At 59.8% G+C, this 47,906-nt stretch carries 45 protein-coding genes, 4 tRNA genes, 1 pseudogene and 1 riboswitch; of the genes and pseudogenes, 17 read left to right on the top strand and 33 right to left on the bottom strand.

The window, feature by feature from the left end:
* The 11 genes from BLV67_RS33035 to uvrB all read right to left on the bottom strand — a co-directional run.
* Positions 1–1,127: hypothetical protein (locus BLV67_RS33035; protein WP_167365892.1), on the bottom strand; the 1,127-nt coding region annotated here is incomplete at its 3' end.
* Between the two features lie 574 nt (positions 1,128–1,701).
* On the bottom strand, positions 1,702–2,661 hold the full coding sequence (locus tag BLV67_RS25315; protein ID WP_065911760.1) for a tRNA dihydrouridine synthase: 960 nt from the start codon (positions 2,659–2,661) through the stop codon (positions 1,702–1,704).
* Positions 2,662–2,716: 55 nt separating this feature from the next.
* A complete protein-coding gene (locus BLV67_RS25310) occupies positions 2,717–3,151 on the bottom strand; it encodes an acyl-CoA thioesterase (protein ID WP_065911758.1) in 435 nt (144 codons plus the stop codon).
* Positions 3,152–3,188: 37 nt separating this feature from the next.
* Positions 3,189–4,022, bottom strand: coding sequence for an alpha/beta fold hydrolase (locus BLV67_RS25305; protein WP_069786611.1), 834 nt, complete (start codon positions 4,020–4,022; stop codon positions 3,189–3,191).
* A gap of 14 nt (positions 4,023–4,036) precedes the next feature.
* Positions 4,037–4,576 (bottom strand): TetR/AcrR family transcriptional regulator, encoded by a 540-nt coding sequence (locus tag BLV67_RS25300; RefSeq protein WP_065911754.1) that lies wholly within the window; start codon positions 4,574–4,576, stop codon positions 4,037–4,039.
* 183 nt (positions 4,577–4,759) lie between these two features.
* Positions 4,760–4,835 (bottom strand) — tRNA-Glu (locus BLV67_RS25295).
* A gap of 80 nt (positions 4,836–4,915) precedes the next feature.
* Positions 4,916–4,991: transfer RNA gene (locus tag BLV67_RS25290), tRNA-Ala, on the bottom strand.
* Between the two features lie 50 nt (positions 4,992–5,041).
* Positions 5,042–5,117, bottom strand: a tRNA-Glu gene (locus BLV67_RS25285).
* Between the two features lie 78 nt (positions 5,118–5,195).
* A tRNA-Ala gene (locus BLV67_RS25280) sits at positions 5,196–5,271 on the bottom strand.
* A gap of 147 nt (positions 5,272–5,418) precedes the next feature.
* Positions 5,419–6,900 (bottom strand): glutamate--tRNA ligase, encoded by a 1,482-nt coding sequence (gene gltX, locus BLV67_RS25275; protein ID WP_069786610.1) that lies wholly within the window; start codon positions 6,898–6,900, stop codon positions 5,419–5,421.
* A gap of 199 nt (positions 6,901–7,099) precedes the next feature.
* Complete coding sequence (gene uvrB / locus BLV67_RS25270; RefSeq protein ID WP_056861227.1) at positions 7,100–9,115, bottom strand: excinuclease ABC subunit UvrB; 2,016 nt, start codon at positions 9,113–9,115, stop codon at positions 7,100–7,102.
* Positions 9,116–9,459: 344 nt separating this feature from the next.
* Between uvrB and BLV67_RS25265 the strand changes: the two genes are divergently transcribed.
* Positions 9,460–10,656, top strand: coding sequence for an amino acid aminotransferase (locus BLV67_RS25265; protein ID WP_017138725.1), 1,197 nt, complete (start codon positions 9,460–9,462; stop codon positions 10,654–10,656).
* A 101-nt stretch (positions 10,657–10,757) separates the two neighbouring features.
* Entirely contained in the window at positions 10,758–10,967 is a 210-nt protein-coding gene (locus BLV67_RS25260) for a hypothetical protein (protein WP_065911752.1), read from the top strand.
* A gap of 114 nt (positions 10,968–11,081) precedes the next feature.
* Here BLV67_RS25260 and BLV67_RS25255 read toward each other — a convergent pair whose 3' ends face one another.
* Positions 11,082–11,711 (bottom strand): hypothetical protein, encoded by a 630-nt coding sequence (locus tag BLV67_RS25255; RefSeq protein WP_065911750.1) that lies wholly within the window; start codon positions 11,709–11,711, stop codon positions 11,082–11,084.
* Positions 11,712–12,031: 320 nt separating this feature from the next.
* A riboswitch (cobalamin riboswitch) is annotated at positions 12,032–12,225 on the top strand.
* A gap of 115 nt (positions 12,226–12,340) precedes the next feature.
* Between BLV67_RS25255 and BLV67_RS25245 the strand changes: the two genes are divergently transcribed.
* From BLV67_RS25245 to BLV67_RS25235, 3 genes are read left to right on the top strand one after another with little or no spacing between them, the layout of a single operon-like run.
* A complete protein-coding gene (locus tag BLV67_RS25245; protein ID WP_065911747.1) occupies positions 12,341–13,351 on the top strand; it encodes an ABC transporter substrate-binding protein in 1,011 nt (336 codons plus the stop codon).
* Positions 13,348–14,352 (top strand): FecCD family ABC transporter permease, encoded by a 1,005-nt coding sequence (locus BLV67_RS25240; protein ID WP_069786608.1) that lies wholly within the window; start codon positions 13,348–13,350, stop codon positions 14,350–14,352. Before BLV67_RS25245 ends, BLV67_RS25240 begins: the two co-directional genes overlap by 4 nt.
* Complete coding sequence (locus tag BLV67_RS25235; RefSeq protein WP_069786607.1) at positions 14,349–15,113, top strand: ABC transporter ATP-binding protein; 765 nt, start codon at positions 14,349–14,351, stop codon at positions 15,111–15,113. The genes BLV67_RS25240 and BLV67_RS25235 overlap by 4 nt, the downstream gene beginning before the upstream one ends.
* 189 nt (positions 15,114–15,302) lie before the next feature.
* Here BLV67_RS25235 and BLV67_RS25230 read toward each other — a convergent pair whose 3' ends face one another.
* From BLV67_RS25230 to BLV67_RS25210, 5 genes are all read right to left on the bottom strand, one after another.
* A complete protein-coding gene (locus BLV67_RS25230) occupies positions 15,303–15,800 on the bottom strand; it encodes a GNAT family N-acetyltransferase (RefSeq protein ID WP_069786606.1) in 498 nt (165 codons plus the stop codon).
* A 20-nt stretch (positions 15,801–15,820) separates the two neighbouring features.
* Positions 15,821–16,360 (bottom strand): hypothetical protein, encoded by a 540-nt coding sequence (locus tag BLV67_RS25225; protein WP_069786605.1) that lies wholly within the window; start codon positions 16,358–16,360, stop codon positions 15,821–15,823.
* Positions 16,361–16,425: 65 nt separating this feature from the next.
* The gene (locus BLV67_RS25220) at positions 16,426–17,370 is read right to left on the bottom strand and encodes an alpha/beta hydrolase (RefSeq protein WP_069786604.1); all 945 of its coding nucleotides are present in this window, start codon (positions 17,368–17,370) and stop codon (positions 16,426–16,428) included.
* Positions 17,370–17,810: a tryptophan-rich sensory protein TspO gene (tspO, locus tag BLV67_RS25215; RefSeq protein ID WP_069786603.1), complete on the bottom strand. Its 441-nt coding sequence runs from the start codon at positions 17,808–17,810 to the stop codon at positions 17,370–17,372. Before tspO ends, BLV67_RS25220 begins: the two co-directional genes overlap by 1 nt.
* A 58-nt stretch (positions 17,811–17,868) precedes the next feature.
* Positions 17,869–18,438 (bottom strand): nucleotidyltransferase family protein, encoded by a 570-nt coding sequence (locus tag BLV67_RS25210; RefSeq protein WP_069786602.1) that lies wholly within the window; start codon positions 18,436–18,438, stop codon positions 17,869–17,871.
* Positions 18,439–18,565: 127 nt separating this feature from the next.
* Between BLV67_RS25210 and BLV67_RS25205 the strand changes: the two genes are divergently transcribed.
* Positions 18,566–19,171: a hypothetical protein gene (locus BLV67_RS25205; RefSeq protein WP_069786601.1), complete on the top strand. Its 606-nt coding sequence runs from the start codon at positions 18,566–18,568 to the stop codon at positions 19,169–19,171.
* A 329-nt stretch (positions 19,172–19,500) separates the two neighbouring features.
* A complete protein-coding gene (locus tag BLV67_RS33030; RefSeq protein ID WP_069786600.1) occupies positions 19,501–19,740 on the top strand; it encodes a DUF6124 family protein in 240 nt (79 codons plus the stop codon).
* Positions 19,741–19,843: 103 nt separating this feature from the next.
* Here BLV67_RS33030 and BLV67_RS25195 read toward each other — a convergent pair whose 3' ends face one another.
* Positions 19,844–20,077 carry a hypothetical protein gene (locus BLV67_RS25195; RefSeq protein ID WP_069786599.1) on the bottom strand — a complete coding sequence of 78 codons (234 nt, stop codon included), beginning with the start codon at positions 20,075–20,077 and terminating at the stop codon, positions 19,844–19,846.
* Positions 20,078–20,462: 385 nt separating this feature from the next.
* On the opposite strand from BLV67_RS25195, the gene BLV67_RS25190 reads away from it, so the two are divergent.
* Both BLV67_RS25190 and BLV67_RS25185 read left to right on the top strand, forming a co-directional pair.
* On the top strand, positions 20,463–21,407 hold the full coding sequence (locus BLV67_RS25190) for a retron St85 family effector protein (protein WP_069786598.1): 945 nt from the start codon (positions 20,463–20,465) through the stop codon (positions 21,405–21,407).
* Positions 21,407–22,354 carry a retron St85 family RNA-directed DNA polymerase gene (locus tag BLV67_RS25185; protein ID WP_074854545.1) on the top strand — a complete coding sequence of 316 codons (948 nt, stop codon included), beginning with the start codon at positions 21,407–21,409 and terminating at the stop codon, positions 22,352–22,354. The genes BLV67_RS25190 and BLV67_RS25185 overlap by 1 nt, the downstream gene beginning before the upstream one ends.
* A gap of 140 nt (positions 22,355–22,494) precedes the next feature.
* Here BLV67_RS25185 and BLV67_RS25180 read toward each other — a convergent pair whose 3' ends face one another.
* The gene (locus BLV67_RS25180) at positions 22,495–23,235 is read right to left on the bottom strand and encodes a BPL-N domain-containing protein (RefSeq protein ID WP_069786597.1); all 741 of its coding nucleotides are present in this window, start codon (positions 23,233–23,235) and stop codon (positions 22,495–22,497) included.
* 126 nt (positions 23,236–23,361) lie between these two features.
* Here BLV67_RS25180 and BLV67_RS25175 point away from each other — a divergent pair, with 126 nt between their 5' ends.
* From BLV67_RS25175 to BLV67_RS33410, 4 genes are all read left to right on the top strand, one after another.
* Positions 23,362–23,817, top strand: a complete 456-nt coding sequence (locus BLV67_RS25175) for a VOC family protein (protein ID WP_069786596.1) — start codon at positions 23,362–23,364, stop codon at positions 23,815–23,817.
* Positions 23,818–23,993: 176 nt separating this feature from the next.
* On the top strand, positions 23,994–24,344 hold the full coding sequence (locus BLV67_RS25170; RefSeq protein ID WP_069786595.1) for a hypothetical protein: 351 nt from the start codon (positions 23,994–23,996) through the stop codon (positions 24,342–24,344).
* 81 nt (positions 24,345–24,425) lie between these two features.
* Positions 24,426–24,845: a hypothetical protein gene (locus BLV67_RS33415; RefSeq protein WP_069786594.1), complete on the top strand. Its 420-nt coding sequence runs from the start codon at positions 24,426–24,428 to the stop codon at positions 24,843–24,845.
* 42 nt (positions 24,846–24,887) lie between these two features.
* Positions 24,888–25,160, top strand: coding sequence for a hypothetical protein (locus tag BLV67_RS33410; RefSeq protein WP_244160768.1), 273 nt, complete (start codon positions 24,888–24,890; stop codon positions 25,158–25,160).
* A gap of 6 nt (positions 25,161–25,166) precedes the next feature.
* Here BLV67_RS33410 and BLV67_RS25155 read toward each other — a convergent pair whose 3' ends face one another.
* From BLV67_RS25155 to BLV67_RS33760, 3 genes and pseudogenes are all read right to left on the bottom strand, one after another.
* On the bottom strand, positions 25,167–26,048 hold the full coding sequence (locus BLV67_RS25155) for a tetratricopeptide repeat protein (RefSeq protein WP_065911099.1): 882 nt from the start codon (positions 26,046–26,048) through the stop codon (positions 25,167–25,169).
* Complete coding sequence (locus tag BLV67_RS25150; protein WP_065911098.1) at positions 26,048–27,193, bottom strand: PDDEXK-like family protein; 1,146 nt, start codon at positions 27,191–27,193, stop codon at positions 26,048–26,050. Before BLV67_RS25150 ends, BLV67_RS25155 begins: the two co-directional genes overlap by 1 nt.
* A 132-nt stretch (positions 27,194–27,325) precedes the next feature.
* Positions 27,326–27,414 (bottom strand): annotated as a pseudogene (locus BLV67_RS33760) (hypothetical protein); the annotation flags it as partial.
* Positions 27,415–27,475: 61 nt separating this feature from the next.
* Between BLV67_RS33760 and solA the strand changes: the two are divergent.
* On the top strand, positions 27,476–28,639 hold the full coding sequence (gene solA, locus BLV67_RS25145; protein ID WP_074854544.1) for an N-methyl-L-tryptophan oxidase: 1,164 nt from the start codon (positions 27,476–27,478) through the stop codon (positions 28,637–28,639).
* Between the two features lie 27 nt (positions 28,640–28,666).
* Here solA and BLV67_RS25140 read toward each other — a convergent pair whose 3' ends face one another.
* From BLV67_RS25140 to BLV67_RS25110, 7 genes are all read right to left on the bottom strand, one after another.
* On the bottom strand, positions 28,667–29,293 hold the full coding sequence (locus tag BLV67_RS25140) for a glutathione S-transferase family protein (protein WP_069786592.1): 627 nt from the start codon (positions 29,291–29,293) through the stop codon (positions 28,667–28,669).
* 114 nt (positions 29,294–29,407) lie between these two features.
* Positions 29,408–35,365, bottom strand: a complete 5,958-nt coding sequence (locus tag BLV67_RS25135) for a membrane-targeted effector domain-containing toxin (protein WP_069786591.1) — start codon at positions 35,363–35,365, stop codon at positions 29,408–29,410.
* 90 nt (positions 35,366–35,455) lie between these two features.
* Entirely contained in the window at positions 35,456–36,148 is a 693-nt protein-coding gene (locus BLV67_RS33755; protein ID WP_371919064.1) for a methyl-accepting chemotaxis protein, read from the bottom strand.
* Positions 36,149–37,774: 1,626 nt separating this feature from the next.
* Complete coding sequence (locus BLV67_RS25125) at positions 37,775–38,074, bottom strand: DUF3144 domain-containing protein (RefSeq protein ID WP_058420983.1); 300 nt, start codon at positions 38,072–38,074, stop codon at positions 37,775–37,777.
* A gap of 93 nt (positions 38,075–38,167) precedes the next feature.
* The gene (locus tag BLV67_RS25120) at positions 38,168–38,707 is read right to left on the bottom strand and encodes an ATP phosphoribosyltransferase regulatory subunit (protein ID WP_074854543.1); all 540 of its coding nucleotides are present in this window, start codon (positions 38,705–38,707) and stop codon (positions 38,168–38,170) included.
* A 298-nt stretch (positions 38,708–39,005) separates the two neighbouring features.
* On the bottom strand, positions 39,006–39,701 hold the full coding sequence (locus BLV67_RS25115) for a tRNA (adenine(22)-N(1))-methyltransferase (protein ID WP_069786589.1): 696 nt from the start codon (positions 39,699–39,701) through the stop codon (positions 39,006–39,008).
* 13 nt (positions 39,702–39,714) lie between these two features.
* Complete coding sequence (locus BLV67_RS25110; protein WP_056861199.1) at positions 39,715–40,425, bottom strand: FadR/GntR family transcriptional regulator; 711 nt, start codon at positions 40,423–40,425, stop codon at positions 39,715–39,717.
* Between the two features lie 351 nt (positions 40,426–40,776).
* Between BLV67_RS25110 and BLV67_RS25105 the strand changes: the two genes are divergently transcribed.
* Positions 40,777–42,138, top strand: a complete 1,362-nt coding sequence (locus BLV67_RS25105) for an MFS transporter (RefSeq protein WP_065931413.1) — start codon at positions 40,777–40,779, stop codon at positions 42,136–42,138.
* 19 nt (positions 42,139–42,157) lie between these two features.
* The gene (gudD, locus tag BLV67_RS25100) at positions 42,158–43,483 is read left to right on the top strand and encodes a glucarate dehydratase (protein ID WP_069786588.1); all 1,326 of its coding nucleotides are present in this window, start codon (positions 42,158–42,160) and stop codon (positions 43,481–43,483) included.
* Here gudD and BLV67_RS25095 read toward each other — a convergent pair.
* The 4 genes from BLV67_RS25095 to BLV67_RS25080 all read right to left on the bottom strand — a co-directional run bounded on the left by BLV67_RS25095 (position 43,452) and on the right by BLV67_RS25080 (position 46,277).
* Positions 43,452–44,402 (bottom strand): DHH family phosphoesterase, encoded by a 951-nt coding sequence (locus BLV67_RS25095; RefSeq protein ID WP_069786587.1) that lies wholly within the window; start codon positions 44,400–44,402, stop codon positions 43,452–43,454. The genes gudD and BLV67_RS25095 overlap by 32 nt on opposite strands.
* 134 nt (positions 44,403–44,536) lie before the next feature.
* Entirely contained in the window at positions 44,537–44,911 is a 375-nt protein-coding gene (locus BLV67_RS25090) for an addiction module antidote protein (RefSeq protein WP_065931410.1), read from the bottom strand.
* Position 44,912: 1 nt separating this feature from the next.
* Positions 44,913–45,215: a type II toxin-antitoxin system RelE/ParE family toxin gene (locus BLV67_RS25085; protein WP_069786586.1), complete on the bottom strand. Its 303-nt coding sequence runs from the start codon at positions 45,213–45,215 to the stop codon at positions 44,913–44,915.
* A gap of 138 nt (positions 45,216–45,353) precedes the next feature.
* Positions 45,354–46,277 carry an ABC transporter substrate-binding protein gene (locus tag BLV67_RS25080; RefSeq protein WP_069786585.1) on the bottom strand — a complete coding sequence of 308 codons (924 nt, stop codon included), beginning with the start codon at positions 46,275–46,277 and terminating at the stop codon, positions 45,354–45,356.
* A gap of 273 nt (positions 46,278–46,550) precedes the next feature.
* Between BLV67_RS25080 and BLV67_RS25075 the strand changes: the two genes are divergently transcribed.
* Positions 46,551–47,792, top strand: a complete 1,242-nt coding sequence (locus tag BLV67_RS25075) for an acyl-CoA dehydrogenase family protein (RefSeq protein WP_069786584.1) — start codon at positions 46,551–46,553, stop codon at positions 47,790–47,792.
* The last annotated feature ends 114 nt before the right edge of the window (positions 47,793–47,906 follow it).

Genomic DNA, 47,906 nt, shown 5'->3' with positions numbered 1-47,906 from the left:
GTAACGAGCTTGGCGTCCTCGCCGTCAGTCTTGGCCGTCTCGACAGGACTGTCCTTAGCCTCAGTAACGAGCTTGGCGTCCTTGCCCTCAGTGATGACTGACTTTACGTGCCCTTCCACACTATCAGTCAGTACGGGCTTTTCAGGCGGTAAAGGCGCATTAGTCCTGGACGTCACAACAGCGATGGCACGCGATTCCTTGCCGGCTTCATCAATGGTCTCAGGGCAATGGCAGTGGTTGACATTAACCTCCACTTTGATCTGTGGGTTTGCTTCAGTTGTCACATTAAAAACGCCGGGTTCACGTGCCTGCGGTAAAACACGGATCCCGGGGGCACGCGTTTCTGCTTGATGCGAATCCTCACTCGACTTCTCTTTCAGTTGATTCGCAACATCCGATATAACCTTGGACAACACACCGACTGGCAGCCTCTCTTTGGTTTGAACGCCTGCAACGTGTATGTCCTTGTGCTGCGAACTTTCATCCAGCGTGCTCTTCGTTTGAGTGTCTACAGCCGGGGTGTTCTTAAGCGGCTGGCCTGTTTGCAATGTCGCTTTGGATTGGATGCCTGCAACGGCTGCGTCCTTTTGCGGCGAACTTTCTTCCAGCGTGCTATTCACTTGAGTTCCTACAGCCGTAGTGTCCTTAAGCGGCTGGCCTGTTTGCAATGTCGCTTTGGATTGGGCGCCTGCCACAGCTGCGTCCTTTTGCTGCGAGCCTTCTTCCAGCTTGCTTTTCGATTGAGCCTCGGAGGAAAAGGCGTCCTTCACCTGCGATTTAGTGTGCGCAGGCGCGCCGATCGGAACGCCTGCATCCGGTTTGGCGAGGACCGAGCTAGCGGCGGGAGACCTTTGATTAGCGATTTCAGCCTTGCCCGAAAACATCTCCCGCATGGCACTGATAAGTTGATCAAACATATCAAACAGTTTCGTGAGCACGCCGGCATTATTCAACCCGTCACGCTGCAGCGTTGCGGAAAACTCAGTGTTGGGGGCGGATGGCGTGTGCCCAAAACCAGCCCCGGACATGCTAAGCGTCGTGCCGACACCGGGACCTTTTGACGGTTTCGGGTCAAGGGGCAACGCATCATTTTTGATAAAGGGCGAGTTATTGATCGAAAAAGGCATTAACAATTTCCTAATTAAGCGCGGCCTTGGCAATTAAATACCCAGAACAGCGATCGTTGTTTTAAGTGCTGCAAGCAACCGAGTCGCTTCACAGTCCCCACGTTTGTGGAGCGCGTGATTATTGAGTTCCAGAAATCGCGCTTCATATAAGGAAACCAAATCAACCTTTAAGACTTTTCCCCGTTGTTATTCCCGAAAAGTCCAGACGTCGCAAGACCCTACCGGCGAGAGCACGGACACACGCACTTATAAACTGCCAAGACGGCAATTAAGCGACATAATTAACCGGCCAGCGAAACGACAACCTATGATATTCCGCACTCAGTGAAACACCTTTCGCAACACCCATTGCGCGATATTAAAAATGCAACTAACTGTTCAGAAAAAGCCCGTAGTCACTTCTGAACGCTGATCGACGTCTTCTGTTACTTCCCAACGATAAAAGTCTCAGCCAGCAAAAAAACGTCACTTCTCAAGCCTGGCAAGCCTCCCCGGTAATACCTTTAAATGCAAAAATGCTCCGTATCTTTCAATACGGAGCATTTTTGCAACAAAGACTGCTGTGATCACTGCACTACGCAGGGTCGGGATGCTTCATACCCAATAAGCGACTGACCTGCTCCAGCCCGGTTTCACGGCGCAGCGCGGTAAACAGCTCGACCGCTTCAGGATAGTTGCGCGTCAGCATCGCCAGCCATTGCTTCAAACGGCCCGGCGCCTGCTTTTCGGTGAGTTGCGCCATCGATTGGCGCCAGAACTCGTGGAGCATCGGCTGCATGTGCGCCCAGGTCATTTCCACCACCTCTTCACCGGCTTTCGCCGCCACAATCTGCCGCGCCAGGTCCGGACGGGCCACCAGGCCACGGCCGAGCATGATGTCTTCGGCGCCGCTGACTTCGCGACAGCGCTTCCAGTCTTCGACGCTCCAGATATCGCCATTGGCAAACACCGGCACCTTGACCACGTCCTGCACCCGCGGGATCCACTCCCAGTGGGCCGGCGGTTTGTAGCCATCGGTCTTGGTGCGCGCATGCACCACGATGTGCGCAGCACCGCCTTCGGCCAGGGCCGTGGCGCACACCAGCGCGCCGTCGGGGCTGTCGAAGCCCAGGCGCATCTTCGCAGTGACCGGGATATGCGCCGGCACGGCGCGGCGCACGTGCTCGACGATCTGGTTGAGCAGCTCAGGCTCCTTGAGCAAAACCGCACCACCACGGGATTTGTTGACCGTCTTGGCCGGGCAGCCGAAGTTCAGATCGATGACCTGCGAACCCAGCTCACACGCCAGCGCAGCGTTTTCCGCCAGGCACACCGGGTCCGAACCCAGCAACTGCACACGCAATGGCACGCCCGCTGCGGTGTGGGCACCGTGCAGCAGCTCGGGGGCAAGCTTGTGGAAATAGGCCGGTGTGAGCAGGCGGTCGTTGACGCGAATGAACTCGGTCACGCACCAGTCAATACCGCCCACGCGGGTCAACACGTCCCGCAGGATGTTGTCGACCAACCCCTCCATGGGCGCCAAAGCAATTTGCATGGGAAACACTCAACAAAAATCGTGGCGCAGTTTACTGGGTTTCCCGCAGTAACCGTTAACCCCCTGTCAGGGCCGGGCCATAGCCGTCAAGAAACTCGGCGGGCATGCGCTTGGGTTTGCCGCTGGACAGCTCGATGCACACAAAAGTGGTTTGCGCACGCAGCAGGGTCACGCCATCACCGGGGCGCACCAACTGGAAACGCCGGGTCATCTTCAGGCGCTGGTCCCAGTCGACGATCCAGGTGGCCAATTGCAGCTCGTCACCTTCGTAGCCGGCCGCCAGGTAGTCGATCTCATGACGCACCACGGCCATGGCGCGGTCCAGCCGCCGATACTCAGTGAGGTCCAGCCCCAGGCGCTGGGAGTGGCGCCACGCACAACGCTCCAGCCAGGACACATACACCGCATTATTGGCGTGCCCAAGACCGTCGATATCTTCAGCGGCGACCTGCAGGTCGATGATAAACGGCGCTGCCAGATCCCAGCCCATGCCTTGCTCCAGTCGATGAATGTCGCCGGGCAGTGTATCAGGCGGTTTGCCGCTCCTGTGAACGACGGCCGGCCAGCAGCGTCAACACGGCCTCGATCACCCGGGGGTCGGCCAGCACGCGCTGGTGGCCGCCCTGCTCCAGGCGCAGCAGGCGGCTGTCGAACCATGCCTCATGGATGGCTTGCGAGGCTTTGACCGGAACAAAGGTGTCGTCTTCAGCGTGCACGATCAACCCCGGCAGGTTCATCTGGTAGTGGGCCACATCCAGGTGCTTGAGCGGCATGCCGAAAGTCTGTTCGACCTCCTGGATAAACGCCGAGCGCGCACGCGGCGGCAAGCCCATCATGCGGGTAAAACCACGCAGCACATCCAGCAAACGCGAGGGCGCGGCAATGCTTACCAGTGCTTCCGTGCGCAACCCCAATTGCACCGCCAGCATCGCACTGGCGCCGCCCATGGAATGCCCGACCACCGCATGCAGCGGCGGCAATTCAGCGGCAGCATCGAGCAGGGCGCGGGCAAACAGCAACACATGCGCTTCACGCCCCGGCGAGCGACCATGGGCCGGGCCGTCCAGGGCAATCACTGAATAACCGTCAGCCACCAGGGCGGTGATCAGACTGGCAAACTGCGTAGGGCGCCCTTCCCAGCCGTGCATCAGCAATACCGCAGGCCCTTGACCCCAGCGCAACGCCGACAAGCCGAAACGCAAGGTGATGCGCTCCGATTGCGCCAGCAGCGGCAGCTCCCAATCTCGCGGCGGCAGGTTGCGCGGCGTCATGAAGGTGCGGCGCAACTTGCTGGCCACCGTGTGCGGCGCGAGGCGGCCGACGGTGCCATGGAAACCTCGAATCCAGGTGAATGCGCCCATCACACGACTCCTTTTTAACGCACCGCCGACTTGGCAGCGCGCAACACGCGGTCGGACAACTCACCCGGGCCAAGCGCACGGGCCAGGGCCAGGCCGCCGATCATCAAGGCCATGTCGGCCAAGGCCTTGTCGGTGTCTTCGGGGCCGGCAGCCAACTGGGCGGCCATCAACTCTGTGTGCTCGTTGAGCGCCAGGCGAAACTCATCCGGCAGACGGCTCATCTCGCCCACGGTGGCCGGGATCGGGCAGGCGTGGTCGGTGGAGTCGCGGTGCTTGCGCGACAGGTAGAACGCCGCCACCAGGCTTCTGCGCTCCTCACCGGTCAATTGCGCATCCATGTCGTCGATCGACGCACGTCGCCGAGCCAGCAACTGGGTGAAGGCCTCCAGCATCAGTGCGTCCTTGCTTTCAAAGTGCGCGTAGAAACCGCCGACGGTCAGCCCGGCGGCGCCCATGACTTCACCGACACTCGGTTCGGCCGGGCCACGCTGGATCAACGCCGCGCTGGCAGCCTGCAAAATGCGTTCGCGGGTTTGCGCTTTTTTATCGCTCATCGAAGCCTCCGTCTCTCATGGGTTGAATATTATTACCATAATAATATTTAGCAAGCGACAGGCATGACCGCTGGTCAGGACAGAATAAAGGGTATTGAGGAGAGGATTGGCCAAACGCCAGACAAACAAAAGGGCCATTCAATAATTGAATGACCCTTAAAAATCCCGCAGAGCGGGTAATCGTGGCGTCCCCTAGGGGACTCGAACCCCTGTTACCGCCGTGAAAGGGCGGTGTCCTAGGCCACTAGACGAAGGGGACACAAACCTTCTATACACTGATCAGCGCTGAGAACTGATCGATTCAAGGACGGTGTGGCCGGAACCTTGAACCTGTAAAATTGGTGGAGCTAAACGGGATCGAACCGTTGACCTCTTGCATGCCATGCAAGCGCTCTCCCAGCTGAGCTATAGCCCCGGATTTTTCGTCTCGCGACGCAGCAGACCTTTCGAACTGCTTGTTGAAACTGGCGTCCCCTAGGGGACTCGAACCCCTGTTACCGCCGTGAAAGGGCGGTGTCCTAGGCCACTAGACGAAGGGGACAAAACCTTCTGTACAACCGATCAGAGCTGAGTTCTGATCAATTCAAGGACGGTGTGGCCAGACCTTGAACCTGTAAATTGGTGGAGCTAAACGGGATCGAACCGTTGACCTCTTGCATGCCATGCAAGCGCTCTCCCAGCTGAGCTATAGCCCCTCATCGGTGAGGACGGGGCGAATCTTAATGGCGGTTTGGAAGTGTGTCAAATTTATTTTCAACAATTTCCAAACTTTTTTGCCGGGATAACAATCACTTACCGGCGAAACCCCGGAAAACCGGGGTTTCGTCGTAACAACAGGCTGCTTAAGCGATAGCGCCCAGCAGCTTTTCCCACTCTTTGTTTTCTTTCTTCGACACACCCCCAAGCAAATCAAGGGCTTGGCGCAGACGGAAACGCGTGAGGTCCGGGCCGAGAATTTCCATCGCATCGAGCACCGACACCGAACTGGCCTGCCCGGTGATCGCAGCAAACATCAGCGGCATGGCATCGCGCAATTTCAGTTCCAGCGATTCCACCACTGCCTGGATCGTCGCGGTGATCGCCTCTTTCTCCCACTGACGCAGGCTTTCGAGCTTCCACAGGATCAACTGCATCAACTGGCGAACCTGATCGCCGGAGAGCTTCTTGGACTCAAACAGCTTGGCATCCGGGCTCACGCCACCGGCGAAGAAGAAGCCGGCCAATGGTGCGACCTGGCTGAACGTCTCTACCCTGCCCTGCACCAGCGGCGCGATCTTCATCATGTACTCGGGGTTCAGCGCCCACTGCTGCACGCGGCTGGCGAACTCGTCCACCGGCAAGTCACGCAGCCACTGGCCGTTGAGCCACGACAGCTTCTCGATGTCGAAGATCGGCCCGCCGAGGGACACGCGCGACAAATCAAAGTTATCGACCATTTCCTGCAGCGAGAACTTCTCGCGCTCGTCCGGCATCGACCAGCCCATGCGGCCCAGGTAGTTGAGCATCGCCTCGGGCATAAAGCCCATGCGCTCGTAGAACGTCACCGACGTCGGATTCTTGCGCTTGGACAGCTTGCTCTTGTCCGGGTTACGCAGCAGCGGCATGTAGCACAGCTGTGGCTGCTCCCAGCCGAAGTATTCGTACAGCAGAATCAGTTTTGGCGCCGATGGCAGCCATTCTTCGCCGCGCAGCACGTGGGTGATGCCCATCAGGTGGTCGTCGACCACGTTGGCCAGGAAGTACGTCGGCAAGCCGTCGGTCTTCATCAGCACTTGCATGTCCATGCGGTCCCACGGGATCTCGACATCACCACGCAGCATGTCCGGCACCACGCACACGCCTTCGCTCGGCACTTTCATGCGGATCACATGCGGCTCGCCGGCGGCCAGGCGCTGGGCCACTTCTTCCTTGGACAGCAGCAGTGCGCGGCCGTCGTAGCGCGGGGTTTCGCCACGGGCCTGCTGCTCGGCGCGCATCTGGTCGAGTTCTTCGGCGGTGCAAAAGCACGGGAAGGCGTGGCCCATGTCGACCAGTTGCTGGGTGTACTGCTTGTAAATGTCGCTGCGCTCGCTCTGGCGATACGGGCCGTGCGGGCCGCCAACGTCCGGGCCTTCGGCCCAGGTAATGCCCAACCAGCGCAAGGCATCGAAAATCTGCTGCTCCGACTCACGGGTGGAGCGCACCTGGTCGGTGTCTTCGATCCGCAGGATGAATTCACCGCCGTGCTGCTTGGCAAAGCAGTAATTGAACAAGGCGATGTAGGCAGTACCGACGTGGGGATCCCCAGTAGGCGATGGCGCAATGCGCGTGCGGACGGTGGTCATGGCAGGTCTCGAATGGGCGATAAAACTGAAAATTGAAACAAGGGGCGAATGGTAACACCAGCATGGGGGGTTCTGGCAGACCGCGGTGCCTGCATTCGCGAGCAAGCCCGCTCCCACATTCGACCGAGCCCCCCTATGAGAATGGGGTCAACTGTGGGAGCGGGCTTGCTCGCGAAGAGGCCATCACAGCCTCTACAAATCAAACAGCCAACAGGCGCTCACGCAACTTGCCAATCTCATCGCGCGTCTGCGCCGCCGCCTCAAACTCCAGATCCCGTGCCAGTTGGTACATCTTCTCTTCCAACTGCCGAATCCGTTTGGTGATCTCACTCGGCGAGCGCAGTTCGTTCTCGTACTTGGCGCTCTCTTCGGCCGCCTTGGCCATGCCCTTGCGCTTCTTGCTGCGCGAGCCCGGCACGGTGGCGCCTTCCATGATGTCGGCAACGTCCTTGAACACGCCCTTCGGGGTAATGCCATGCTCCAGGTTGAAAGCGATCTGCTTGTCGCGACGGCGCTCGGTCTCGCCAATCGCCCGCTCCATGGAACCGGTGATGCGGTCGGCATACAGAATCGCCCGACCATTGAGGTTACGCGCCGCCCGGCCAATGGTCTGGATCAACGAGCGCTCGGAACGCAGGAAGCCTTCCTTGTCCGCATCCAGAATCGCCACCAGCGAGACTTCCGGCATGTCCAGGCCTTCGCGCAGCAGGTTGATCCCCACCAGCACATCAAACACACCCAGACGCAGGTCGCGGATGATCTCCACGCGCTCCACGGTGTCGATGTCCGAGTGCAAATAACGCACACGCACGCCGTGGTCGGCCAGGTAATCGGTCAAGTCTTCGGACATGCGCTTGGTCAGCGTGGTGACCAGCACACGCTCTTCCAGGGCCACGCGCTTGGTGATTTCCGAGAGCAAGTCATCCACCTGGGTCAGCGCCGGGCGGATCTCGATTTGCGGGTCCACCAGGCCGGTCGGGCGCACGAGCTGCTCAATTACACGGCCGGCATGCTCGGCTTCGTAGTTGCCTGGCGTGGCAGACACGAAAATGGTCTGCGGGCTGATGGCTTCCCACTCGTCAAAACGCATCGGCCGGTTATCCAGCGCCGACGGCAGGCGGAAACCATATTCCACCAGCGTCTCTTTACGCGAACGGTCGCCCTTATACATGGCGCCGACCTGCGGCACGCTGACGTGGGATTCGTCGATCACCAGCAGCGCGTCGTCCGGCAAGTAGTCGTAAAGGGTCGGCGGCGGCGCCCCGGATTCGCGGCCCGAGAGGTAACGCGAGTAGTTTTCGATGCCGTTGCAATAGCCCAGCTCCAGGATCATCTCCAGGTCAAACCGGGTGCGCTGCTCCAGGCGTTGAGCTTCTACCAGCTTGTTGTTGGCGCGCAGGTACTCCAGGCGCTCGACCAGTTCGGCCTTGATGCCCTCGATCGCCCCCATCAGGGTTTCACGCGGCGTCACGTAGTGGCTTTTCGGATAGAAGGTGAAGCGCGGCAGTTTGCGGATCACCTCGCCGGTCAACGGGTCGAAGGCCGACAGGCTCTCGACCTCATCGTCGAACAGTTCGATACGGATCGCTTCGAGGTCCGATTCGGCCGGGTAAATGTCGATCACATCGCCACGCACACGGAAGGTGGCACGGGCAAAATCCATGTCGTTGCGGGTGTACTGCAGGCTCGTCAGGCGGCGCAGCAGCTCGCGCTGGTCGAGTTTGTCGCCGCGGTCGACGTGCAGCACCATCTTTAGATAGGTTTCCGGGCTGCCCAGGCCGTAGATACACGACACCGTGGTGACGATGATCGCGTCCTTGCGCTCCAGCAACGCCTTGGTCGCCGACAACCGCATCTGCTCGATATGGTCGTTGATCGACGCATCCTTCTCGATAAAGGTGTCGGACGACGGCACATAGGCTTCGGGCTGGTAGTAGTCGTAGTAAGAAACGAAGTACTCCACCGCGTTGTTCGGGAAGAACGCCTTGAACTCACCGTACAACTGCGCGGCCAGGGTTTTGTTCGGCGCCAGCACCAGGGTCGGGCGGTTGATCTGCGCGATCACGTTGGCGATGCTGAAGGTCTTGCCTGAACCGGTCACCCCGAGCAGCGTCTGGTGCGCCAGGCCGGCTTCGATGCCCTCGACCATCTGGCGAATGGCTTCGGGTTGATCGCCGGCGGGTTCAAAACGGGTGACGAGCTGGAAATCCGACATAACGTACCTCGTGAAGTCACCCCAGACTCAACACCGCCAGGGACGAAATAGCTCAGCACCCCGCGAAAAGTCTTCGCAGGCTGCAGGAAAAAAACCATGATAGCTGTAGAAGTGGTGGCGAATGTGACGGGTTTCAAGGCAATCGTCCTACCAGCCGTCGATGATCAATTGTGCAATAAGACTAACGGTGGGCAAATAAACCGAAAAACTTGGCCGAAAAGCCGTTTCGGCTGTCGCCCTGAGCCTGGATGGCCTCTATACTAGCTCCCCGTTTGTGCACCGCTCTAGTGCATTCGGCTGGAGCGCGACACGTCCCTCCTATCCCCCATAGAGCTGCCGCAAAAATGAGCCTGTTCTCCGCTGTCGAAATGGCACCACGCGATCCAATCCTGGGCCTCAACGAAGCATTCAACGCCGACACACGAACCACCAAGGTCAACCTTGGCGTGGGCGTTTACTGCAACGAGGAGGGGAAGATTCCACTCTTGCGTGCCGTTGCCGAAGCGGAAGCCATTCGTGTGGCGCAACACGCCGCCCGTGGCTACCTGCCGATCGACGGTATCGTGGCGTACGACCAGGCCGTGCAAAAGCTGCTGTTCGGCGCTGAGTCGCCACTGCTGAGCGCCGGCCGCGTGATCACCGCCCAAGCGGTCGGCGGCACCGGCGCGCTTAAAATCGGCGCGGACTTCCTCAAGCAACTGCTGCCCAACGCGGTCGTCGCAATCAGCGACCCGAGCTGGGAAAACCACCAGGCGCTGTTCGAAAAAGCCGGCTTCCCGGTGCAGACCTACCGCTACTACGACGCCGCCACCCACGACGTCAACCGTGCCGGCCTGCTCGAAGACCTCAACGCCCTGCCGCCGCAGTCCATCGTGGTGCTGCACGCCTGCTGCCACAACCCCACCGGTGTCGACCTGAGCCCGGCCGACTGGCAAAACGTGCTGGACGTGATCAAGGCCAAGAACCTGGTGCCGTTCCTCGACATGGCCTACCAGGGCTTTGGCGACGGCATCCACGAAGACGCCGCGGCCGTGCGCCTGTTCGCTGAATCGGGCCTGACCTTCTTTGTTTCCAGCTCGTTCTCCAAGTCGTTCTCGCTGTACGGCGAACGCGTGGGCGCGCTGTCGATCGTCAGCGAATCCAAGGAAGAAAGCGCGCGCATCCTGTCCCAGGTCAAGCGCGTTATCCGCACCAACTACTCCAACCCGCCGACCCACGGCGCGGCGATCGTGGCGGCCGTGCTGAACAACCCTGAGCTGCGCGCCCAATGGGAAGCGGAACTGGCCGAAATGCGCCTGCGCATCCGCGGCATGCGCGAGCAGATGGTCGCCGAACTGGCCAAGGCTGCACCGGGCCACGACTTCAGCTTCGTCGGCCGCCAGCGTGGGATGTTCTCCTACTCCGGCCTGACCGTTGAGCAAGTCACCCGCCTGCGCACCGAGTTTGGCATCTACGCGCTCGACACCGGCCGTATCTGCGTGGCCGCGTTGAACCAGTCGAACATTGGTGCGGTAACAAAAGCGATTGTTCAGGTTCTATAACCCGGCCAGCGCCATACGAAGGGGGAAGCCAATGGCTTCCCCCTTTTTGTTGGCCAAGCCACTAGACTGAACCCTGATCGCCCCTTTGCTGTGAGAGCCCTATGAGAAACGACGACCTGGACCTGCGCGCCGACCGCGACGAACTGCATGACTACGCACCGCGCCCGCCGCAAGCAAAGCGCCAGAAAAGTCTGGTGCTGCAAGTGGCACTGGGTGTGTTTCTGGGTGGGTTGGCGCTGTGGTTGGTGCAGCTGGGCGCCACGGCGATAATGGCCAAGCTCGCCATGGGCACCCTGCAATTCGGCGGCTGAGCACGAATCAAAAGGTGAGAGCTGGCTTGCCTGCTCCCACCTTTGATTTGCGGTGCTTATCGATTAATCGACCGTCACGTTCCCCACTTGCTTCCTGTGTATGACCTATCGACGCTAGCGCTTGACTGGCGCATCCCAGCAGTCCGGCCGGCGTGCGCAGACATCGTATTGGCGATCCATCAAGGCCATGCGATTGATGTGGGCGTCCGTGGCCGCCCGGAACGACTGATTGCTGGTCATGATATAAGCCGCGGTGCGATCACTCAGGCGTGCGCTTAACTGGCGGCGGGTGTGGGCATCCAACGCCTGGGGCGCGGTGGCCATGGTTTGAAGTGTCACGTCGCTCAGGCGGCTCAACTCATCGCGGTAGGTGTTTACGTACTCGGCACGGGCCGCGTCATGCTGGTGGTTCAAGTCGTACTGCATCGCTTCCAGGTTTTGCTTGTAGAGCGCCCAATAGCCCTCGGGCAGCACACCACCGTCTTGTTTACGCAACTTGGCAATGCGCGCGTCGTTATCCGAAGCCGGTTGAAGGACGGGCTTGTGCGACGAAATCACGACGGGGTCTTGAGCGATGATCTGGTCGATCCAGCCCACCCGTGAAGGGTTCGAGGGCAAAACCTGGCCTAGGGGTTCAAGCGGCACTGGCGCAGCAGATGGGGGTAACGACACTGACGGGGCGCAACCACCCAGCAGTAACAGGGTGCATAGCAGGGTCAAGGCGAGGACGTTGCGAAAAGGCATAAGTTCTCCATGAACTAAGGCGAATCGAAAGGGCGCGGCAGATAATATCATTGAGCCATCATCCAATGTCAGCCCATCGCCCGAACTTTCGCCGGGCGGTACGGCGCATCAATGCAGCATCCGGCTAAGCAGCCGGTGCCCATCTGCCGTCACCTCGACCATCGCCGACAACATCACACCGTCGGCACCGTCCGTGGAGAGCAGGCTCCAAAAGCCCGGCGGCTGGTACCTCACCCCCACGGTGCACGCCTTGGCAGCATGGCCTTCCTTGGGGTGGTTATGGACAGGTCCGGATTGTACCTGCACCCAGCACCCAAGATGGACTACCATACCGCGCCGGTTCCCAAACGGGACTAATAGGGAATTCGAAGCGCAGCCCATCGCGCCAATCGAAACTGCCCCCGCAACTGTAGGTGCCGAGCCTGCTCCCCACTGCCACTGAGCCATGCTCGGGAAGGCCGGAGCGAGGCGACGACGCATCAGTCAGGAGACCTGCCGGCAAAGCGTTATCACCAACCGGCGGGGTGTCCGGGAAGGACATCCGCGCCCTGCAAACCTGCAGCGTTCAAAGGTGTGTTTCCGAGCCGTACCTGCCCTGTTTCCCGTACGGTTCACTCGGAGATTGCCCCATGCTGCTACGCGTTTGCGCCCTGATCACCGGCCTGGGCGTTTGTGCCCTGGCCCACGCCACGCCGACTCACTACCCGCTGACGGTCGAAAACTGCGGCAGCAGTGTCACCTTCCAACAGGCCCCGGCACGCAGCGTGAGCATCGGCCAGGCCGCCACCGAGATGCTTTACGCCCTGGGCGTAGGGGATAAAGTGGTCGGCACTTCGCTGTGGTTCAACAGCGTATTGCCGCAGTTCAAGGCGCAGAACGACAAGATCGAGCGCCTGGCCGACAACGAGCCGAGCTTCGAAGCCGTGATCGCCAAGCGCCCGCAACTGGTGGCCGCCGAGCTGGAATGGGTAGTCGGCCCCCAAGGCGTGGTCGGCACTCGCGAGCAATTCCATGAACTGAAGATTCCCACCTACGTGCTGCCCTCCGACTGCGAAGGCAAGGACAACCTGGTGGGCGCTGACGGCACGCGGCTGGAGCCGTTCCGCATTGACACGATCTATAAAAGCATCAGCCAGTTGGCCGAGATCTTCGACGTGCAAGCCCGTGGCCAACAGTTGAACGACGCACTCAAGGCACGCCTGGCCAAGTCGGTCGCCACTGCGCAAGGCAAAGGCCTCAAGCACGCCAGCGCGCTGGTGTGGTTCTCCAGCAGCGAGATGGCTGCCGACCCGTATGTAGCCGGCCACAAGGGCATTCCCGAATTCATGCTGCAAACCCTCGGCCTGCACAACGTGGTGCAGTCGGATGAAGAATGGCCCGCCGTCGGCTGGGAAACCATCGCCAAGGCCAACCCGACCTTCCTGGTGATCGCCCGTATGGACCGCCGCCGCTACCCCGCCGACGACCATGAAAAGAAACTCGCCTTCCTGCGCAGCGACCCGGTCACCCGCAACATGGACGCGGTGAAAAACAACCGCATCATCATTATTGACGCCCTGGCGCTGCAGGCCAGCCTGCGCATGTTCGACGGCCTGGAACAACTGGCCGGCGCCATCGACGGCTACGACCTGCCGAAATGATGCGCACCCTACTCGCCCTCACCGTGTTGCTGATGGCCGTGCTCGCCGGCACCGCCATCGGCGAAACCGCCATCGAACCGCAAGTGGTCTTGCAAGTGCTGGCCAACAAACTCTGGGCCGCCGGTTACGTGCTCGACCCGATCGACGAAGGCGTGGTGTGGAACTACCGTCTGACCCGCGCCCTGGTCGCCGCCGCCTGTGGCGCGGGGCTGGCAACCTGCGGGGTGATCCTGCAGTCGTTACTGCGCAACCCATTGGCCGATCCATACCTGCTGGGCATCAGCGCAGGCGCCTCGACCGGCGCAGTGTTGGTGGCATTGATGGGCGTGGGCGGCGGGCTGATTTCGCTGTCGGCGGGCGCGTTTGTCGGCGCCATGGCGGCGTTTGCGTTGGTGATTCTACTGGCGCGGGCCAGCGGCTCAGCCAGCGGCACCGGCCAGATCATCCTCGCCGGCATCGCCGGCTCGCAGCTGTTCAATGCCCTCACCGCGTTCCTGATCACCAAGTCCGCCAGTTCCGAACAGGCGCGCGGCATCATGTTCTGGCTGCTGGGCAACCTCAGCGGCGTGCGTTGGCCGTCGGTGTTGCTGGCAGTGCCGGTGGCGGTCGCCGGCCTGGCCGTGTGTGTGTGGCATCGGCGTGCGCTGGATGCGTTTACCTTCGGCACCGACTCGGCCGCCTCGCTGGGCATTGCGGTGCGGCGCGTGCAGTTTGTGCTGGTCGGTTGCGCAGCGCTGGTGACGGCGGTGATGGTGTCGATTGTCGGCTCCATCGGTTTTGTCGGGCTGGTGATTCCCCACGCCGTGCGCCTGCTGCTGGGCACCGGGCATTCACGCTTGCTGCCGGCCAGTGCGCTGGGCGGCGCGTTGTTCTTGATCGCCGCGGATGTGCTGTCGCGCACGCTGATCAAGGGCCAGGTGATTCCGGTGGGCGTGGTCACGGCGCTGGTCGGCGCGCCGGTGTTTGCGTTGATCCTGATTGGCCGGAGAAATGCGCGATGACCGTACTCAGTTGTACCGGCCTGGGCTTCAAGGTACGCGACGCCGAGTTGCTGCGCGATATCCACCTGGAGGTTCAGCAAGGGGAAACCTTGGGCGTTGTCGGGCCGAACGGCTCGGGTAAATCCACCCTGCTCAAATTGCTTGCCGGTTTGCGCGTGCCCGCGTCCGGCGAAGTGTGGCTGGGCGGTCAGCGCCTGACCAAGCTGTCCCGCCGCCTTGTTGCGCAACACCTCGCGGTGGTGGAGCAGCAGGCTGATACCGACGATGCCATCCGCGTATTCGACGCCGTGGCACTGGGCCGCACACCCTGGCTGTCGGCGCTGAGCCCCTGGTCTGACGCAGACGATGCCATCGTGCGCCAGGCGCTGCACGACGTGGACGCCACCCACCTGAGCCAACGCGCCTGGCGCAGCCTCTCCGGCGGCGAGCGCCAACGCGTGCACATCGCCCGAGCGTTGGCGCAACGACCGCAGATTTTGTTGCTGGATGAACCGACCAACCACTTGGATATCCAGCATCAATTGGCGATTTTAAAAGGCGTGCAAGCACTGCCGGTGACCACCTTGATTGCGTTGCATGACCTGAACCAGGCGCTGACCTGTGATCGTTTGGCGGTACTGGATCGCGGGCGCCTGGTGGCGCTGGGCAAACCGCTGGAGGTGCTGACGCCGCAGCGGCTACAGGAGACATTCGGGGTACAGGCGCATTACCTCACGGACCCGTTCGACGGCGCGCAAATCCTGCGATTACGCCCCATTTAATGGACTGCTCACCGTGCAAAGGTGGGAGCTGGCTTGCCTGCGATGGCGGCGGATCAGTGCCATAGCCGGGGCTGACACACCGCTATCGCAGCATAGTTATCTACACAACTTTAGAGGCGTCCCATTTCTCCTGTGGCGAGCAGGCTTGCGACAGACTTCTAACCGGTTCAAGCCAGCTCCCGCCTTGATCTATAGAGCCCGCTGCATATGCGTGGTCTGCCACACCGGGTCGGCTTCGACGTCGATCACCTCAAACCCCTGCCGCCGCCAAAAATCAATCGCTCCCGGCAAAAACGGATGGGTATGCAGGTAAACCACCTCCACCCCATCCGCCTGTGCCTTAGCCTCCAATGCGCGATACAACTTCCCTGCCAAACCAAAACGGCGAAACGCCGGCAGCACGAACAGGCGCACCACCTCGACGACCTTGCGACCCCGGTAGTTCAACTGCGGGAAGCGCCCGTCGTACGGCAGATAGCCAACGGCAGCCACGATTTGAGCGCCCACACAGGCCAGCAGAAACTGGCCGTCACCCTCAAGGTAAACGGCCTCAAATCGCGCCAGGTCATCCGGCAGGCCAGTGGCGCTGAGCTTGGGGAAAAGCTCGGCACGGGCCTGCAGCACAAAGGCCAGCACTTGCGGGAGGTCGGCGGCCGTGACCGTCCGAAGGGTCGGGCTGTGTGTCATACCACCTCCATCGCTCAGTGTCATTTGGCGTGCACGTAGCAAAAAGCAGTGCCCTTCACGCCCGACGCATGGATGCTGACATGGCGCGTGGCAAAGCCTGGCTTCTCGACAAACTGCTTCTCTTGCCAACTCGCATAGACACCGTACTGATAGCCGATGGCGCCATTGGCATACCAGGACACGGCCATCTTATACACGCCCTTCTCATCCGGAGCCTCCCACAGCGCCTTGTCGATGATCGGCTTCGCCTGGTTGAACGTGCGAAGGTGAAACGTACGCGGCCCGCCGTTTGGCTCGGTCGAACTGGACAGAAACAGCGTGTCGTCCTCGGCATCGTCTTCGGCGGCCGCCAGAATCACTGCCGGCACCCACTTCTCGCCCCGGTACTCTTTCTCGATCATCACCGTGCAGCTCAACGAGCCGTCACCTGGGGTCTTCATCTTGAATTGCCGCTCGTACTGCCCGTAGGGCACATCAAACGAGAAATGGTATTCGGCGGCTTGAACACCTGCCACCAGCAAAAATGCCGATAGCCCTACAACTGCATGGGAAAGGGTCACGTGTGCGTCCTTGCGGGAATCTGGAAATCAGGGTGTCAGAGGTTACGCGGGGTGCAGGTGAATGGCTAATCACTACAAGCGTGCACCGCCTGGATTCTCGCCGATATCCACCGCCGGCTGTAAGCAAGTACGCCATCCGCCATCGCCACCGGAAAATGAATAAACCCATGGGCCGACTCCGGCAACAAGTGCGCCTCAACCTGCGCGGCCGCGCCCCAGCGTTCGGCCATCTGTAGCGTGTCATCCAGCAATGGGTCCAACTCACCCACAAACATCAACGCGGGCGGCAGCCCTGTAAAGTCGCCATACAACGGTGACAACGGCGGCTGCCGACGTTCTTCATCACTCAAGCCCGGCGTGAGCAGGCGCAGCGCGTCGACCATGCCCGGCCCGTCCAGCAACAACGTCTCGGGCCCCGCCGTACGCACGCTCGGTGTGCCGCTCAAGTCATATACGCCGTAGTACAACACCGCACCGCTCACACGCTTGAGCAATTCAGGCCATTGCTTGAGCGCCAGCAGCGTTGCGGCCGCCAGATGCCCACCGGCCGACTCACCCACGACAAACACCGGCAAATCGGCAAACTCCTCACTGCCGAGCAGCCAGCGCGCGGCATTCAGGCAGTCCTCCATCAGCCCTTCAACCGGCGTGTGCACCGCCAATCGATAGTCCACCGACACCACCGCCACGCCGCACGCCTGCACCATGCCCAGGTTGAGGTCGTCGTCCATTTGCGCATTGCCGATCACCCAGCCGCCGCCGTGGATATCCAGCACCACGCCTTGGGTTTGCCCCTCGGGCCGCAGGATGCGCACGGGCACGCCGGCCACTCGGCGGGTTTGAGCCGCAGGCGCTTGCTTGAGCTTTTGACTGACTCGCAGCAGCGCCTGAATCAAACGCGGTGTGACGCGGTTGCGGATTTTAAAACGCGGCAGCCAGGCGAGCTTTTTATTGAACCGGCGCATCTGCGCCAGTTCAGCCTCGCTCGCGGGCCAAAGTGTGTGAGCCATCAGCGGTTATTACGCAAGATCGAGAAATTCAACGCCGCCGCCACACTCAGCCACGCCAGGTAAGGGAACAGGATCAAGCCGGTGATCAAGTCCAGCCGCAACGCCATCACCACCAACGCCGCCACCACCAGCCACAGCAGCACGATCACCACCATCCCGGCCAAGAGGTTGTGAGCCCCAAAAAATACCGGCGTCCACAGCGTGTTCAGCGCAATCTGCGCCGCCCACAGGCCCAGGGCCAATTGGCTGCCGGGCATCATCGTCAGGCGATAGCCCGCCCACGCGAGCAGCAGGTAGATGACCGTCCAGGCCACCGGAAACAACCAATTGGGCGGGGTGAAGCTGGGTTTGACCAGGGTTTCGTACCACTGGCCGGGCTTGAAAATGATGCCGGTACTGGCGGCGGCGCCGCAGGCGATGAGGAAAATCAGAAAGATCATGAGCTATCCACTCTCAGGGTTCATTTGAAGATAGGACGTATGGGCAACCGGTAAAAGTTCACAAATCATCCGGCGAAACGATCGTGAGCCAAGGCCAGCGCGCCTGATAACTCCTGGCTTTGGCGGCGAACAACTCAGGCTCGCGGTGCAGCGGGTTAATGCGCAACACGCCCTGCTCCACATCCGCTAACCCATAGGGCGCATACACTTCGCCGGTGTCGATCTCCAGCCCGATGCAGGTGCCGGCCACCAGGTAACGGTCCACGCCCTGTTTAGCCGAGTGCAGCTGCGGGTAAGGCCGACCAAAGCGCTCGCCGTACCAAAGGTGCACCCGCGCCTGGTTCTTGACCTCGACGTTAACGCCCAAATCCTCAAACAACCGTGCGGCGGCGCGGATCACTTTGTCCTCAGCTTCGTAGGACAAGTCCGTGTCGAAGTAAAAGACGTCGTAGTCCTTTACGTTATGCGCCGCAGGCAAGTTTGACTGATGGTTCCAAACGGCCTGGAACAGGCAGCCCGCCGTGAGCATGCACTGCGCCACACCAAGGTCGGGCAGGCGTGCGGTGATTTCGGCGTTGATGGGGTTGGCCATGGCCAGGTCGAGCAGGGTTTTGACGGTCAATGTCATGGTGGGCATTCCTTGTGTATTCAGCGCGGTTCAAGCCACCGACCCTACACGACGGCGGGGAGGGTTTCGTGACAGCAATGTTTCTATACACTTTGCCCGCCCGCCCCCCATCGTCAAGGATAAAACGATGCGAATCAGAGAAATAGCCCTCATCACCGCCAGCGCCCTGCTGCTCACCGCCTGCAGCGACAGCCCGTCGGACGCCGATATTCAAGCCGCGCTGCAACCCAAGCTCGAAGGTCCGTCCTGCGTCAGGGCGGCGATGTTCAACCGCTTCCCGGTGACCCTGAGTGACAGCGTCATGAGCGGCACCTCCGGCGCCAACCAGCCCGCCTTCGACGCCCTGACCGACGCCGGCCTGCTGGCCAAAAGCGACAACACCTACAGCCTTACCGACAACGGCCGCGCCGCCTACGTGCAGCAAGAGTCCGGGTTCTGCTACGCCCAGGGCTATGAAATCGCCAAGATCCAGAACATCGCCGCCAACGCCAACCCGATGGGCGCCGCCGTGGATAAATCCTGGGTAGTGACCGTGGACATCCGCCAGAAAACCATCGCCGACTGGGCCAACACCCCGGCGATTGAAAAACTGGCCCGTAACCCGGAAAACCTCTCCGAAGTGCCCAAGACCTACACCGTGGTGGTGGGCCGCTTGAAGGGTGAGCAAACGCTGAAGCTGATCGACCCACGGTTTTCAATCATGCGTGGGGTTGGGGTGAACCAGGCCTACTGACCCGTACAAAGGCTGTAATGCCCTGCACCACCTTGCTCCATTGCCTACGCGTGCGTCAGAATCCGCCGGCTTGTGTGCTGAGGTGGCCGTCTCTAAGGTGGCTCGGTCGCTGAATGTTCAGTGATCGGGTTTAGTAGCCCACGGTTTAACCTAACAAGTGCACAAGCTTCATCCATCAGACGTTCCTGTCTGTGCTTGATGGTGGCTGTGCGTAGGGCGTCCTCGGGCGCGCCGGTTTTGTTAGGTTCCACCGGTCTACTAACCTGCGTACAGCTGCCGCCTTTTCGTTTAGTAGCGATGGGGTCGTAGCCCAAGCAAGGAACTTAACAATGGCTAATGACACAACAGACTCAACCACCCTCTTCACCGTCGTCCCCGACGCCAACACCGAAACCCTCATCACCAACAGCTACGAAACCTTCACCAGCGTCAGCACACTGCTGCTCGACCTGTCCGAAGACCTGTGCGGCAAACACCGCGACATTGCCCTCGCCATCCACCAACTAAGCGAACTGGGCGTGCTGCTCACGGCCAAATTGCTCGACCGTGAAGCGCCTTGCCCTGGCTGATAAACAGCCCTAGGCAGCGCCGCTGATGGCGCTGCCTCAATTGGCGCCTGGGTAGTGATCGACATACTGCCCTGCGCGCACAGCATCCGGCATTGCCGGGTTCCTAACCCTTCAACTCAGCCGCGCGGTTACTCGCCGCATCGTCGTAAGCCACATACAAGGATTCGGCGATCTGGCTTTTGATGGCTTTGGTGGATTCCAGGCCCAGGACAAACCCTTCGGCTTTACCGCCAGCGCGGTTGAGTTCTTCGTGGGTGGAAGCGCCGGTGATAGCGTCAAGGAGCTTGATGGCGTGAGGGCCGACGCCTTTTGGGAGGGAGATTTGGTCGATGGACATTGAGAGCTGCCTGATAAGGAAAGGTCACTAGTAACTGTCGAGTATGGTAGACCGGCTCACGAAGAAAAGGGCAGCTTTCGTAAGATCTCGGTTTCGGTACCGTCAAACAACTGCAGACGGCTCAAGAGGCTGAAAAACCGTGAAAAACGAAAGCCCCAGTCGTCCTTGACGAATATTGAATTTCAGTATAAAAAGTCACCGTTCTTTACGCGTTCAAAGCTAGATAGCGTGTGCTGTCTTAAGGCTTAGTCGGGCGTTTCGCCAGACTCAAAATCATTGCTTGGTTTTATTCCGCAGACAAGATCTGCGGACCTACACTCGCAAGCTCCCTCCGGTCCGCAGATCTTGTCTGCGGCTGATTCTTGGTAAAGAGCACTCCTTTCGCATGGATCCGCGACAAAAAATTCTTGCTGACATCAATCTTGAAAGCAGTAAGATTTTTTACTCGCGGAAGCCAATTGTGCTTCTATGCGGCGGCTTCGTGCCAGAGAAGCCTCACCCAGATGCACAGGACCCACCTGTCAAGTCTCTACGCGACGCCATTACACGTCGGGTGATAAATCTCGCGAACCCTCCATACGTTTTTAGACCTGAGGAAATCAAGTCTTGGCAAGATGATGGTGTTTTTAGAAACTTAATGGATTTCGAGTCTGACTTAGCTAGTATTTGCTCACTCGTTGCCATAGTAGTAGAAAGTGAAGGATCCATCGCCGAGTTAGGCGCATTCTCTCAACTTCCCGACTTAAGAAAGAAGCTCATAGTTATTGTCGCAGAGGAACTATCTCAAGATAAGTCTTTTATTAATCTCGGAATACTAAGATACATAAAAGAAGAACACGAAACAAGTGTAAAAATCTACCCTTGGCAAATAAAATACCCGCTTGAAATCTCACTCGACATGGTAAACGACGTCGTCGAAGACATCCAAATTGAACTTGAAGCATTAAAAAAAACTCAAACATTTAATATTCAAAACGACGTACACTTGATGACATTAATCTACGAATTAATAAAAATATTCGTCGCACTAAAAGAAAGCGAACTACTTGACTCGCTAAAAAATTTCGGCAGAGAAGTTCACCGAGACGCATTGCGCAGAAGACTTTTCCTACTAGAACAATTTGGACTAATAGAAAAAATCAGTTATAGCGATTCGATTTTCTATGCATCCAGAGATGATACCTTTCATAGATTGCGACTAGCTACAAAAACTGATGGTTCAGTAGACTTTTTGCGCTCTAGAATAGAATGCCTAGAGTACTACAAAGAAACCAACAGCGAGCGCAATCGAAATAGAGCCATCCATAAAGCCAAACTAGGTGGACATTAATGGACGTCTACGATTTCCGAAAGCACGTCTCAGAAACTTTGGCCATACCGTCTCATGATGTTGCGAGGCTAATAATTCGAGCCCCACACACATATAAAAAGTACGAAATCCTCAAAAAGGATGGAGGCAGCCGCTCAATAGCTCAACCTGCAAGAGAGACGAAAGTAATACAGCGCCTTCTGATGGAAAATTTGTTTTGCTATTTACCCGTGCACGAATGTGCTGTTGCCTATAAAATCGGTTCAAGTATCAAAAAAAATGCCCAACAGCATCGCCAAAATCAATTTATCTCTAAATTTGACTTTAGAAATTTTTTTGGCTCAATCACCGAAAGAGACATCGCCGCACATCTCAGATATGTATTTGTCGGGAAAATTTCCGAAAATAGCATTTCAGATATCGCCCGTGTCTGCTGCATTAGAAACACTCTGACTGGCAACCTATGCTTAAGCATAGGAGCACCTAGCTCACCCGTACTTTCGAATTCGATACTATACTATTTCGACATAGCCATTCAAACATGGTGCAATGAAAGAAACATAGTTTATACACGATATGCAGACGATATGACTTTTTCAAGCAATGAAAAAGGAGTTACAGCTTCGATTGAGAGCTTTTTAAAACAGACATTAAAAGATATAAAACATCCATCCTTGGTGCTTAATGAAAAGAAAACAATACACCTTTCACGAAAGCATCAACGGCGAATAACTGGGCTCGTGCTTTCTAATGACGGATCAATATCGCTAGGTCGTGAAAAAAAACGTTTGATCAGCGTAATGATCCACCATTACCTTCTACAAAAGCTAGATGAGAAAGACGTCCCCATACTTCAAGGGCTGCTTGGATTCGCTAAAGATGCGGAACCTCTGTTCGTATCTAGAATGCGCGCCAAATATGGCAGTTTTGCAATATCAGAGATCATGCGTGGCCGGATGAAAAAATAATGCCATTTACTAATAGAACAATTACAGACTTCACCAACCCTTCGCCTTCTTCCTTCTAGGCATCGAGCGAGGGATATGTCAGCGCCCGCCCTAATCACCGTTTGCCGAAAAAGTTTAAGGCTGGCCTCACCAGCCGGTTCTTATCGTTCAGTCTTCTCCACCAACACCCCAAACAACTCCCCCCGCGGCATCTCACTCACCGCAATCCCCGCATTCTCAAACCACTCCTTCCCCGCTTCCGGATGCGGCCCACTCAACACCACCACCCCCTTCTCATACCGATACTGCGCCGCCGCCACATCGCCATTGCGATAAGTCGCAATCACCGTATACGGCGCGTGCCCATCAGCCTTGGGAAAATACGGCCCATCCTGATAGAACACATTGTCCGGCTTGCCATCCCACACCACCCGCACCGCCGCGTCTTCAATCCCGCGCACTTCAAAGCCCGGTCGCCCGGCTTCGGAGTCGAGGTCCTGGGGTATCAACCCGAAGTTGCTGTTATCGGCAAGATAAGCGCCCATGCATAACCCCAGGTAGCGCCCGCCCTTGGCCACGTAGTCGCGAATGGCGTCCACGCGTGCATCACCGAAGCTGTCGAGCGCAGCGGGTATGTCCTGCCCGCCGCCCGGCTGAACATAGAGGTCATAACGCGCGAGGTTTTGCGGGGTGATGTCGATGGCTTCGTCCGCGCCTACAAAGTCGATCTGGTAGTTGGGGCTGAGCCGCAGCAAGGCGTTTTTGACGTTCTCGGAACAGTCATCACAGCCCGCCGGGCCACGGTAGATGGCGACGTGGGTGATGGGCGTTGCGGCCTGTGCCCAGGGTGATTGCAAGGTGGCGAGTGCAAAAAATGCGGCAGCGATGGCGGGCAGTTTCATGGTGGTGGGCTCAGCGAACAGGGGAGTCGGGTTGTTCAAAGCCTATATCGAACGCGACTTTGAATTCGTTAACAGTTGTAAATCAGCTACTGTCGCCTGAAACCACATTCGCCAAGAGGGCCTGTAATGGAGCTGAAGTTCAGCCACGTCGACGTACTGGTCGAGAACCTTGAAGAAACCTGCGCTTATTACGCCAAAATTTTCAAGGCCAAAATCTCAACCACTCAAGTCTGGAATCGCGGCGGCTTTCATGTGCGGTATGCGGTGGTGCTGATGGGCCAGGAGCGTTTTATGCTGGTGCAGCCGTTGGCGGGCAACTTGCGCGAGCTGTTGGACGCGCACGGTGAGGGCATGATTTATCGGCATTGCTACACCACGCCGGATATTGAGGTGGCCTATGCCGAGTTGATGGCCGAGGGTGTGCAGCCGCAGGATGAAAACGGCCGGCCCTTGAGCCTGGCGGATCTGCAGTCGCCGTCCGGCACGCGCATCATTTGGTTGCCCAAGCGTTTTGGGCATTTCTCCATCGAGATTCTGGAGGAGAAAGGCTTGGAGGCGTTTATGCTGGCCGCGTTTGCTTGAACGGCGTTGCATGGGTTGCAGCGACATCCATTACGCGCTGTCTGAGCGCACGCGGTTGAGGCGCGGTGTGGCATTCAGGTCTAAGGCGTTTGACTTCGAACCGATGGGGAACAACTGGCTAATTCGTGAATATGGGCCGGATAATGTTACGCATTTTTTGAATCTCAGGACTTTTGATGCCCCTAACCAAACGCGACATTGCCCGCCTTGAACGCCGCCTGGTGGCCACGTTGACCGACGCCTGCGAAACCGCCAAAGCTGAAACCCCGGGCTTCGAGTGGCTGACTCACACGGTCGACTACGCCGCGTTCCCGCAAAGCCTGCGGGTGATTTGGGTGTTCGATACGCAGGCCAATAAGGAACTGGCCCTGGCAAACGGGGCGGATCAACGTATGCGCGAACTGACGGCTGCGGCGCTGCACGACGCCGAGGTGGCCTCGGTGAAAATCGAGCGTTGCGTGCGCTTTGATTGCGAAGAAGCCTGCAACCTCCAACATGGCGGCGATTGGCGGGCACGCCTGGCCTGATACTGCGGCGATGCAGGTGGTTCGGTTCGGCAGGTCGACCGTGTTGATGCCTTCGCAGGCAAGCCAGCTCCCACAGGGGTCGTGGAGCCGGAAGGCAAGCAAGGCACGCAGTCGCGTGTCAGCTGCTCGGTGCAGGGCGGCGTGAATGCCGGGCTGCTGGCGCAGTTGCGGCCGGATATTGCGCCGATTGACTACCCGCGCACCGTTGCACAAACCAATATCGGCGATGCCGCAGACCCCGCCAACGTCCTCCAGCAGATGAGTTCGCCTCTGCTGCAACCGAAGCTCAAAACGCTGAACTACAGCTACCTGTCGAAACAAGGCGATGGCAGCAAAGACGTGCCCACGTCGGTCAGGTTAAAGGCCGAGGGTGCCTTGCTGGTGAAGAACGAGGCCTATGGCAACATTTTCAACGTCGATTGCCTGACCCAGGCCGACCTGATCCAGTTGAAATCAAAGATGAACGGCGTGGGCGATGGCCGTGTGCTGCAAACCCAATAAGCCGATTTGAAGGTGCCGACCAGTTGGGCACCAGGCCAGACGTTGAGTGTTCACCTGCGCATGCTGAATGTACCTGGCAAGCCCACCGACACGGCCATCGAAACGAGCCTGACCTGCAAGGTCGGCGAGCGTATTGCGGCGCGACACGTGTTTGCCTCGTTGAGCGGCGACGCCATCAAGCTGGCATGCGACCAAGGAGACTATAAGACTGCTCGCGTGTTTATCGAGGACTTGGGCGTGGCCCTGACGCTGGAGTCAACGTCGAGCCAAACGCATTATGTGAATGAATATACAGCGGTGGATGTGGTGCACTAACAATCGCTATCGACGGCCCTTGATTTGCACGACACCGACACGCTTCCAAGGCGCTTGCTTCTCGCTGCACGCCAGCTCACCGGGGAACCGGTAAGTGCTCAGCTGCTTGAGCACCACCTGATCAATCACGTCGTTGCCCGAACTGCTCACTATCAATAGCCTGGGCTCCTCGGAGCCCTCTACAGCCTCCACTTGAACTTTGACCTGAGTGCCCTGCGGGCCGGGATTATAGGTTTTTGACACCGTGTACTGAGCCATCAGCAACGCGCGCTCGAGCCTGCCCCTGGCCGTCTCGGACCACACGCTGTAGTAACGTTGCTCCTGCGCAGCGGTCATTGCCACACCCCGCGTGCACAGCCGTTGGATACCCTTCCAGGCGTCACCAAAACTGGCGTTTGTCGCGCTCAGATAAAGCGCCATGGCGCCGTCCAGGTCCCGAGGGCCGCCCTTGCCTTCCTCCATCAGCTTGGCCAACCCCGTTTCAGCATTGGTGCTTTTTGGGCTGCCGATGGTGTCGATGGCGCGCCGATATAGCTGCCTGGCTTTCACATAATCCGGCGGCCCGTCATGGCCGCTCTCGGCGATCTGGCCGAGGTAGAAATACGCCTGCGCGTTGACGCCGGCTACCGACTGATACAACGTTTTGGCTTTAGCAATGTCTTGCGACACACCGTGGCCGTTTTCATACATGCCCGCCAGCAGCGTTGTGCACAGGGTGTCCCCATTCTCGCTGCGCTTGCGGATATACGTGACCTGATCGGAAGAGATCGACTCCACATCTCTGTACGCCCAGCAGCGCATGCTGGCGACAGGGTCATCCTTGTCGGCGTAGCTTTGGCAGCCGCTCATCAAGGCGGCAAGTGTGACTAAAACCAGAACCTTGCTCATCAATTGCACACACCGTGCAACTCACGCGCACTGCGCCACAGGTCATACAGGTCGTCGGCCATGCGCTCTGCAGTGCGCGCCCTTTTTTCGGCGTGAGTCAGCGCCATCAAGTGCTCATCGCTCGGCTGCTTCATGTTGAGGTCGCAGGTGTAGCGCCAGAGCAGGCCGTTGCTGCTCACACCGTCGTTGGGTAGCGCTATTGTCAGGGTTTCCAGCCAGGTGTAGGCGCGCAGATGGGCTTGCACATCGCAGTAAAAACCACAGTAGAAACGTTGATTGAGTTCGAGGTAGACCGCGCCCGGCATAAAACCCAGCTCGTAATAAATACCGTAGTAGCGGTTATCCCGAGCGGCGCTGTAGTAACGATGAATCACCGCCGCCGTTGGGACTTCATAAGGCTTGGGCAACTCAGGGTATTTATCGGCAATGCACTGCGCAACCGCCTGCCAGAGTTCCAGCTGCAGGTCTTTCAGGGTTTCGGTGTAGGCTTTTTGCAGGTCACGCACCACCAGCAGGTTGTTGTCCTGGCGTAACGTCTGCTTGAGTGCATCCATGTAAGCGTGCCCCTGGTCCTGAAACGTGAGTTTGGCGATGAGGTCGATATATTGCAGCAGGCTTTCACGCACAGCGGCTTCGCGGATCACCCACTGCTGACAGTGCTCGAGCCACAGCAGGATGTCGGCAGCATAGCTGATGCGCTGGTAGTCGATGCCCCGGCAACTGCGCGGGTCGGCGTCGCGACCGTCGAGGGTGAGGTACACCGGCGGGTAGGTCTGGTAGCCCTCGGCTTGCAGGGTGTGCAGGTAGCGGAACAACTGGGCGTCCTGGTCTTCGGCGTAAAGCTTGTTTTCGATGATGATGGCTTGGCGTTTAGTATTGCGGATCAGGATGTCGACGTTGCGGTATTCGACCTCCACAGTGACATCGTGACAGTCGAAGCCCTCGATATTCAAAGCTTCCAGAAACAGTTGCAGCAACTTGCTCCCGGCCGCGTGCGCACCTTGAGGGTTGAGCAGAAAGGCCAGGTAGCGCGAGTGCAGGCGCACTTCATCGGAGCCGCTGCGCAGCAAAGTGAACAGGTTGAAGGCCGGCAGGCGGTGCAGTTCGGCCCGAAGTAAAGCGGCGCGGTGGATCAAGGGGGGCAAGGCTCATTTCCTTATGCGGGCAATGCGAGGGAGTGATTGTATTGCGCCATCACCGAATATGCATCCCTGCCATACTCATTGGCGCCCCTGTGCGCCACCCGGGCAATCAGCCTGCTCGCGCAGTGACGACGCCACCATCAAATCGTGCGCCAACGCGCGCACCACGGCCAAATCATGGCTAATAACAGGTAGGTCAGGCCGTGCTCTTCCTGCAACCTTTGGTTGTTTTTTTCCGCGCATTCCCCTCAACTACTGCCCTGCCCTCACACGCGAGTATCAACCTTGGAACGCTATGAATCGCTGGTCATCGGCCTGGGTGCCATGGGTGCCGCCACGGTGTATCAACTGGCGAAAGCCGGTGTGAACGTCGCCGGTATCGACCGTCATCACCCGCCCCACACCCTGGGCTCCAGCCATGGCGACACGCGTATCACGCGGCTGTCGGTGGGCGAAGGCGCGCAGTACGTGCCCATTGTGCGGCGTTCCCACGCTATCTGGCGCGAGCTGGAGGCGTTGTCGGGGGAGGCGCTGTTTGAGCAGTCGGGGTTGCTGGTGCTCACCTCTCGTGATGACTTTGATCCCAGCGATGCAACCGACTTCACCCTGCGCACCATTGGCCTGGCGCAAACCTACGGCATTGAACATGAGCTGCTGGACGCTGCACAGATTCGCCAGCGTTTCACGCAATTTGCCCAAGTGGCGCAGAGCGCCATCGGCTATTACGAGCCTGGCGGCGGCTTCGTGCGCCCAGAGCGGTGCATTGATGTGCAGCTCAGTTTGGCCGAACAACACGGCGCCACGCTGTACAAGGGCGAGACGGTGACTCACATCGGTTCGGATGCTCACGGCGTCACGGTGACCACCAACCAGCGCACGCTACAGGCCGACAAGTTGGTCGTGAGTGCAGGCAACTGGGCCGGCGAGTTGCTCGGCGCGCCGTTTGACCGGTTGCTGAGTGTTTACCGGCAACAGCTGTTCTGGTTCGCGCTGGAGCCCGGGGCCGACCTGGTGGGCAAATCCCCCACCTATATCCTCACGCACGATCAAGGCCAGACCCACTATGGTTTCCCGGCGTTGCCCGGCGAAGGCAGCCTGAAGCTGGCTACGGCGCAATATCACACCACCTCCACGCCGCAAACGCTGGACCGCACGGTCTCGGCGGCGCAAGCGCAGGCGATGTACGAACAGCATGTTCAGGGCCGTATCACCGGCGTGTCGGCCAAGGTGGTCAAGTCGGCGGTGTGTGCCTACACCGTGACGCCGGACCACGATTTCATCATCGACAAACACCCCACGCTGCAGCACACCCTGGTGGTGTCGCCGTGCTCGGGGCACGGCTTCAAGCATTCGGCGGCGCTGGGTGAGGCGTTTGCGCAGTGGTGCATGCGTGGGTCGAGTGAGCTGGACCTGTCGGCGTTTTCGCTCAAGCGCTTCGAGGGCCAATAGGCCCTGGCACTGAGGCCAGGCGCCGGCTTACTTGGCAAACGCGTACTCGCCGCCCTGCTCCACCGCCTTGCGGTACGCAGGTCGCGCCTGGAAGCGTTGCACCCAGGCCGCCAGGTTTGGATACGCCTGCAACTTGCCCTGGGCCTTGGCGATTTCGCCGATAAAGCTCATCTGGATGTCCGCGCCGCTCAGTTCGTCACCGAGCAGATACGGCGTATCCGCCAGCACATCATTCAGATAGCCCAGGTAATTGGCCACCTCCGACTCGATACGCGGGTGCAACGGCGCGCCGGCCTCTCCCAGGCGCCCGACATAGAGGTTGAGCATCAGCGGCAGCATGGCCGAGCCCTCGGCAAAGTGCAGCCATTGCACATATTTGTCGTACGCTGCGGTGGCAGGATCAGGCTGCAGGCGGCCTTGGCCATGGCGGCGGATCAGGTAGTCGATGATGGCGGCGGATTCGATCAATACCAGGCTGCCGTCTTCGATAACCGGGGATTTGCCCAGCGGGTTGATGGCCTTGAGTTCCGGTGGTGCCAGGTTGGTTTTCGGGTCGCGCTGATAGCGCTTGACCTCGTAGGGCAGGCCGAGCTCTTCAAGCAGCCAGAGGATGCGCTGTGAGCGCGAGTTGTTAAGGTGGTGAACGGTGATCATGGGCAACTCCGCAGGGCAAGGGTGGGTGTCAGGGGTTGAGACTACGCCAGCACGGGGGAGTGCCCACAATTAATTGTCACAGCCCCTTGAGCAGAGGCTGCACAGCCGCAGGGATCAGGCGACGGCCGTCAAATACACCTCTTGCTTGAGCGCATCGATCAAGCCGTCGATGGTGGGGTAGCGTTTACCTTTCAACGGTGGCCAGCGCTCAATGAACAGGTGACCTGTCTCATCCTTTTGGATCGGGGTGGTCACAATGTCTCCGGTCCTGGAACGGTGGAGCAGATTGGCCTGGTTGGAGGACGCGTACTCGATCAGGAAATCGCCGATGTTTTTCAGGCGCACGCTCGGCAGGGTCGAGGCAGAAACCGCCGTTAACAACACCTGCGACTTGAGCGCATGAACCAGGAACTCCAGCGTGGCGTAGCGCTGTCCCTGCACCTGTGGCCAACGGTCTATAAAGAACTGGCCGCTGTCGTCAATTTGAACGGGGGTGGAAATAATGCCTCCCGTATTGGAGCGGTGCAGCACATTGGCTTGGGTGGTAGAAGGCCGCTCGATCATGAAGTCGCCGACACTTCTAAGCCATGTGCGATCCGCGGTCGGCGCAGGGCGCGGTGCAGGTGTACCGGCAATACCGACGTCGACCTTGAAATCACTGCGCAGGGCGACGCCTTCGGGGGTTTTTATCGATTTCTCGAGAATTTCCCAGGCGCCTCGGTGCAGGGGACGTGCGTGATCGGGCGCGACATCGCGTACCGTCAAGCTGACCGCATCCTGCAACTGCGCGATACCGGGCACACCCTGGTACATATCTGCGTGGGCAGTGCCCATAAGCGCAACCCATTTATGCGGCCCCTGCGCCGCCTGGTCAGCCTTGATCACCTCATTGGCGAAATAGCTGAACAGGTTTTCGCGAGCGCTCAAGTCTCGCAGGCCTTTGACGTGATAGCTGGCCGTGCAGTCGAGCGCACGCACCCGGATGCCCGCCTTGTTCGCGGCCTTGACGACGTTGGTGTAAGTGTCGCTGCCCGAGTACCCGTGCGGCATATGGCCGAGGTCCTGCGCCCGCAAATAGCGTTTGAGGTTGTCCGGCATTTTCAGCGTGCTGTAAAAGGCCTCCAGTTCCAGCTGATGCAAATCGGTGAGCAAGTGTTCCAGGTACAAGGTTTTAACGCCCTGCTCCTTCAATAACTTCATGTAGTTGATCAGGAACCGTTTGCTCGACCGATCGGCATGGGCTTCAGCGATGATAAGTCCCAACTTCAGTTTATAGACCTGCTTGATAAACGTTTCTTCATTGGTTGCCGCGGCCAGCTCGACGAAGCTGGAACGGGCCGGCGGCGTGTACGTGGCAAACGCTGCCTTGGCGCTCTGCTGCAGGCGAATGCGCGTGCGCTTGAACGTATTGAACGCCTCCTCAAAGGGGTGCGCTGCCTGAAAGCCATAACGAGAATCCAGGTCACGATGCGAATGCACCATATCGTCCAGCTGCGGCTTGAGGGTCGCCGGCAGATCAAACGCGGTGTAATGGGAAGGTGAGGCGAGGTCCACTACTGCCGTTGAAGGGCCCGCCACCGGCAACGGTTGCGCAACGGGCGCCATCGTCAGCCGGTAGTCACCCCGAGACAAGGCGGCCGCAGACGTATCGAACTGGATGCCCACCGCCTGGCCCGGCGCACCTTCATCAACACGCAGGGCGACGACATTCTGCAAGTCGGCCAGGCCTGGCACCTCGTCCGTTCCGCCTATGCGGTTGTGATCCACCAGAGCGATCCAGCCTTCCTGCGGCTCTTGGGCTGCCAGGGTTTTATGGGAGTAGAAGTTTCTGAGTTTGCCGCTGCGCGGGACAAACCGCTCAGCCCCGGAAAGCTCCAGCACGTGCTCCAGATGATAGGAACTGGACGCGTCCACACCCTCGATCGCGACGTTGTGCTGATGGGCTTCGAGCATCAGTTTTCGAAACGTAAACGGCGCGTCCAGGTCCCAGCCCAGGGCTTTGTCGACACGCGCAAGGTGGTCTTCGACGCGCTTCAACGCGTGGGCGAGGTCACCTTTGGCTTGCCCATTGATAATTCTGAGTTTGGTGCGAAACACATCGGCCGGCAGGTTTTCGATGTACAGGCGCTTGAGCCCCAGTGCCGCCAATGCCTGCATGTCTTCGATCAATAACTGCTTACTGACCACACCGGCATTGGCTGCGCCAATGATCAGCCTTTGCTTGAGCGGGAACAGGCTGGCAAGCACCGCGCTGGGGCTGGAGTCAGCGGCCAGCAGTGGCAAATCGGTACGGGGCGAACGCGCCGGCGGTGCGGCAAACAGCGCCTCTGCATCTTCGGTCAGCTGTTTGACCTGGTTGTCATAGCTGTCGCGCAGCCCTCGCAAACGCGTCAATACGTTTTCCCGTGCAGCCTCCTCAAGCGCGTTGTCGGGGCTCGCGAAGCGTTTGCCGAAGTCAGTGTCAAGTGCGACCCTGAACTGCGAACCTTGCTCGGGCGAAATCTCGTAGCGCGCCAATGGCTGTACGGCCTCTTCCTGAAGTGCTTGATACTTCTTGCGCCCGCCTCCCGCCACCCCTGAGCGCAGCCAGCGACCATCGGCGTGCTGGTTGACCAGACGCGCAGTCGAATGCATTTGCCCGGTGAGTGGGTCATAGCGATACAACAAATGCCGGCCCAGCGCGTCTGGCGTGTTGCGGGTCCAAAAATCCTGGCCTTCAAACAGCACCGGTTTCATGTCGGCGGGTAGGCGCGGGTCAATGGCAGCGATCAGTTCAGCCTCTTTCAGCGCTTTAGCCGCCGGCCTGATGGAGAACGTCGAGAACGGCCCCTTGAGGGCCGGGCGGAAGTCGAATAACACTGCACCGCCCAGATTCGCCAGGTAACCGACGAAGTGTTGCAGCGCCCCGCCGCTGTCGCCCTGTTGGTAGGCATGGATGGCGAGCATCGCGTCCTTGAACGCCAGCAAGCTGCCCAGGCCCAGGCTCAACACCGGAAAAGGAATGGTGACGATGGCCGTGACCAGCTCAACGCACGTCCAGAGAATGCCCGTGATCATCGCTGTGCGATTGACCGTGGTGGCGGCCACATCATCGATCTTGCGTTGCAGCACCATGTTGTAGAGCTCATGCCGCAGGTCGGTCAGCGGCGTGGCATGGGCGATCGGGTCATGGCGCGCAGGGCTTGGGGTGGTGCGGTCAATTGTTTCGGGCAAGCCCTTGCGGGCAGTCGCCAGGAACGTTTTGATCCGCGCGGTGGCGCCAGTGCCTACCCGGCCGTTGAGATAATCCGAGACGCCTTCGACTTTTTTCAGCCAGTAGTTGAACAGTTTCGCCTCACGCACGGCGATGCCATCGGGCGCATTGGGGGTGTACAGCAGCACCGGGTTGTCACCGTGGCTGAACAGGTAGTTGCCGATGACCCATTCGCCGTCAAGCATCAGGCGATGGACCCGGTAGGTGTTGCGCGTCGCCGTGGTCGTGTCGCCCAGGCTATCGATGGCGCGCTCCAGCCAGGCCAGGTCAGCGCGGGCGATGTGGCCGCGCAGGCAGCCATCGAGCGCGGCGTATTTGATCTGCAATTGGTTGATCGCCAACGTGGCATTACGCCGTTCGGCATAACCGGGGCTTGTCGCGCTTTGCAGTGTGCTGCGCACTTCGTCGATATAGCGCTGGCCGACCCATACGCCGGTCACCGAGCGGGAAACGTTTTGCGCCGTCAAGCGGCTCAGGTCGACGCCTTTGGGCCCGCTGAAGGTGGCGGAGGTGGAGAATTTCGGGTCGATGAAGCCGACGTTATCCTGGTAGCCGTCCCGGTACAGCCGGGTATAGGAAATGGGCGCGGGCTTGCCGCCCAACAGCGGCCAGGGCGCCGTAATGAACAGGGTGTCCGGGTCAATATCGTTCTGGCTGCGCCCCAGCAGCGTGTTCAGGCTGAGCGTGGCTTGCTGGTGTACATAGGTGTTGAAGGCAATAAAATTAGCCTCCGAATCCGGCCGGGCGTTATACACGCGCAAGGCGCCTGCCGCGTCCTCGCCCAGGCGGGTCAAGCGGGCGCGGTCCGCCGCCGAAGCAGAGCGATACCATAACGGCGTGGCGTATTCGTAGTCGTCCTGCGCGGCGCTTTGGGAATGCACCGCCATGGCGTCCAGGCACACGGTGTGGGAACACAACGGCCCAAAGGTCACCTCCGTGTGTTCCTGCGCGTCGGGCTTGAAACCCAGCCCGGCGAGGAACGTGCCCATCTTCGGGCGAAAACGCAGCGGGCATTGCTCCAGCACGTAGTCGCGCAGGGTGCGGCCCTTCCACCGGGTGTTGTCGTCGGCCCAACCGATGATATGCGTCTGGCATTCGCGCTCGCTGGCAAATGCCATGAACTGGCGCTCGCGCGGAGAGCCTGGGGTGCACAGCAGCAAGCGTTGGGTTTGGCCTTGTGGGTCGTCCTCCCGCAACAACCACAGGTCACGCAATTGCGCACCGTGCAGCAGTACGGTCTGGGCGCACAGGCGAGGGTTGGTGCCGCCGCGCAGGTCTTCGAATAATTGGTAGTCCGCCGCGCTCAGGTCACCCCGCAACTTGGCGACATAGGCGAGCAACGCCAGGCGCTGATCAAACAGGTTACGGGCAGCCTGCTTGAAAGCCGGCATGGCCTGCATTTCTCTTTGCTGCGCGGCAAAGTCCAGACGCGGTTGGTAGCCCGGCTCACGCAGTATGCCCAGCAGGCTTTGCGCATTCAGCTGCGCAAACGCGCTGCCCGCATAGGTCACGGTGGTCTTGGTCAGAAAGTCCGAACCCGCCAGCTCATCATCGATGTGCAGCCCCGAATAGCTCAGGTCTGCCAGGCTGCGCTGCTGCTCATAGGTGCCTACATGGGCGACGTGACGTCGGGTGGTCACCTGCAACTGCTGCAGGTCCAGGTTATACAGTTCGAGTTCCTCGTCCAGGTACTCGGTGAGCTGGTGACTCGCCAGGGCCTGGGGAGAGGCGACAGGCCCCAGCAGGTCCAAATAGGCTGAGCGAGCCTGATTGTAGCCTCGGATAAACTGACCCAAGGTTTGTTGGCTCAGCGAATCGGCGCTGCGGTACCAATCCGGCAAGCTGTTGTACAGGCTGCGCTCCAGCAGCTGTTGACGCCTGAATTGCAGGCGTGAGGACAGGTCCGGCAGCGCAGCTTTCACCGCGCTGTCCAGGGCAGCCTTGAGCGTCGCGGCATCGTGGGACGGGTTATTGACCAGGCTCAGGGCCAGCTCAATGTCCTGGCTACGCTTGTCGAGCAGCGCGTTGTAGGTGTGCTCAAACAATGGCTCACCTTCAATGGGCAACAAGTGCAGCGGCCAAATACTGGCCACATCCAGCGCCTGATAACGCACCGGCAAGTGGCGACAGAACTCCTCACGGCCAGCCGGCAGGAGCAACAGCGCCTTGAGGCGTTGGTCCAGTTCCGCGAGGGAATCAAAGGCCTCCAGACCTCGGTTTGGGGTAAACAGCAGCACCTGGCCGACGCTCTGCCCTGACGTCAAGTCAGCCACCACAGGGCTGGCCTTGCGCGTCAGCACGAACGCCCCGGCGAACGCCACCGTCTGGTCCTGGTAACTGAACGTGAGCGAGTACATGCCCGGCCGAAAGTCCGGGCCACGGGAGCAATCTTCAATCATGCGTTGCTCGGCCGGCGCCAGCAGGTAGTCACGCACATCCAGCTTGGCCTGCTGCTCCAGCGCGCCAAGGCCGGCGATTTGGGTGAGGTAGCTCTTGCGGCCCTGGCCGTCCACCGTGCCGACCTCGTCAAGGCCCTGCAGATGCGTATTCAGGTCGGTTTTGAGCTGGGCGAGCACGGTTTTACCGGTTTCTTCGGTGAGGTCTGCCTGCGTCAACGCCTCAAATAAACTGCGCGACCGATTCAACAGGACGTTGTTGGCGCGGATCAAGGTGGTGTTGAGCTTTTCCAGGGCCAACAGTTCGGGCGGCAATGCCGCCGGTTGCCGGGTTTGAGTGCGCAGGTCCGGGTCGATCTCAAGCAGGTGTGTACGAATTTCCTGAAGCGTCGGTGCGGCGGATGTGGGGTTCGGCGTGCTCATGGGCACGGTCCTCATGCTGATGGAATGAACCCTCAGCATGAGAGCGAGCCTGGGTGTATCGGCGGTACATATTGTTCAGCGGCCGGCGCCTCAGACCAGCCGGAACCGTGCAGTGTTATCACTCAATGCGCGACTGCCCTTACTCAAGGTATCCGCCGCCGAATTGACCGCCCGTGCGCCGTCCAGCAAGCGCCCTGCCGCCTGGTCGACCTGCTGGATATTGCCGCTGACTTCATCGGCGGTGGCGGCCTGTTCTTCCACCGCTGCCGCGATCTGCGCCAGGGTGTCGGTGACGTGCTGCACCGCACCGGCAATTTCGCCCAGGCGGGTGCCCAGGCCCGTCACGGATTCGGCGTCGGTCAGTGCCTGGTCGCACGCCGCGCCCATCAGGCTGACGGCTTGGCTGACGGTCGCGCGCAGGCTGTCCACCGTGCCGGCGATTTGTGCGGTGGACGCCTGGGTGCGTTGCGACAGGCTGCGCACTTCATCGGCCACCACGGCAAAGCCACGGCCCTGCTCGCCCGCACGCGCAGCCTCGATGGCCGCGTTGAGCGCCAGCAGGTTGGTCTGTTCGGCGATGCCACGAATGGTGTCGACCACCGACTGAATCTGCTGGCCCTGCTGGCTGACCTGCTCCAGGGCGTTGGCCGTGTCGGTCAGGCGCTGGTTGAGTTGCTGGATACTTGCCGTGGTGCGCTGGCTGTCGCGGCTGCTGTCTTCGGCGATGCGCCTGGTGTGCTGCGCGCTGCCCGAGGCCTGTTCGCAACTCTTGGCCACGCCCATGGAAGTGGCGGCCAATTGGGTCGCGGCGGCTGCAATCTGGCTGATTTGATGTTGCTGGTCTTCAACCTCGTTAAGGGTGCTGCCCGACTGCGCATTCAGGGTGAGCACGGCTGAGCCGAGTTGCTGGGTTTCGTGATTGACGCCCAGCAGGCTGGTGCGCAGTTGCATCACGGCAACGTTGAGTGCCCGGCTGATCGCGGCCAATTCATCACGCCCTTCTACCGCCACTTCGACGCACAGGTTACCGTCGCGCAACGACTCGGCCAGTGTGGTAATGCCACTGGCGCTGCGGCGGATCGAGGCTTGCAGACAGATAAACAAGTACAACGCGGCCAGGGCCAGCAGGCTGAACGTCGCCGCCACCGGAATAAAGTGCTGGAGCGAACGCTCGCGGTAGTCGCTCAGGCGCGCATCCAGTGAATTCAGCGACTGGCTGCGCAACGCCCCCAACGCGCCCAACATGCTGTCGACGCTGCGGTCGAAGGCGACGCTGTCCACTTTGATGGTGCCGCCGAACACGCCGTCGTCCAGGGTTTTAAGCTCGCTATCCAACAGTTGCAGGCTGCTGTCATATTGCGCTGTCCACGGCTCGATCCCGGGAAATTGTTTGGCTTTGAGCGAAGCGGCGGCCTTGACCAACTGGTCGCGTGCATCGCCGATACGGCCGCGCAGGTCACGCATCTGCAAGCGGCTTTGCAAAGTGAACTGCCCCGAGGCGATGGACGACTGGCCAACGCTGGCGGTGCGGCCGATGCGCTCGATCAGGTCCGGGGTCTGCTGGGTGGAGATCTGCATCAGCAGGTAGGTCTCCAGCCATGGGTCGAGGATCAGGCCGGTGTCCAGAGTGATTTGCTCGCGCAGGGTTTGCAGCGCCGTCAACGCGGCGGTGAAACGGTCGTAGCCGTCCGGCCACCAGCCCACGGTGCGCAGGGACTGGGTGTCCATGCCCTTGACGGCCGCCTGCAACGCCTCGAAACGCGCCAGGGTGTCGGCGCTGGCATTGCGGGCTTTGAGCACCTCACCCAGGGCTTGCAGACTTTGCACAATCATCGGGTTGCCGGCATCCACTTTGTCCATGGCAGCCTGGGCGGCCGGGGTTGGCACGTGGAGGATATCCAATGCTTTCCAGCGCGCGGCCAGGTTGCGTTGCGCGCTCAATTGGCCATCAAGTGTGTCCAGGGCCAACAGTTGGTGCACACCGGATTGCTCGCTGCTGATCACGTTCAATTTGCCGCGATAGTCCGAACCAATCATCCAGAGACTCCCCGCCAGGGGCAGCATGAACAGGAAAAACAGCACCTGGAACTTGCGCGCAAAACCGAAACGGCCGAGCAAATGGATACCGGGTGATAGAAGAGTGTGCATGGCCGACCGCTCCCGAAAACGCGCTGGAAATGACTAGAAGCAAAATGCCATGTCATTGATTAGCCTGGCTCTAGCAAGATACGGGCCGTTGCAGGAGGGGCCGGAGATAGGCGGTGCGGCAATGAAAAAGTGCACGGGCGTGCGCAAAAATGGGGCAAAAACACTCAATGACGAGAGTGAAACGGTAACTGTGGGCGCCAGCTCGCCTGCGATGGCGTCCACTGGGGCTGCCAGACACACAACCCCTCCCCCATCACGCTCTTAATCCGCCACGTTCACCCGCATGTACTGACTGAAATTATTAATGTGATCATCCAGGTTATCCTCAAGCATCATCCGGTACTGGTCACAGAAATACTTCAGCATCGCCTCACGGGCCTCGGCCATCTCGGCGCCGGACTTGAAGTTGCGGGCGCTGGCCCAGGCATTGAAGCGCGTGGTACCGAACATCATTGAGGCACTGACCTCACCGAGGTTTTCACAGGTTTTGAGCTGCTCGTTGGACAGTTCGATATGCGCGTCTGCGCGGTCGTAGAAGGCTTGGTCGGTGGTCTCGGCCATGGCAGGGTTCCTGGGTCAGCAAAAGAAGGCGGCTATTGGAGCATATTCGAGCGCAGCAAAGCAGGCGCCTCCCACTGGGAGGCGCCTGGTGCTTCACGCCAACGCCAGCACCAACCGCTCAAGCCCGATACCGAAGCCCGCGCCTTCACGGTACGCCCCGCCGCCCACCACTTGCTGTTGCGCCCCCAATGTCGGGCAGCGCACCTCGAAACCGTTGCCCTCAAGGTAGTAACTCAGCCCACGTTTCACGGCCAGGTTCAGCGCATAGTCGAGCCCCAGCGTGTCGAGAAACCCGGTGCACAGGGCCTGGCTGCGCTGCAACGCCAACCCGGGGTCAGGGCTTAGAATCTCCAGCCCCAGTTGAGTGAACTCACGATAACGACCGGCTTGCGGTCGCTCATAGCGATAACACCGCGCCACGTAGAAAAACATCGCCGCCTCGCGGCCGTCGAGCAACGCAGCGTTGCGCTCCTGGAACAGCGCGGTGGCTTCCGGGATCAGGCAACACTGGCGGCCCGCCTTGTCATCAAAGGCCCACATCTGCCCAATGATTTCGCTGCCGCCGGCTTTTTCGATAAACGTGTCCCGGCCCCACAGGGCCGGCACGATGACTTCTTCAGCGCCCGCTTCGATGAAGGTAGCTCCGGAAACGGCCTTCTACTTCACGCATCGTTGCGGCTTCTTTGCCGGTGACCATTCGGGTTCCACGTAGCATTGTCATGGGTTGAATCTCCAGTGTTTGCAGGCAATAAAAAAGGCGCCATAGGCGCCTTGGGAGGGGTTCATTGAGTGATCAGCGGGGCTGGTCAATCAGTGAGCGCAAGCAACCACGGCACCTGAAGGAAGGTCCGTGGGGATGATGGCGGTTGCTGTGCGAAAATTCAGTCATGGGCAGATCCTTGCACACCCGTAGGAAAAGTTACAAGTCACTTCACGCCAGCAACGCAGTAATCCATCGCGCCTGCTGGGCAATCTCTTGCAGTTTTTGCTCCGGCACTGCTTGGCGTGCCTGCTCAAAACTGGCCAAAGTCTTGTGCTTCTGGCGCAGCATCCGCTGCCACTTGGCCAAAAACTCCGGGCTGCGGGCTTGCATTTGCAACGGGCCAAAGTACAGCTGCTCATCGGTGTAGGCCACTGGCCCTGCGCGCTCGGCCACGATGATTTCATAGTAAAAGCGGTTTTCTTGCAGCAACTCTTCGCAAAGGATGCGGTAGCCGTTTTCCATCAGCCATTGCCGCAAGGGTTGCTCGCCACCGTTGGGTTGCAGAATCAGCCGCTCCTCGCCGCTCAAGTAGGCTTTACCGCTGTCGAGGATGTCGCGGATCGTCTCGCCGCCCATGCCACAGACGCTGATCGCAGTGATCCCGTCGCCCGCTTCAATCGCCGCCAGGCCATCGGCCAGGCGCACGCTGATGTGCTGCTCCAGGCCATTGTCGCGCACGGTGCGTTGGGCTGCGTGAAAGGGCGTGGTCGCCACTTCCCCCGCCACTGCGGCCGTGATCACGCCACGGCGCATCAAGGCCACCGGCAGGTAGCCGTGGTCCGAGCCGATGTCGGCCAGGTGCGCGCCGACGGGCACGTGGGCGGCCACGCGCTCCAGGCGCATGGACAATGTGTGTTCGTTCAACGGTGGTTCCTTGTCATTCCCCGGAAAACCGGTCGCGGCTGTTGGTCAGGTGCAGCACCATGGCGGCCCGCGCCGCGTCCGGGTCCTGGCGTTTGATGGCATTGAAGATCGCCTCATGCTCCAGGTTCGCCAACTGCCCCAGCTTGGCGAAGTCGGCACCGCCGCGTTCCACGCCCTTGACCTGGGTGCGCGGAATCATCGCATTGCCCAGGTGCAGCATGATTTCGGTGAAAAAGGTATTGCCGGTGGCTTCCGCGATCAGTTGATGAAAGCGTTTGTCCTCTTCCACACAGCTGTCGTTACTGGCCAGCGAGGCCTGGTAATCGTCCAGCGCCTGACGCATGTGCGCGAGCTGCTCGTCGCTCCTGCGCAGCGCGGCCAGAGCCACGGCTTGCACCTCCAGGCCCAGGCGCAGCTCGAGCATGTTACGCACGCTGGCGACCGTGTCCACATGCAAGCGCAAACCTTGCTGGGCGTGTTGCGCCAGCACAAAGGTGCCGATGCCGTGACGCGTCTCCACCAGCCCCGACGCCTGCAGCTTGGAGATTGCCTCACGCACCACTGTGCGGCTCACGCCATGTTCCAGCACGATGCTGGACTCGGACGGCAACTTCTCACCGGGTTTGAGCTGGCCCAGCAGGATGCGCTGGGTCAGCGCCTCGACCACGCCTTGGGCGAGGTTATTGGAACGTTTACGCACAGGGTTTGCGCTTTCGATGGGCATCACTATGGGTCCACGGGGTTGGCTGCGGGGAGCTTAACACCCTGCCCCGAGTAGGCGCAGGCTTGATTCATAAAGCCGCCAACTTGTATGACAACTAATCTGGACGGCGCTTGAATCGCCAGCCCTTGCGAGCCGTACGTCGAGGTGAAATGTACGTTAACCCCCATCGGCGAACGATCAAAACGCCCAACAAACGCTAGCCAAATAACCAAAACACATACCCAGTCAGCCGCCTTATAAGAACAAAAACAGTTGCAGCCACATTGCGAACCCAAGAAAAGTACTTGTATGATGTCTGGCAACAAAACACGCAAACCCGCATAAAAATAAATCAGGGGGAGTTTTTTAATTGTGAACAATTCAAGCCACGCATCCGCCGCTCCAGACAGTGATTCGGTCCTCACGCGCGCCGTGAGCAAAGTGAAGGGCCACGTGCTCCCACTGTTCGTGATCATGTTCATCCTCAACTACATCGACCGGGTCAATATCGGCTTTGTGCGCACGCACATGGAGCATGACCTGGGCATCGGCGCGGCCGCCTACGGCCTGGGCGCCGGGTTGTTTTTCATTGGCTACGCGCTGTTTGAAGTGCCCTCCAACATGCTGCTGCAAAAGGTCGGTGCGCGTATCTGGCTGACCCGCATCATGTTCACCTGGGGCATCGTCGCCACACTGATGGCGTTTATCCAGAACGAAACCCAGTTCTACATCCTGCGCTTTCTGCTGGGCGTGGCCGAGGCGGGTTTTTTCCCGGGGGTGATCTACTACTTCACACGCTGGCTGCCCGGCGTGGAGCGCGGTAAAGCCATCGCCATCTTCCTCAGTGGCTCGGCGGTTGCGTCGCTGATCTCCGGCCCGCTCTCGGGGGCGCTGTTGCAGATAGAAGGGTTCGGGTTTCACGGCTGGCAATGGATGTTTGCCATCGAAGGCCTGGCCTCCGTGGCACTGGGCTTCTTCGTGTGGTTCTGGCTCGACTCCAAACCCCACGACGCCCAGTGGCTCACCCGTGAAGAACAGGACGCGCTGGTGGGCGCCATCGACCAGGAACAGCGCGCGCGTGAGGCGCTGACCACGGTCAAACCGACCATTGCCAAGCTGCTCAAAGACCGGCAGATCCTGCTGTTCTGCGCCTTGTACTTCTGCATCCAGCTGACGATCTACGCCGCGACCTTCTGGCTGCCGAGCATCATCAAGAAGATGGGCGATTTAAGCGACGTGCAGGTCGGCTTCTTCAACTCGATCCCGTGGCTGATCTCGATCATCGCCATGTATGCCTTCGCCGCGTTGTCGGGCAAGTTCAAGTTCCAGCAAGCCTGGGTCGCCGCCGCACTGCTGATTGCCGCCGCCGGCATGTTCATGTCCACCACCGGCGGGCCAGTCTTCGCCTTTGTCGCGATCTGCTTTGCGGCCATCGGGTTCAAGTCCGCGTCCTCGCTGTTCTGGCCGATCCCACAGGGTTACCTGGATGTGCGCATCGCCGCGGCCGTGATCGCGCTGATCAACTCCATCGGCAACCTGGGCGGCTTCGTGGCCCCCACCACCTTCGGCTTTCTGGAGCAGAGCACCGGCTCGATCCAGGGCGGCCTGTATGGCCTGGCCGGCACCTCGGTGCTGGCGGCCATCCTGGTGTTTTTTGCCAAGACTTCGCCTTCTGCCGTGCTGTCACCGCCGAGCGTTGCAGCAACAGGCACCGCTATCAGCAAACCTCTTTAAGCTTACTTAGGATCCTGCCATGACCACGCCCGTCGTCACCCATTTCCACGTCATTCCCGTCGCCGGCCACGACAGCATGCTGCTGAACCTGAGCGGCGCCCATGGGCCATTTTTTACCCGCAATATCGTCATTCTCAAGGACAGCTCGGGCAACACCGGTGTCGGTGAAGTGCCCGGCGGCGAACGTATCCGCGAGACCCTGGAAGACGCCCGCAGCCTGGTGATCGGCCAACCCATCGGCCAGTACCAGCGCATACTCAACCAGATGCGCACCACCTTCGCATCAAGGGATGCCGCCGGCCGTGGCCTGCAAACCTTCGACCTGCGCATCACCATTCACGCGGTCACTGCCATGGAAGCCGCCCTGCTCGACCTGCTCGGTCAATTCCTCGAAGTGCCCATCGCCGCCCTGCTGGGCGAAGGCCAACAGCGTGACGCGGTAAAAATGCTCGGCTACCTGTTCTACGTGGGCGATCGCGCGGCCACTGACCTTGCCTACCGCAACGAAGCGGACGCCGATGATGACTGGTTCCGCCTGCGCCATGAAAAAGCCCTGACCAGCGAGGCCGTGGTGCGCCTGGCCGAAGCCGCCAAAGCCAGATACGGCTTCAACGACTTCAAACTCAAAGGCGGCGTATTGAGTGGCGATGAAGAAATCGAAGCGGTGACGGCCTTGGCCGAGCGCTTCCCGGATGCACGCATCACCCTCGACCCGAATGGCGCATGGTCCTTGAAAGAAGCCATCCGCCTGTGCCGCGACCAGCACCACGTGCTGGCCTACGCCGAAGACCCCTGTGGCGCAGAAAACGGCTACTCGGGCCGCGAAGTCATGGCTGAATTCCGCCGTGCCACCGGGCTTAAAACCGCGACCAACATGATCGCCACCGACTGGCGTGAAATGGGCCACGCGATCCAGCTGCAATCGGTGGATATTCCCCTGGCCGACCCGCACTTCTGGACGATGCAAGGCTCGGTGCGCGTGGCGCAGATGTGCAATGAGTGGGGCCTGACCTGGGGTTCGCACTCCAATAACCACTTTGATATTTCCCTGGCCATGTTCACCCAGGTGGCCGCCGCCGCACCGGGCGACATCACCGCGATCGACACCCACTGGATCTGGCAGGACGGCCAACGCTTGACCAGGGAACCGCTGAAAATCGAAGGTGGTTACGTGAAGGTGCCCAGCAAACCGGGCCTGGGCGTGGAGATCGACATGGACGCCGTGGCCAAGGCCCACGAACTGTACAAAGGCATGGGCCTCGGGGCGCGGGACGACAGCGTGGCGATGCAGTTTTTGATTCCAGGCTGGGCCTTCAACAACAAACGGCCTTGCCTCGTACGGTGAGATCCGGGCTTGCGGCAGCCAGGGCCAGCTTCAGCAGCTCCTTGCGCTGCATCGCACGCCCCAGCACTGCGTGCGCACCTTGCCAGTGGACCGTCAGCAAAAGGCTCAGCTTTTGCTGGCTGGGCAAAGGCCCCGCCAGCCAATAGCTCTTGCGCTCGCGGATGCTGATGGCGTTCAACAGCCAGTCATCACCTTGCGCCGCCAGCCATTGCTCAATGGCTGCGTGATGCCGCTGGAGCAACCCCTGGGCATCCCACACCGTCATTTGCGCGATCAGTTGCGGCAAGTTGCGCGTGGCCGTCATGTGTTTCATATCAGCCGCCAGGGCGACCTCAAGGTCGGCTTCGATCGCAGCCTGGCATTCGCTGAAATAACGCTGCGGCCAATCCGCCGTCAGCCCCGCCCGCCGCGCCAGCACCTCGTAGGCCCAGATATCCACGGATGCGGTCATTTTGCCGGTGAAGTTCAGGGTATTGTCCAAAATCGCCGTGGCCAATAACGCCGCGCTGTGCCGGCTCATCTTCGGCAGCAAGCCGGACCTTTCCCAGCGCTGAAAAACCAGCGTTGCCGCGGCACCAATTGGGCGGATTTCGGCATCCGCACCCAGCTTCTGCGCCCAGTGGATTTCAAAGCCTGGATGGTGGTCAATCACTTGGCGTACCTGATCGAGTACCACGATCGGGTCGAAATGATGGGGGTCGGAAACATCCACCAACACGAACTCATCGTCGGCCCCAGGCCGGTAATCATCCAGCGAAGCCTTCCAGCCGAGCACACTGGCGCAGATGCTGAAATTGAGCGGCGCGCTGCTGACCGCCCGCGCTTGAATCCCCTGGTGATTGAGCAGCTCGGCGTAGGCAATGCAGCAGGCGTACGCGTCAATATCCAGGTAAGCAGAGCCTGAGGTCACTACCCTCATGATTCAATCTCCTTGAAGTACAACTCAGGCGTAGCCATGTGCCAATTGTCTATTGGCCGAGGCAAGTTCGCATCAGCGCATGACAAGACCATGACTTCAAGGAGAAAGATACTGTGAAAACTGACAGTAGATGATTACTGCCCGTTGTGCTGTGGCACTTTTTTGCTCGCGCTCACTGCAACGGGCTGCACCGTCAGCTCAACGCCTAACGCCAGCATCAGCTTCTTGATCGTTTCAAAACGTGTTTTGGAGCCCCCCTTCAGGGTTTTATACAGACTCTCGCGATTGACCCCCGCCGCCTCGGCCACTTTGTTCACACCCTGGGCCTTGGCAACCTCGGCCAGCGCCTTCATGAGGATCTGCGGGTCCTGGGACTTCATGCTTTGCGCCAGATAAGCGCTGATGATTTCCGGGTTGTCGAGGAAGCGCGAAGCTTCGTAGACGCTGGTGCCGGATGTATCCAGATCGAGGATCGGCATGTCCTCGGGTTTGAATGTCGAGTTGCTCATTTCATCTACCTCTCAGGGCATCGAGAATCTCTTTTGCCCGTTGTATGCCTCTTTTTTGGTCGGTTTTATCACTGCCCCACAGCATCAGGTAGGCCGTGATGCCTGTGCGTACAAAATAAATCCTGTAGCCAGGCCCGACGAATACACGCATTTCACTCAGGCCGTCACCGGCCGACTCGCAATCGCCGAAATTGTTTTCTTCGGCGCGGTCCAGGCGAGTCAGCACCGCGGTTTTGCCCCCTAGATCCTTCATACCGTCGAGCCATGTATCAAACTCCGGCGTCCTGCCGATTAAATTAGTCAAGGTCTCACCTGTAGCCTACTGGCTACTCCATACTGATGCTAGTGAATTTTTTTGTCCGGCGCCAACCGGAATAAAAAAACCTAGCTCAGCCCCGTATCAACAGGCGTTCGAGACTGTTAGCGCTTGTTACCTGCGCGTTTAAAGGGCCTGATCAAACAACGGCGTCACGTCATAGTGCTGTTTGAGCATCTGCGCATCCACCAGGAAATCCGCCGTGGCCTGGGCTTCGCTGACAATGGTCGGGGAGATCGGCAACACCTTGATCGCATCACGCTTGAACCACACCTTGGCAATCTCCGGTGCAGATTGGTTGGCCTTCGACCACGCCTGGGCATACTCATCAACGTGGCTGCTGCTCCACACCCGCGCACGGGTGAGACGCGCCACAAAATCTTTGATAATCGCGCGTTTCTGCGCCAGCGCCGGCTCATACGCAACGATGTAGGTCGGCGCGCTCATCAGGCCCTTGGCATTGCGGATCAGGGTGCTGCCCTCTTTCTCCTGCAACGACACGTAGGGTTCCCAGGTGCCGAAGGCATCGATGTCGCCCTGGCTCAGCGCCAGGCTGGCTTCGGCCGGCAGCAGGTATTTAAAGGTCACGCTGGTGCGTGGCACACCGGCCTCATCCAGGGCCTTATAGGCCAGTTGCTGGCTCCACGAACCGTTCCAGATCGCCACCGTTTTGCCTTTGAGCTCGGCCACCGAATGGATGCCTTTGCGCGCCACAATGCCCACGCCATCGAGGCTGGTCTGGGTGCTGGCAACCACTTTGACCGGCGCGCCATTGGCGGCGAGGCTGATCACCGGGGTGTCGCCGACAATGCCCACGTCCAGCGCGCCGCCGGCGACCGCCGAGGCCACCGGGGAGCCCGTGTTGAAGCGCTTGAAATCGATTTTATACGGCAAGTCTTTCAGCTCGCCGGACAGTTCCAGGACGATGCGATTGGAGAAGAACTGGTCGCCCACCGTGAGGGTTTGCGGCGCTGCCGCCCATACCGATGGGCCGTGCAGTGTCAGCGAGGCCAGGCCCAGCACGGCAAGCAAGTTACGACGATTGATCATAGGAGAAATTCACACAGTTAATGGCTGACTCAACCATCTGTGGGCGTGCAGTCTGGCAATGAGAGAGGGTTTTTTGGCGGTCGCCGAGCGTGGCGCCCGTAGAAGCTAACGCAATAAAAGCGCCGCGTTTAATACTGTTGTGCACTATCGATAGAACCGCAGCACAGTGGGTTAGCTATTTTTCGTATTAAAAATTTGCTGCCCACTGAGTTAGGGTGACGCCACCAGACCACTGGACCCCGCGCCTGAACCCCTTTCTGCAAGGTCCATTGCATGTCCACACCCATTTTGAATACCTGGGGCGCTGCGCCCTCGGCCCGTTACGAACAACTGGCCGCGCCCTTTCGCCCGTTGTTTGCGCAGATACTTGCGCAAGCTGCCGAGGCGGACCAAACACGCGCCAGCCTGGCGGCAGTCATCCAACAACTCAACGCACTGGGTTTGCCACGCTGGCGATTGCCCGTCAGTTGCGGCGGGCAAGACGCGAGCTTCGCGGAACTGCTTGCGCTGCTGACAGAGCTTTCCGCTGCCGACTCCAACATCACCCAGGCCCTGCGCGGGCATTTTGGATTTTGCGAAGACGTGCTGTGCGCCAACGACCGCGACTGGCGCGCCCGATGGCTCGACCGCCTCGGCCAGGGCGCCCTGCTTTCCCCAGGCAGCACCGAAGTCGGCAACCAGGCCCGTGGCGATTTCGGCACGCGCCTGCACCGCCACAGCGACGGCACACTGCGCATCAGCGGCAAAAAGTTCTACACCACCGGCGCGCTCTACAGTGACCTGATCAACACCGTGGCCACCGGCGAGGACGGTGTGGTGTACAGCCTGGTCGTCGACCTCAAGGCGCCCGGCGTGCAGATCATCGACGACTGGAACGGCTTCGGCCAACGCCTCACCGCCAGCGGCACCTGCCTCTTCGACAACGCGCCGGTGGTGGATGACGATGTGCGCCCCACCACCCAACGCTTCGCCTATGGCCAATCGTTCTACCAGATCTACCACCTTGCCACCCTCGCCGGCATCGCCCGCCGCGCCGCGCTCAGTGGCGCCGCGGAACTCAGCCAGCGCGCCCGCACCTTCACCACCGGCAACGCCGACAGTGCCGCCCAGGATGTGCAGTTGCTGCAAGTGATTGGCGAAGTCGCCAGCCAGGCCTACGCCGCCCAGGCCATCACCCAACACGCGGCGCAGCGCCTGGATCAGACGGCGCAGTATGTGATTGCGCAAGACCAGCCCCTGCAGGATGACGACCCGCAGGTTGCGTTGGCGGAGTTGGAGGTGTGCCTGGCGGTCAATCCGGTGGTGGATGCGACGTTGGCGGCGACCACCGGGTTGTTTGACGCACTGGGCGCCAGTGCCACGGCCAGCAACAAAGCGCTGGACCGGCTGTGGCGCAATGCACGCACCTTGGCGAACCACAATCCGCGAGTGTACAAGTCGCGGATCGTCGGTAATTACCTGGTGAATGGCTTGCTGCCGCCGGCGCAGTGGCGTGTAGGTGTGGCCAAAACCTGACCGTCCAACCAACACAGAACCCACATTTAGGTCAGTGTAGGGTTCACGTCCTACAGCGCACACTGAAACAGCAAAGTCCGAAGCCACAGCGCCTTGCTCCCTTGCCTACGCTTG

The organism is Pseudomonas salomonii (genome assembly GCF_900107155.1).
GTDB lineage: Bacteria > Pseudomonadota > Gammaproteobacteria > Pseudomonadales > Pseudomonadaceae > Aquipseudomonas > Aquipseudomonas salomonii.
This window is presented reverse-complemented; position numbering and strand designations above follow the sequence as displayed.

Bases quoted from the DNA above. Each gene is read 5' to 3' on its own strand.
- BLV67_RS25170 (WP_069786595.1), top strand. From the start codon at position 23,994: ATGCCCCTAACCAAACGCGACATTGCCCGCCTTGAACGCCGCCTGGTG.
- BLV67_RS25240 (WP_069786608.1), top strand. From the start codon at position 13,348: ATGATGCGCACCCTACTCGCCCTCACCGTGTTGCTGATGGCCGTGCTC.
- gudD (WP_069786588.1), top strand. From the start codon at position 42,158: ATGACCACGCCCGTCGTCACCCATTTCCACGTCATTCCCGTCGCCGGC.
- BLV67_RS25185 (WP_074854545.1), top strand. From the start codon at position 21,407: ATGGACGTCTACGATTTCCGAAAGCACGTCTCAGAAACTTTGGCCATA.
- BLV67_RS25265 (WP_017138725.1), top strand. From the start codon at position 9,460: ATGAGCCTGTTCTCCGCTGTCGAAATGGCACCACGCGATCCAATCCTG.
- gltX (WP_069786610.1), bottom strand. From the start codon at position 6,900: ATGACCACCGTCCGCACGCGCATTGCGCCATCGCCTACTGGGGATCCC.
- uvrB (WP_056861227.1), bottom strand. From the start codon at position 9,115: ATGTCGGATTTCCAGCTCGTCACCCGTTTTGAACCCGCCGGCGATCAA.
- BLV67_RS33030 (WP_069786600.1), top strand. From the start codon at position 19,501: ATGGCTAATGACACAACAGACTCAACCACCCTCTTCACCGTCGTCCCC.
- BLV67_RS25090 (WP_065931410.1), bottom strand. From the start codon at position 44,911: ATGAGCAACTCGACATTCAAACCCGAGGACATGCCGATCCTCGATCTG.
- BLV67_RS25315 (WP_065911760.1), bottom strand. From the start codon at position 2,661: ATGCAAATTGCTTTGGCGCCCATGGAGGGGTTGGTCGACAACATCCTG.
- BLV67_RS25245 (WP_065911747.1), top strand. From the start codon at position 12,341: ATGCTGCTACGCGTTTGCGCCCTGATCACCGGCCTGGGCGTTTGTGCC.
- BLV67_RS25255 (WP_065911750.1), bottom strand. From the start codon at position 11,711: ATGCCTTTTCGCAACGTCCTCGCCTTGACCCTGCTATGCACCCTGTTA.
- BLV67_RS25235 (WP_069786607.1), top strand. From the start codon at position 14,349: ATGACCGTACTCAGTTGTACCGGCCTGGGCTTCAAGGTACGCGACGCC.
- BLV67_RS25190 (WP_069786598.1), top strand. From the start codon at position 20,463: ATGGATCCGCGACAAAAAATTCTTGCTGACATCAATCTTGAAAGCAGT.
- BLV67_RS25310 (WP_065911758.1), bottom strand. From the start codon at position 3,151: ATGGGCTGGGATCTGGCAGCGCCGTTTATCATCGACCTGCAGGTCGCC.
- tspO (WP_069786603.1), bottom strand. From the start codon at position 17,810: ATGATCTTTCTGATTTTCCTCATCGCCTGCGGCGCCGCCGCCAGTACC.
- BLV67_RS25080 (WP_069786585.1), bottom strand. From the start codon at position 46,277: ATGATCAATCGTCGTAACTTGCTTGCCGTGCTGGGCCTGGCCTCGCTG.
- BLV67_RS25110 (WP_056861199.1), bottom strand. From the start codon at position 40,425: ATGCCCATCGAAAGCGCAAACCCTGTGCGTAAACGTTCCAATAACCTC.
- BLV67_RS25300 (WP_065911754.1), bottom strand. From the start codon at position 4,576: ATGAGCGATAAAAAAGCGCAAACCCGCGAACGCATTTTGCAGGCTGCC.
- BLV67_RS25205 (WP_069786601.1), top strand. From the start codon at position 18,566: ATGCGAATCAGAGAAATAGCCCTCATCACCGCCAGCGCCCTGCTGCTC.
- BLV67_RS25155 (WP_065911099.1), bottom strand. From the start codon at position 26,048: ATGAGCAAGGTTCTGGTTTTAGTCACACTTGCCGCCTTGATGAGCGGC.
- BLV67_RS25210 (WP_069786602.1), bottom strand. From the start codon at position 18,438: ATGACATTGACCGTCAAAACCCTGCTCGACCTGGCCATGGCCAACCCC.
- BLV67_RS25075 (WP_069786584.1), top strand. From the start codon at position 46,551: ATGTCCACACCCATTTTGAATACCTGGGGCGCTGCGCCCTCGGCCCGT.
- BLV67_RS25230 (WP_069786606.1), bottom strand. From the start codon at position 15,800: ATGACACACAGCCCGACCCTTCGGACGGTCACGGCCGCCGACCTCCCG.
- BLV67_RS25305 (WP_069786611.1), bottom strand. From the start codon at position 4,022: ATGGGCGCATTCACCTGGATTCGAGGTTTCCATGGCACCGTCGGCCGC.
- BLV67_RS25195 (WP_069786599.1), bottom strand. From the start codon at position 20,077: ATGTCCATCGACCAAATCTCCCTCCCAAAAGGCGTCGGCCCTCACGCC.
- BLV67_RS25260 (WP_065911752.1), top strand. From the start codon at position 10,758: ATGAGAAACGACGACCTGGACCTGCGCGCCGACCGCGACGAACTGCAT.
- BLV67_RS25125 (WP_058420983.1), bottom strand. From the start codon at position 38,074: ATGGCCGAGACCACCGACCAAGCCTTCTACGACCGCGCAGACGCGCAT.
- BLV67_RS25175 (WP_069786596.1), top strand. From the start codon at position 23,362: ATGGAGCTGAAGTTCAGCCACGTCGACGTACTGGTCGAGAACCTTGAA.
- BLV67_RS25095 (WP_069786587.1), bottom strand. From the start codon at position 44,402: ATGAGGGTAGTGACCTCAGGCTCTGCTTACCTGGATATTGACGCGTAC.
- BLV67_RS25135 (WP_069786591.1), bottom strand. From the start codon at position 35,365: ATGAGCACGCCGAACCCCACATCCGCCGCACCGACGCTTCAGGAAATT.
- BLV67_RS25140 (WP_069786592.1), bottom strand. From the start codon at position 29,293: ATGATCACCGTTCACCACCTTAACAACTCGCGCTCACAGCGCATCCTC.
- BLV67_RS33755 (WP_371919064.1), bottom strand. From the start codon at position 36,148: ATGGGCGTGGCCAAGAGTTGCGAACAGGCCTCGGGCAGCGCGCAGCAC.
- BLV67_RS25220 (WP_069786604.1), bottom strand. From the start codon at position 17,370: ATGGCTCACACACTTTGGCCCGCGAGCGAGGCTGAACTGGCGCAGATG.
- BLV67_RS25180 (WP_069786597.1), bottom strand. From the start codon at position 23,235: ATGAAACTGCCCGCCATCGCTGCCGCATTTTTTGCACTCGCCACCTTG.